The organism is Paraburkholderia piptadeniae (genome assembly GCF_900007165.1).
GTDB lineage: Bacteria > Pseudomonadota > Gammaproteobacteria > Burkholderiales > Burkholderiaceae > Paraburkholderia > Paraburkholderia piptadeniae.
In genome coordinates, this window is record NZ_CYGY02000038.1 from 1 (window position 1) to 57,671 (window position 57,671).

The window sequence follows — 57,671 nt, forward strand, 5'->3', positions numbered from 1 at the left end:
TTTAACTCGGGATACTAGTCCCAAGGGCAAGAAGCGCTGCGTCGCTTGAATGCCGACTATCCGGACCACTCGAAACAGGGAGATCCTCTCGACCGTTGTACCCTTGGTTTCGGGCGCGGCATAAGTTGGGGAGTCGGCATGATGTGTGATGTACTGAACCGCTGACGCGGTAGGGGAGGAGAGCGAGAGCCGATGGCTGACGTTCATCGGTGGCGGTGAGCTGGCGCACGATCCCGACGAGGAGACGCGGACACCTACAGAAGCAGTATGTGGATGCCCACTCGGACTTCACCACTGTATCCAGGAGGTTCCCCATTACCCCACTGCGTCAACCGGTTTAGTACAAGGGGCGCTATGTAAACCTCCGCATAGCGACCCGTATCGGCCGTTCAGACTCGTGCGGATCCAAGGGCCGCTTTTGAAGTTCTTCGGCACCTCGCTTCGCTCCGGTCTATAACCAGAGTGGGCCATGCGAGGTCATCTTCGGATCGTTCTCCTCACGCACCACCATGCCTGCACGATCCGATGACCTGCGCGATAGTTCACCGGTAATTTGACAGCACTCGACAGCGATGCCCCGGCAGCCCAATCGCGCCTGGAATCCTCATCTGCGCGAAATCCAATGAGATACCTGTTTGCCACAACGGGAGAACCATCGTGCGTATCCGAAATCCTCGTAACTTGCGGACGATCATGAAGATCATCATCGCGGTGGTCCCGGCGCTTTGCGATACGCCTGCCTTGACGGCCGGCTTACAGACCGACGCTACGTCTAACGAAACGCTCTTCCTGACGGAGAACCATGCCGCCATGACAAGAATGATGGACGGCATGTCCGCGAGACCTACGGGTGACGTCGATCGCGATTTTGTCGCAATGATGGTGCCTCACCATCAAGGTGCCATCGATATGGCGCAGGCCGAATTGCGTTACGGACACAACGAACAGTTACGCCGTATCGCGCAAGAGATCGTTGTCGAGCAACAACAGGAAATCGTCGCCATGCGCGTCGCACTCGGTCAACCATTGCCAGCACCTGCCCCCGCTCCGGACCAGCAACAGCCCGCTTCCATACCTGCCGCCCCTGCTCACCGGACGCCCGACCATGGCATGCCAATGAACATGCCAAACCCTATGCAAGGGGAGCAACAATGAAACACGAATCCGCCATCGCCATCGCGTTGTCTGCGGTCACGCTGGTAACAGCGCAGATCGCGTGGGCTGGGCAGGCCCCTGGATCGCAGTCCGATCCTGACATTCCCGTAAGCCATCACGATCGCGTTTACGCTGCTGAACAGTTCTCGAACACCGTGTCGGTGATCGATCCCGCCGACAATAAGCTGCTTGGTTTGATTCGCCTCGGCGATCCGTCGCCGGGCAATTTCAGTCCGTTGTACAAAGGTCAATTGCTTGTGCACGGCATGGGTTTCTCGCCGGACCATCACACGATTGCGGTTGTCTCGATCGGATCGAATTCGGTTTCATTCATCGACACGGAGACTAACGCCGTCAAGCATGTCACCTACGTCGGCCGCTCTCCTCACGAGGCATTCTTCACGCCCGATGGAAAAGAGGTCTGGGTGACCGTGCGCGGGGAAAACTACGTTGCGGTGCTCGACGGAAATACATACAAGGAGAAATCACGCATTACTGTCCCGTCTGGCCCCGGCATGCAGATCTTCTCACCGGACGGAAAGTACGGTTATGTCTGTTCGTCCTTCAACCCGGAGACCGAGGTGGTGTCCGTGGCCGACCACAAGATCGTCGGCACGGTCAGGCAGGCCAGCCCCTTCTGTCCCGACCTGGCGGCAACGCCCGACGGCAAGCAGGTCTGGTTCACGCTCAAGGACACCGGCAAGGTCCAGGTGTTCGATGCAAGGCCGCCATTCGCGCTGATGAAGACACTAGACACAGGCCCGATTACGAATCACGTGAACGTCGTGCATAACGCCAACGGCACGTTCGCGTATGTAACGATCGGCGGCCTGAACGTGGTCAAGGTGTTTCGAACCGACGACTTTTCGCAGGTCGCGACGATACAAGTCGGCAACTTGCCACATGGGCTATGGCCGTCGGGGGACGGCAGCCGCATTTATGTCGGGCTCGAAAACGCCGATGCGATGACGGCGATCGACACACTGACCAACACGGTCATCGCAACGGTGCCCATCGGGCAAGCTCCACAGGCTGTCACTTATGTGCCGAATGCGGTGCCGGAAGGTAAGGCTACGCAGAACCTGCAAGCGCTAGGTCTGGCTGGTCAGAGCGTTCATATTGTGCTTGTGCCAGCGGGGTCGGGCAAGACGGCGGATACCGCCAATGTGCCTACGACTGTCGCGTTGTTCGACCAGGGGCTCGTACAGGTTCTCCAGGCCGCCGTCACTGGCCTGCAACCGAAGCAGCCGTACGTACTAGGTCTTGCCGATAACGCCGATGGCACGGGTGACCTGCAAGTGCTCGCGAATTTCATGTCCAATCCCGCGGGCTCGGCGATCGTCAATGCGCTCGGGCAGGTTCGCCAACTGGTCACACCAGGAATGGGCAATGCCGGTGACAAGCGCCGCTACCTCGTAGTCGCCCCGCAAGGGTCGGGCAAGCTTGGTGCACCCGTACAGGTGCAGTCGCCGTGATGTTCTATGAGGTCGGCGAGCCGACACGGTCACGGGATCGAATCATTTGTATGGGACCGTTTGGGGATCGGTAGCAGTCGTTGCGCGTACGGCCGGCGACCACGAATCGCCTCGGTCCCGCGCGCCATTGCTCAACGTCGTCGCGAGCGTCACTCGATCGAGCCCGCCTTCCCACGCCGATACCAGGATCGTCGCCACGCCATTGCCCACGATGTTGGTCAACGCCCTGCATTCGGACATGAAGCGATCGATGACGAGAATCAACACCATCGCGCTGACCGGCACGGTCGGCACAACGGGCAGGCTCGCAGCGAGCGAGGAGCCAGTGCCCGTCACGCCCGTCGATCCCTTCGGGGTCAGCATCGTGACGAGCTGCAGCGTGATTTCCTGCGCGAAAGATAAGTGCATATTGGTCGCCTGCGCGAGAAGCAGCACCGAGAGTGTCATGTAGATGTTGGTGCCATCGATTCGGGGTGGAACATGAGCACGGCAGCGAGGCACGTGATAACCCACAGCGCGAGCAACGCCTTACCGAGTTTCAGTGCAGTGTTTGCGATGGCGGTCGGGAAAAATCGCTTCAGCACGAAGAAGATCGTGAAGTTGACGATCGCAAATGCGATGAACATGCCATCAAGGAGTTGTCGATTGAGGACAAAAAAAAGCGCGCAAACCGCCCCCATGATTGGGGCATGCTTATGGCTATGAAAATCGGACGCAATGAGCGTTGTCCATGTGGGAGCGGGAAGAAATATAAGCATTGTCACGGATGGATTGCGTCCGAACCAGCGCGCCAAACTTTGCCACCACGGCTAGCAAAGGCTGTTGCCGAGGCAAGCTCGAAAGCTATGGCCAAGGAGGCACAACGCGTCGCTCAACAAGGGCTGGGCCGACCGATCATTAGTGCGGAGATTGGCGGACGCAAAGTCGTCGCCGTACGCAATAAGCTATATCACGTCAAGGGTAAGACGTTCCACGACTTCCTTGGAGATTATCTCAGGGACGTCTTGGATCCTGCGTGGGGAAACGCAGAACTCAAGAAGCCGTTGAGTGACCGCCATCCCATTCTCCAGTGGTATGACAGTATCTGCAATTTGCAGCACCGTTCCGGTTTAACGGGTGACTCCATTGTCCAAGTCGAAGCGAACGGCGCATCATCCGCCTGGCTTCGCTTGGCATACGACCTGTACGCATTGGACCACAATGCTGAGCTGCAGAAGAAGCTGGTCGGCCGACTTAAGAATCCGGATATGTTCCCGGTGCCCGATATGAAACCTACGTTGCTGCCGCAATGATTCGGGCCGGATTCGACATCGTGTTTGAAGATGAAGATGACCGCTCCGCAACTCACTGCGAATTTGTCGGTAGGCTTCGCTTCGACGGAATACATATTGCCGCTTGCTTTGTACCCTCAACAATCAGCAACGTGCATTTTTCAGTTGCATGACGGGCAGCAAGTGATTGTGAGCGTTCCCCTTTCGGCTGCAGAGTTGCAAGCCTATAGACGGCATCCTGCAACGTTCTTTGAACGTATTGAGCCCTCTGCGGGGCAAACGATCGAAACACCGTTCAAGACGTTTATGTGGTTGCTTGAAGCGCACAAAAATGCAACGCGCGCAATTGCTCGCGAATATGGCCGGCTCGCCCAATTTCGACGTCCTTGAGCGGCTTACTGATCGGGATCTTCTAGAGGAATATGCCGAACGGATGACGTGGATAATTTGGGTGCAGACTTCGAAGAACAAATCGGAGACTCCATAGCGACCAAAAACGCCAATGCCTGAAGCTGAAAATCTCTCCGTGGATGCAAGCGTGCGAAGGCAAACAGATGTCGAAGACTTCGGCCGCTTAACCGGAGTCAAATGGCTTCGAATGACCGAAACGCATCGAGGTTCTGCCATATGTCAATATCAAGCGGGCGTCGTTTCCTGGCCGACTGTACTCATTCACAGAAGCCGCCCGATAGCTGCCGCTGAACATTTTCGACGGCAGCTCTTCAGAACCTCATCGAACTGGTGTTCTCGGCCACAAACCGCCGTTCACATGCGTCGTCGGTGGACCGTTCAGGCGTCGGCTCCACCCCGTAACCGGCCATCCGATTGTCGACGGCGAACGCTCCTTCATCGGCCTTTTCGGCCGTGAACAACTTCCCCATCGCCGTTGTCCCTCAACGACCGCTTCCCCGAGGAGTTCCCGCCTGACGTTGAATTTCCTGAAAGGAGCGCGCCGAACCATGTCGTTGTCGAATGGCAAGTGGTCGGACCAGACGGCGCGCAGAGACGTAACGCGCCCTTCGTCATCATCGATACGCAGGCGATCGACCGCTACGAAAGCATCAACCAACAGGGGCAGACGAGGATTACGTCGCGAATTCCCGAAATCTTGCGGGATCGAGGCGCTCACTATGAGCCTTCTGCTCCCGTCGACGTAGCCGAACCATTCATCGTCGAGATTGACGCGGTTGACATCAAAGGTCCATTCGCCTTTCTGCGTCCGGCAATTCGTGCCCGGTACATCTCGCGGACCCACGCGCGTCACGTGGTCAATCAGTCGGCATGCCGCGCCACAATTCGACGCGCCATGCACGATGCGCACGCGATAGCGCCTTACATCACCTTCTTGTGCTCCGTCTGGAGCCACTCTGAGGACGGCAAGCCCCACTTCTTTTCCAGATTGATCAGTTCGCCGCTCTTGTGCCACGAGGCAACCGTGTCCGACAAGAATTTGCTCAACGGCGTGTTCGCGTTTTGCTTCGCAACGGCCAGGCCCCATGGCTGCACGTCATCCGGGGGCAGCGGCGCATCGAAGTCCTTGAGCTTGCTGTCGCTGAGCAACTGCGCAGTCACTGTGCTGTCTTCGACGAAGCCTACACAGGAGTTGTTGAGCAACGCGTTAATCGCTTGCGTGAGGTCCGCAAAGGCGGCAATGTTCACGCCGTACTTTTCGCTGACAGCCCTGTTGTAGTAGGTGCCTTGCACGCCGCACACGGTTTTCCCGTGCAGATCGGTCCAACTCTTGAATCCCGAGCCTTTGTGGGCAACGAAGCCGGTACCGCCGGCGTAGTAGAAAGGCTGGATAAAGTCGACGACCTTTGCGCGCTCCTGGTTGTACGTCATGCTCGCAAGAATGACGTCGATGCGTCCCTGCTGCAGAAACTGAATGCGGTTGGCTGGCTGAACCGGCACCATCTCGACCTTCACGCCCAGCCGCTTGCCGATGTCGCGAGCCAGGTCAGGCTCGATCCCGACGATTTGACCGCTTTGGTCGCGCATGCCAAACGGTCGGTAGTCCGTATTCACACCAATCTTGATTACGCCCGCGTTTTTGACCTGGTCTAACGCGTCGCCGCCTGCATGCGTCTGCGTGCTGAAAGCCGCCACACAGAGCGACAGGACAATTCCAAACACCGATTTCACGATGGACTCCTCCACGTTTTGACTCGTGCCAGTTTTCTATGGCCTTCCCATCGGACAGACACACACGTCCGAGCGATTCAAGCCTAGGCGTGCAGATACCGGTTTTCAAATAGTTGCGGCCCATTATTAGCAACGCTTTGGATAAGTATTAGCATCATTGATGTTAGATGCTTACCATTTGATCTGCTACTGAGTCGCGCATAGTCTACTGAAGAGAGGGATCACCCATGCCCGCCGTCAAGTTTTTGGATATGCAAACCCTTCAGATCTTTGTGACCACCGCCGAGGAGCGGAACATGTCGAACGCCGCAAGACGGCTCGGCCTGACCCAATCAGCAGTCTCACAAAGCATCCGGCAGCTCGAAGATCAGTTCGGTGTGGCGCTGTTCAATCGCGGGCGTCGCCCGCTGACTCTCACGGCTGCAGGCCTGGCGCTGCGCAATCGCGGTGTAACACTGCTCGAGGATATGAGTCGTCTGAAGGCTCACGTCATCGATGCAAGCAGAGGCATCAAACCGGATGTGCGTGTCGGTCTTGTCGATTCGTTTGCGGGGACGTGCGGGCCGGCGTTCATCAAAGCGATGTTGAACGAGTCCACTACGCTTTCGATTCGCACAGGCCTGACGCCATTTCACAGCGAAGCGCTCGTCGGTCGCGACCTCGATATCGTGGTCTCGTCAGATCCTTTGGCGGACCTCGACGGGATCGAGCGTCGGCGGCTGCTATCCGAACAGTTCGTGGTGATCACGCCAAAGCAGCACAAGGCGGCCATCCATACTCCGGCGGATCTGCGCGAGCTTGGGGAGGCATTGCCGATCGTTCGCTTTAATAGGCAGTCGCACATTGGTGCGCAGATCGAGCGCTACTTGCGTCGTATTGACGTCCGAATTGCGCGTCGCCTGGAAGTCGACACGGCCGACACACTGACATCGTTGGTCGCGGGCGACATCGGGTGGGCGATCACCACGCCCATGTGTCTGCTGCAAGCGGGTGAATACGCAAGAAAGGTGAAGCTGCACTTCCTGAGCGCATCGCATACGGGCCGCTCGCTATACCTCCTTGCGCGCCGCGATGAGTACAGCCATCTGTTCGATGAAGTCTACGCGATCGCACATTCGATCGTGTCGACTTCCCTGCTGCAACGGCTTGCAGAAATCCATGCCGGACTTCCCAAACTGGTTGACATTGATACGGAGACCGAACATGAGCAATAGCAGTGGCACCGATGCCTTGACGCGAACCGAGAGCGACTATTGGGGCGATGTCAGCATTCCGCGCCAAAAGCTGTATGGCGTGAATTCTGTGCGCGGTGTAGAGAATCTGAGCGTGTCCAAGCGGACCATCGCGGATGTGCATGAATTCGTAAAGGCGTTCGCACTATGCAAGTGGGCAGCGGCGCTTGCGAATCGCGACCTCGGCGTCCTGACGGACGACCAGTGCCGCGCGATCGTCGGCGCATGCCGCGAGATCGCGGATGGCCAGCACGCTGCCTCCCTGGTCGTTGACTTGCTGGAAGGCTCGGGCGGTACGTCCACCAACATGAATTTCAATGAAGTGATTGCCAATCGCGCACAACAGCTGCTCGGGGGCCTTCCCGGCCGCTACGACCTCGTGCATCCGAACAATCACGTCAATCGCTCGCAATCGACCAATGATGTCTACCCGGCGGCCATGAAGATGGCGGTATACGATCTGCTCGCGCCGCTCGTCGACGAGCTGTCCCTGCTGACGCAGGCGTTCGAAGCTAAGTCCGGTGAATTTGGCGACGTGCTGCATCTGGGCAGAACGTGCCTGCAGGACGCGCAGCCGATGCGACTGGGCCAGGTCTTCGGCGGCTATGCCGCGCTTGCGAACCGCCTCGCCGACGAGTTGCGGGCGGTCCGCGAAAAGCTGCTCGTGCTGCCGCTTGGGGGTACCGCCATCGGTACGGGGTTTGGTTCGCCGGCCGGCTACCGGCGCGCGGTATTTGCCCATCTAGTCGAGCTGAGCGGCATTTCCTATTGCGCGCCGGACGATTCCTTCGACGCCATGCAGAACCTCGATGTGTTCTCACGCGTCTCCGCGGAATTGCGCGTGTGCGGCACGTCTCTAGGCAAAATCGCTGCGGATTTGATTCTGCTGTCGTCCGGGCCTGTCGGTGGACTCGGGGAGATCACGTTGCCGGCGGTTCAAGCGGGTTCATCGATCATGCCAGGGAAGGTCAATCCCGTCGTGCCGATGTCAATCGTGCAGTTGGGCATGGCGGTCGTCGGCAACGATACGTGTGTCGCGCAGGCTGTGCAGTATGGACAACTGGAGATCAACCACTTTGAACCCGTGGTCGCCGACCGGATATTCGAATCGGTGGGATTGTTGACGAATGGAGTGCGCCTGTTCCGGGAAAAATGCGTGCAAGGGATTCGGGCAAACGTCGTTGTCAATGAGCGGCACCTCTTTGAATCGATGGCGGTGGCAACGGCGCTCGTGCCTACGCTTGGATACGCCAAGGTCAGCGAGCTGGCCCGCAAGTCTGTGCACCAGGGGCAGCCGCTGCTCAAAATTCTTGAGGAGACGGGAGTGCTCAGTGCGACGGAGGCTCGCCGTCATATCGAGGAATCGACGCATCCGGCGTTCTGATGTTTCGCGCTACGGAAATTGGTGGAGATCAGAGGCGACACAGCGGTGAACATGATTCAAATCGAACGCCGCCTCGATGAGGAGCAACGATATGACTAGCATCGCCGGATTCTTTCAGTGGTTGAACAGCCACTTCGGCGTCAACTTTTCGGTGTTTTACGACGCGTTCGAATGGAACACGTTTGTGCACGGCATCGCGATGACATTCATGCTTTCGATCGCGTCCATCGCCGGAAGCGTAATGCTGGGCGCGGTTGGCGCGTTCTTCCAGCGTTCGCCTTCACGTGGGCTGCGCATGTGCGCTGACGCCTATGTGTGGGTGTTCCGCAATACTCCGCCGCTTGTGCAGCTGTATTTCTTCTACTTTGCACTGGGCCCTTTCCTCAGTCATCTGGCCGGCTCTCCCACGCCGCTACTTGGCAATATCGGATGGGCGGTGGTGTCGCTGATCCTGTTTGCCGGGGCGTTCAATGTGGAGATCTTCCGCTCCGGAATCGAGGCGGTGCCATTTTCGATGCTGGAGGCGGCCTCGTCGCTTGGGATGAGCCATTTGCAAACCTTCAGAAAAGTGGTGATGCCGCTAGCGGTACGGATCAGTTTGCCCGCGCTCGGCAATAACCTGATCAATCTGATCAAGACGACGACCAACGCATACGCGATCGCCGTACCCGAGCTTCTGTACGTATCGTCCCAAATATGGGCTCAAAACCTGAACACTCTGGAGATGATGCTCGTTTTGCTGGTCTTTTACCTAGGGGTTATCGGCGCCTTTGTGGTGCTGATGAACATGCTCGAAAAGTCGATTGCCGTACCTGGCTGGGGAAAAGCATGAGCACTCGTCATCCGTTTTTGTCATCTTCGTCGCTGCTGCTCGGGACTGCCGCGGTGTTCGTCTCGACGTGCCCTGGTCTGGCTGTCGCGCAGGCTTCCACGGTCAGCGCGGACGGCATTGTCTGGGCCACGGTGATTCCGTGGCTCCTGGTTATCCTCAAGGGCTTTGCCTTCGACGTATTGATCAGCTTCGTCGCAATGGCCATCGGGACTGTGCTGGGCACAGTGGCCGGTATTGGCCAGGTGTCTCACCACAAAGGGGTACGCATTGCGAGCCGGTGGATCACACAGTTCTTCCGGAACGCACCATGGCTCGTCGTACTGTTCTTCTGCATCTATCTGATGCCGTATGAGATCAACGTATTGGGTTTGTCGGTGCCATTCCCTGCCTGGGCCAAGGGCATCGTAGGTCTTTCCTTCCCGGTGATGGGCAATGTGTCCGAAGTCGTCCGCGGCGGCATTCAGTCATTGCCTACCGGCCAATGGGAGGCAGCGGCGGCGCTCGGGCTCACGCGCAAGCAAACGCTGCGTCTCTGCATCCTCCCGCAAGCCGTCAGGCGCATGGCCGCGCCCTGGATGAACACCTATGCAATCCTGATGATGTCTACGCCGCTCGTTTCGATCGTGGGCGTCGACGACAGCGTCAGCATGGCGAGTTCAGTACTGTCCGCACTCGCCAATCCCGCGCTGATGATGCCGGTATACGGCCTCATTCTCGTGCTCTTCTTCGCATACTGCGCACCGATCGCGATGCTGACCAAGCAACTTGAGCGTCGCTACCGATAAGCCGGCGACCAGGTCAATCAAATGCAGCAAATTTTGGAGACAGATATGCTTGCCACTCAGCGAATTGAAACTACATCATCGGGCGCGCGTCCCTCACCTTCCGCCGTAGCGGAGGCTATCGTGTCGGTGCGGGATGTGAAGAAGTCCTTTGGCGCACACCAGGTGTTGCGCGGCGTGTCTCTCGAAGTAGAGAAGGGGACGGCAGCGGCTTTGATCGGTCCGTCCGGGTCTGGAAAATCAACGCTTCTGCGCTGCATCAACGGCCTGGTCGACATCGACGGAGGTGAAGTCTACGCAGCGGGACATGCCGTTCACACCCTGCACAGCGACACGGAGCGCATCGCGCTGCGCAAGGACGTGTCCATGGTATTTCAGCAATACAACCTTTTCCCGCACATGACCGTTCTGGAAAACGTGATGCTCGCGCCACTTAACGTTCTGAAGCAGCCGAAGGGAGAGGTCGAGCACCGCGCGGTCGAACTTCTCGCGAAAGTGCGTCTCGCCGGCAAAGAAAAATCCTTTCCTGGGCAGTTGTCGGGAGGGCAGCAACAGCGTGTCGCGATCGCGCGCTCCCTTGCGATGCGGCCCGACGTGATGCTGTTCGACGAGGTGACTGCAGCGCTCGATCCTGAGACGGTAAAAGAAGTGTTGAACACGATCCGGGATCTCGTTGCAGAGGGTATGACCAGCATTCTTGTGACGCATGAGATGCGCTTCGCACGCGAGGTCGCACATCAGGTTTTTTTCACGGACAAAGGGCTTATCGTCGAATCCGGATCGCCGAAGGATTTCTTCGATGCGCCGCAGGACCCTCGCACACGCGAATTTCTAAGCCATGTCCTGTGACTATGAACGCCTCGTGGCAGGAGCGCCACGCTCGCGTTTCTCGATGAGCACTCGATCGCGTATGAGGTAACAGAAGAAGCGCCGATCTGACGCGAAGACATGCTTCGGTCGACAAATCACAAGAGGACCGGAGTAAAAGCGAATGGCCGCAGCCCGATTGCGGCCCTCTCACAGCGCGCGGCGTCTGACGCCGATCTGCCCTTCGCGCTCACGGTTCACACCTTGGCAAGCGGGCGTTTTCATGCCGTATCGCCTTTTCATCGGCTCTTGGGAAAGAGGAGCATGCGGCACTCGCCGATAGCATTTAATAACCCATTCTCAAGACGCGTAGCATAGTCACGGACTCGTTCGGCTGCGAGAGGAGAAGCGAATACTTCTTCGGTTGCGGCGTGCCCGCTCGGGGCGTCGCTAACGATGCTCAGGCTATGGTTCAAAGGGTAGCACCCGCATGCGGCTTTTTGGGGGTCGACACAGATTTCCGGGCGGACTACGGTGTGACGCACACTCTTGCAAGCTCGCGAAGCGCGACACGTCGCGAACGGCCCGCTCCAACAGCCTCTTTATTTCAGATTTGTTCCGTTTTTTAGGATTCGCATCACATCAAAACTCGTCCTGCAAATAATATGTAATTAGAATAGTTGCAGTTCGAGTACAAACCATAATTGATGTGATCGGCCTCCGAAAATAAAATTCCACCGGCACTACGAGAAGTAAGCGGAGGTTCTGTTAAACGCTGTTTAAAGCGCCACCCTAATCGTGCGAGGAAATCCAATGTCATTTACGAACTTGATTTCGGATCTAATACATTCTCAATCTTGGCCTGCTGTGCTCGATGAGCGTGCTAAACTCAAAGACAAGCCTGCGGTTTATGCATTGATGCATCAGTATCCGTTCGGCCGATTGCGAGGGGAAAGCCCCCGTATGCGATACAAAATACGGAAAAAGGGATGCGTGTCAATGGGGGACGAGTGAGCGTGTGGGAATCAGTCATGCGCTGCATGAATCACACAAGCTTCCCGACCTTTACTGCGTCTTGTCGTGCCGCGCGCTCCTGCGCGTAGGAAGGGCTCAGTTCAGCCTTTAGATCTTCGCGTCGCAATGGCTCACCACAGGCTTGGCAAACAGTGCCAATGCCAGCATCGTGGCCGCAGGTGAGATGCGTATAGCGCACCGCGACGTCCTCGTCCGGCGACTTGTGCCACGTTTCGCCCCATTCGCGAAGAGCTAGGATGACCGGGTAGAACGCTCGCCCCATCTCCGTGAGCTCGTATTCGTAACGAGGGGGCTTTGTCATGTAGCGCTTGCGCTCGATCATGCCGTCTGCTTCCAGCCGTTTGAGGCGGGACGAGAGCATCTGCGGTGTCGCCTGCGACTGCGCCAGCAGGCCGTCGAACCTTCGATTTCCCATGAACAGTTCGCGCACAATCAGGACAGCCCAGCGGTCGCCGATAACAGCCTGAGACCGCGCGACCGGGCACAGCGTATCGCTCTTCTCGGACAATGCAGCCATTCAAAACCTCGCAACGAACGTAAGTATGATAATCATAGCAATGATGGCTCGGTTCGCCCCGCAACGCACGCGCAAGTAACTACTGACTGCGCGGCCTGCGCGGATCACGGGCTCCTGGCAGAGTACGTTCAAACTGACCGCCGATCAGGCTTTGGATAGCTCGCCGTCGGTGACACGCCAGATACCGCGAGGGTTGTTATGCCGCAACGCTTGCCGCGCCACAGCGCCCGACTGGCGACGCGGAGGAGTTCCGACAGGATCTCGGGAGTCTTGGTCTTCGTGGCTTGCCTCAAACGAAGTTGAACGTCAGACGGGCGGCGAGCGGCTCACGGGTCTTGAGGAACAGGGTCTCTTCAGGGGTGACGCACAACGGATATTCGATTCTTCGAAGCTTCGTGCGCAATGCGGCAGCGATCAAGCACTCCAACACGTGGTCTCGGGATGGGGCATACAGTGTTAGCCACCACTCCCTCGGCAAGCGTTTTCGTCTTTTTGTTATTTTCGTGTCGGAATAAGCTAGGGAAGGGCGTGACGAATGGGCGAGACTGTTCAAGCCGGTCCGTGACCCATCCTCTGGCGACCAAACCTGCGCCCGGAATGAATCGCGATGCAAAACAGCACAGAAATCCCGCACCCGCAGCATCCCGACCTGGACCTGTATCCGGTCGATCGACTGGTGGAGGTTCTGGTTGAGGACCAACTTAACGCCGCTCAGGCAGTCTGGGCAGCCCGTGCACAACTGGCCGAAGCGGTACGTCAAGCGATCCCCCGAATCGCGGCAGGGGGCCGACTGATCTACGTGGGTGCCGGCACCTCGGGACGTCTCGGATTGCTTGATGCGGTGGAGCTTTATCCAACCTTTTCGTGGCCTCGGGCTCGAGCAATCGCGCTGGTGGCCGGCGGTGCCGACGCGCTTACCGATGGAGTAGAGGGTGCCGAGGACGACGGTCAGCAGGGCGAGGTGGATCTGCTGGCTGTGCGGCCGGTAGCCAACGACGTGGTGCTCGCCATTGCTGCGTCGGGTTGTACCCCTTACGTACTTGGAGCACTGCGTGCGGCGTGCGCGAGTGGCTCACTCACGATTGGACTCGCCAATAACCCGAATGCCCCAGTGCTGGCTGCCGCACAGATCAGCATCGCGCTCGTGACCGGGCCGGAAATCATTTCGGGCAGTACGCGTCTGAAGGCCGGGACGGCGCAGAAGATTGCCCTGAACAGTTTCTCGAGCGCCTTGATGGTGGGATTGAAGAAAGTATACGGCAACCTGATGGTTGACCTGCGACCAGTCAATGCAAAGCTGGTGCAACGTGCCATCAGCCTGACCATGCACGCGACGGGCATGTCCGAGGAAATGGCCCGCAGCACGCTTGTTTCATGCGGATATCAGGTCAAGGTGGCGATCGTGGCGCTCAAATGTGATATTGGTGCGGACGAGGCGAGGGCGCGCCTGGCGGTGGCAGGGGGCAATGTGCGTCAGGCCCTGCGAGGGTGACAAAAACCGAAGGCCGGCGTTGGCAGGTAAATCATCCGAAACGTCGAGCTTCAGTGTGTCAGTAAGTCTAAGAAACCTCGACCTCCGACAACGGCAAAAAGTGACCTCTGGTAACGGATGGCGCTTGTCGGGTCGACTGCGGAAGTTCGGCACGGCAACGGGAACGATAATGAAGCAACGTGGCCGCTGCTGCTGATCGCGCGCGTATCGGGTCTAGACGCGTGTCGATGAGGCGAGGTGCGAAGGTGTGGTGAGAACACGGAATCACGAAATGTCGCGCGCGCTGCCGAGGAACGCGGCGGTTTTGCTGCGGTGCCGGATGAGGCTCACGCTCTGGCGGTTGAGCGAGCCTACATTACATCGATCGGCACATCATTGCCGTAGTTCATCGATGCGGAGACGATAGCTTCGTAGCAGACAGGCTTTATCGCCACACACGTTGCGAGAATTGCGAAGCCATGCTCGTTGATCCGCTCGTAATCGCGTCCTGTTAGCCGATCCTTTTATCTTTTGATGATAGATTTCTGCCAATGCTTTATCGACACGGGCAAGTTCCGCATCCCCGCAAATAAGCTGCGCTTGAACAGATATGAGCTTGCTGCAATCAAAACTATGCATCAACGCAGCCTTCGTCTGGTATCGAGTTTCCAGTAGCCCTGGCTTGCATAGCCCCTGCAGCGACTTGCAGGCGACGTTGCGCCCGACCCACGCCATGTCTTGCGCACCATATTGCTTGACGAAACGATTGATGCCTGCATGGCTTACGCCCCTTTGCATTGCGTTCGCCGCGATTATTTCGTTGCAAAGCGAGTCCTCGGCGTGGGTTCGTCCATCGCGCCGGTAACAACTGTGAAAACCGAGCAGCCCGGAACCGACAACGCTTCGGCGTTCTCCGGAAGCGAACAGGATCGAAGCGCAAGCGGACGCGCATTTGGCATTATCTGGAACCGTTGTATAGACCCGTACCCTATCCATTGCATCGACGACCCGGAAAGCGGCCTCAACGTTCCCTCCTGGGCTATTTAAAACAAGGACAACGAGTCCTTCTTCATCGCGGTCAGCCATTTTGGCGACTGCGAGAAACTTCTCTGCGTCACCTTCCTGAACCTTCCCTTCCCCGATAACCATCTTTAACTCAAGTTGAGGTTGGTAGTAGATCTTGAAGTCCATCCCGAGCGCCAGACCGGGAAACATAAGCACAGTGAAAAAAAGCCAGGAAAGCATCCGTTGAATCAAACCCGGCGCCGGCGCGTCCTTGGGCGGTGGGTGCCCAGTGCTGCGCATACACTTCTCCTCGGAATTTCACTGGCTCTCTGCAAGCTCACACCCTACCGCACTATCCGCGAAAGTGCGCGGAACCACCGCACTCGGGGCAGTGTACTTCGGCGGGAACACCAGAGGCCTCGGCATAAGCAATGCCGACGGGCGCCAGCATGGTGGTCAATACGAGCCCCGCTGTCAGGTCGCTAGGCAACCAGGTCGCCTGATACATTCGCAGGTTCATTAATCGGCAAGTTCTGTTTTTATCAAACGAAACAATCACGACTATTATTCGGCGCGTCGGTACACTCAGTATTTGCGCATCAAAAAGCGCGATGAATGTTCTAACATCATATTGAGTCGACGCCGCAATCCGCTACAAACCCATTTGCAATTGCCACCAGTCCCGACACGGCCGATTAGTCGGGACTCTGTCCTTCTGTCTGAAGGACCGGCCATGTCCCTGTGGAACCAACGACGAGCCAATGTTTCGGGCAGTCGACAAAAGCGGGAGCTGTCTGCATCGCGTTCGCCAGTTTCGCATCTTAAAAGGTCTTCCATGAGGCGCGACACGTGCCGTCGCCCCGGATCGACTTGCGAGATTCCTACCGCTAATTCAGTGGACCGAATAGACTAGGTGAGAGCACGCCACCACACAGGGGGCTCTTATGAACGCCTTAAGGATTTACCACATTAGCGCTATCGCGGCGCTGCTGTGTTGCCAGGCTCTTGCGCAAGCGCAGCCTGTCGCGTATCCGGCCAAAGGCCAAAGCGCACAGAAACAGCAGCAGGACGAGGGACAGTGTGCTTCGTGGGCCAAGTCGAAAACCGGCATTGATCCGACGGCTGTCGCCGCAACGCCTCCGCCTCCGTCCGGACCTGCGGTAGGCGGCGGAGAACGGGTTGGCGGCGCCGCTCGAGGCGCGGCGGGTGGCGCCGTCATCGGTGCGATTGCGGGCGACGCAGGTAAGGGCGCCGCCGTTGGCGCGGTCGCAGGAACGATGGGTGGCGGGATGCGTGCGCGCCAGAACCAGCGGAACGCGCAGGCAAACGCTGAGGCGCAGAAACAGAACGCCATGGGCGCATGGAACCAGGCCTATTCTGCCTGTATGAGCGGACGTGGATACACCATGCACTGAGCCGCAAGTAACGGAGGCACACAAGCCTTGATAGGTGGTCCGGGGCCTCCCAGACGACCGTAATGCGGACACCGCTTTGTCCACGTGCGCTGGACGTCGTGCTGCAGACGCCCCCACCGGGCTCGGCGTAGCTTGTTTCCGGGCGGCCCATGACGAATCCACTACGCCGTTTGCGTCAGATCGTAGATGCACTCTGCGCGGGGTGCCTGTTACTCGCCTTCAACGCATGTGCAAACAGTGCTCCGTCGTCTACGCGTGCTGATGACGCGTCGTTGCGCGCCCGTGCCGTGACGGCGGAAAGTCACGGTGTACGGGTGAGCGCTGCCGTGCTGAGTGCCGACGACGACGAGCGCATGTTCGGCACCAACCTGAACATAGCCGACGTGCAACCGGTCTGGGTCGAGGTGACGAACAGAACCTTGCTTTACTTATGGATGTTCCGCACCGAAAACGGCGAGGGTTATTACTTGCCGTTCGAGTCCGCGTGGCCAGTACATACGCGACCCGGCGGTGCAGCGAAAGTGCACATCGACGACCGCTTCTATAAAGCGTCCTTCAAGAATCCGATTCCGCCGGGCGGCACCCATGTAGGAATCCTTTTCACTAACCGGGTTGAAGGACTCAAATTCTGCAATATCGATCTGTCCGGTGATACCGAGGTCTTTCATTTCTCGCTCTTTTTGCCTGTGCCGGACGACGACGAAAATTTCGAAAAAATCCGCTTTCTTGACACTGGAGGCGGCTCTTCAGTGAAGACTATCCCCGAAATCCGGTGAAGATCATCCCCGCAATCGCTGCGGCGGAGTGTGCCGAAATCCTATGTCTGCCAAAACGGCACTCGCCCGGTTCTGTCGATCAGGCGGGCTTTTCTCGAAAGGCCAGATGAGGCAAAGGCCAAAAACGCCCGCAGGAAGCTGGCGTTAATCCGCCCGTCACCTACGCAAGTTAAAGCCATTGAAGGGCGGTTACCCACAGCCCCAAACCACGTACCGCCTGAACTGAGAATTCGATTTGTGTGCACTCTATTTTTCGACCGAAACGGCCGCGCGGACAGTAAAGATCGCGGCGATATTTCCGAATAACCGAATGCGATCGAATGACCATAGATCCTCGACCTCTGAAGCCGCCGCGGGTCTGGTGGCGGATCCAACGAAGATTGAAAGATGGGGCGCCTGATTATTTCTCGCATACCGGTCCTGGGAAACCGACCATATGTGGGAGGCTGGAATGACCGCAGCGGCTGAGATGCCTGGACAGGGCGTCTGGCGGGTTTCGTTGAGGTTTGTTGGACGCTTGACATTACGCGTAACCATGCACTAAGCGCGCGGCCGTTGGACCAAGGTCCCATATCATCCCGCGCGCGCATGATCTAGTCTTTCCAGTGACCACCCTCTGCCCCGAAATTCCCACGACACTCTCACGCTGCCTGTGCGCGGGCGTGACGCCCGCCGTGGTTCTGGCTTTATCGCGATTATCCGGAGATTGGAGGCACGCCATGGAGATCGCCATTTTCAGCTCGACGCCCTATGAGCGCCGCTACCTCGCCGAGGCCAACGCGAACGGGCATCACAGGCTGAATTTCTTCGAAGTGCCGCTGACGGCCGAGTCAGCAGGTCTTGCAACCGGCTATCCCGCTGTCTGCATTTTCGTCAACGATCGCGCGGACGCCCAGGTGCTGGAAGCCCTCCAGCAAGGCGGCACGCGGCTGGTGGCGCTGCGCTGCACCGGCTTCAACAACGTCGATCTGGAAGCGGCGGCCCGACTCGGGATGAAAGTCGTTCGAGTGGTCGACTACTCGCCGAACTCCGTCGCGGAACATGCGGTGGCGCTGCTGCTCGCGATCAACCGGAAAATCTATCGCGCGTACAACCGGACGCGGGATTCGAATTTTTCGCTCGATGGCCTGATCGGTTTCGACCTGACGGGCAAGACGGTCGCTGTGGTGGGCACCGGCAAGATCGGTCGTGTGTTCGGGAAGATCATGCTCGGCTTCGGCTGTGAAGTGATCGGCTACGATCCGATGCCGTCGCGGGAGTTCGAGGGGCTGGGCGCGCGTTACGCGGCCCCCGGTGAGATTGGGGAGAGAGCGGACGTCATTTCGCTGCACTGTCCGCTGACGCCAACGACGCACCACATCATCAACGCTGAAACGCTGTCGCGCGCCAAGCCGGGCGCGCTGCTGATCAACACGAGCCGCGGCGCGCTGATCGATACGGAGGCCGTCATCGAAGCCCTCAAATCGGGTCAGCTGGGCGGCCTCGCGATCGACGTCTACGAGCAGGAGGCAAACCTGTTCTTCAGGGATCTATCGAGCGTCGTGATTGCGGACGACCTCATCCAGCGGCTGGTCTCCTTCCCAAATGTAATCGTGACAGGGCACCAGGCGTTTCTGACGCGGGAAGCGCTGACCACGATCTGCGAAACGACGCTGCAGAGCGCAACGGCATTCGAGCAAGGACAGACGCTCGAAAACGAAATCAAGGCCCCGTGACTCACGCCTGCCGATATGCGGCAGCGCATTCATCAGATTGGAAGCCGATTCGGCCGGGCGGCGCGTTCATTCGAATGGAAGCAGAGGAGACTCCTTTCATGCGCGGATACTGCGGATGCATCGCCGCCCTGACGTTCGTCGCGACGTTAGCGCAGGCGTCGGACGCTGCGCCGACGCGACGCGATGCGGACGACTACTGGCAATTCGCAGTGGCGCCATACCTGTGGCTGCCATCCGTGGACGGTACGATGCGCTTCTCGCTGCCGCGCGGCGGCGCCGATGCTTCCACGGGCCCATACGATTATCTGCAGAACCTCAAATTCGCTTTCATGATTCAGGGCGAAGCGCGCAAGGGCGACTGGAGTTTCTTCGCGGACGGGATCTATCTGAACTTCGGGCGCCACGATAGTGCGGTCAATGCGACGAACGGCCTGTTCGGGCCGCGCGAAACGCAGCAGAGCGTCGAAACGAGCTTTCGCGGCACGCTGGTCGAGATCGGTGGCGGGCGCACGATGATGCGGCAGTCGTGGGGTTACGTCGATGCAATCGTGGGGATGCGCTATCTTGGCGCGAAGGGCACGCTCGACGCGACAGCCGTCTCGACAACGAGCGCCGGCGTGGGCGCGAACCCGCAACTAGACGTATCGCAGGTGCAGAACATTTTCGACGGCTTCGCGGGCGTGCGGGGACGCGTGTCGATCACGGGCGACGGCCGCTGGTACGTGCCGTTCTATCTCGATCTGGGCGCCGGAACGTCGAAGTTCACATGGCAGGCGATGACGGGGCTCGGCTACGCGCTGAAGTGGGGTGACGTCAGTCTGACGTATCGATACCTCGCCTTCTACGGTTCGGGCGATCAGCTCGTTCAGACGCTGCGTTTCAGCGGTCCAAGCCTGAATGTGATCTTCAGGTTCTGAATGCGCGGCGTCTGGAAAATTGGCCAATGGTGAAGAAAACCGTGACGGCTCAAACGACAACCTGTCATGGAACTGCGGCGCGGAAGGCGAAACGGATGACGCGGGAATCGTTCAACTGCGCGGCCGTCAGGCCCGCAATCTGATGGCCATACTTTTTCTGAGCCAGGGCGTGCCGATGATGCTCGCGGGCGACGAAGTACTCCGTAGCCAGCACGGAAACAACAATGGCTATTGCCAGGACAACGCGCTTTCGTGGTTCGACTGGCGTCGGGTCGAATCCGCATCGGGGATGCTGCGGTTCATGCGCGAACTGATCGCACTGCGCAAGCGTCACGCGAGTCTGCGCCGGCGTCGCTTTCTGACAGGGCGACCCGCGCAAGGCCACGCGCACCCGGGCATCGCATGGCACGGCGAACGGCTGCATGAGCCTGAGTGGCAGAATCCACGAGCGCGGCTTCTCGCATTTACTCTGGGCGGTGACGATCCTGGAGAGGCGCTCCTTCATGTGGTCCTGAACATGGACGATTCGGCATGTCATGTCGCGCTTCCCACTGTCCTCGACGGGAGACGCTGGCACCGGATCGTCGATGCCGCGCAGAGCAGCCCGCATGACATTGTTCCGGCGCCACGCGAGGCAGCGACTGAGTTGGGTCACTGCTTGATACAGCCGCGCACGGACGTCGTGCTGGAAGCGGACTGAATTCCCCGTAAGCGAACAGGCGCGCTCCCTTCGTGCAGCGCGAATTTCGTTTTCGCGCGGCTCCTTTCGCAGGTCCGCGTTTAGTTCCGGGTGAGACCGGTCACTCGCGATCGCTGAACCGCGAACGGTCGACGCGCTCTACATCGCCCACGTTCACGAAGGGCTTTTCGCGCTTTCTGGTAAGCATCCCGTTGCCACCAACCAGTCATTGGACCAAAGTCCAATACCACATCCATTTCAACGCGTATAGGCTGGAAGCGGTCGGTTTCTTACCAATAGACAGACAACGCGGGCACAACATCGGGAGTTCGTCATGAAACACACGAGTGCAGTCTTGATAGCCGCTACGCTAGGACTGGCGTCCCAGGGCGTTGGAGCGCAGGACAATTCTGGATCTGGCACATCGGCGGGCGCTGAACATCCGGACGAGATAGTGAGGATGCACCAGCAGGTTGCTGCGGCGAATCGCGAATACGACCGTGAAGTCGCGGCTGCAAAAAAGGTGTATGACCACAAGAAAGCGGAAGCGAAGAAGAAGCGCGACGCTGCGGTGTCAGTCGCTCACGGCGCGGGCCAGTAAGACGTATTCCGCGATTGTCTGGGTGGTCAGCCAGTCGGGCTCGCGTGCCGGTCAGAGATATCGTGCAATGCATCCCGTAGGTCTTCCTGCGTTTCGAGACTCGACGTGAAACATGATTTCGAGGGATTCGAGCAGGCTGCGTTCTGGCTACATATCATTGTTGCCTGCGTTTTGCTGATGTTCCTTATCGGCAGTAAGGAACCCACGACTGGTGACTGGTTCGGAGTCGGATGGGAGACACTCGCGATTGAGTTTCCCCCGGACTCTTTGCTTCCCGAGTCGACGCCCGGACCATCCGGGCAGCCAGGCACGCAGGCACCAGCGACTTCTATGACAGGCAGGAACGCCTCGTTGTCCGCGACAGGAACCTGCCGGACGGAGTGGCCATGATCAATTGGAAGGCCCGATGGGCTAGAGCCTGCTTGTTATGGCTGGTTCTGCCGGCCGCCATCCCCTCGTGTGCAGATCACGGTCCGGCGAGCCCCCCGCCATCAGGCCCCGCATCATTGAGCACCGCGCCAACTAGCCCACCGCAATCGGGCCCGGCGTCATTGAACACCGCGTCATCAGGCCCGGCGCAATCAGGCCCCGCACCATCAGGCACGGTGGCGTCGGGCCCAGAGCCATTCAAGCCAGAGGAGATCGAAGCCCTGGTCGCGCCGATCGCGCTTTACCCTGACTCCGTGCTGGCGCAGGTATTGATGGCGTCGACCTATCCGCTGGAGATCGTGCACGCGGCGCGTTGGGTGAAAGCGAATCCGAATGTGAAGGGCGACGCCGCCGTGAAGGCGGTAGAGAACCAGCCGTGGGACACGAGTGTGAAATCGCTGGTGGCGTTCCCGCAGATACTTGAGCCGATGAATGACAAGATCGACTGGACCCAGAAGCTCGGCGACGCCTTTCTTGCGCAGCAAAAGGACGTCTTCGCCGCCGTGCAGCGCTTGCGGGCACACGCGAAGGAGTCGGGCAACCTCAAGTCGAACGAACAGCAGAACGTGATCGTCGAGCAGGCACCTGCTGGCGGCGGGCAGACCATCGTGAAGATCGAGCCCGCGAACCCGCAGGTGATCTATGTGCCCGCCTATGATCCGACTGTCGTGTATGGCGCGTGGAGCTATCCTGCCTATCCGCCTTACTACTGGCCGCCGTATCCCGCCTATTATCCCGGCTACTATCCCGGTGCGGCCCTCGCGACAGGCTTTGCCTTTGGCATTGGCATAGCTGCCGCCGGTGCAATCTTCAGCGACTGCAACTCGTGTTGGGGTGGAGGCGACGTCAACATCAACGTCGACAAGGCCGCGAACATCAATCGAAACTTCGATCGCAGCAAGGTGCAGGGGCAGGGCGGTCGATGGCAGCATGATGCGAGCCATCGCCAGGGCGTCGCCTATCGGGACAATGCCACGCGCGATAAATTCGCCGGGCAGTCGCCGCGTGCCGGCACGCGTGATCAGTATCGCGGCCGTGGCACCGCCAATGACCGGGCAGGGGCAGGCAATCGCGCAGCGACGGCAGACCGTTCTGCTGGCGCGAACCGGGGCGCGTCGAATCGCGCAGGAGGTGACGTGAATCGTGTCAGCAGTGGCGATCGCGGGGGTGGTTACAGCGGGGGACGCGACAACGCTTTCAACGGCGTGGGCACGAGCGGCCGTACCGCGCAACGCGACTTCGACAGGGGTAGCTCGAGCATGCGGGGTTCAGGGGTTAACCGGCCCTCCGGTGGTGCAGGCATGCGCGGCGGCGGTGGATTCCGCGGTGGCAGGCGTTAAGGAGGGAAGCATGGAATTCCATTCAAGCGTCGTCCAGCAATGGCTGACGCTCAAACTCGCAAACCTTGCGGCCGTCGCTGTCCTGTCGGTCGCAACGACAACAGCAGTGCATGCGCAAAAGAACTTCAGCTCGCCAGAGGCAGCGATGAACGCCTTTGGCGATGCAGTGGTGAAAGACCGCGAAGACGCGTTGCGCACGATCTTCGGTAATGACTTTCGCGAACTGATTCCACCCGTTGGAGCAGAGTTGCGCGATACGTTTATCGCCGAATGGGCCAGGTCCCACACGATCGAGCCGGCGGAAACAGGACGCACCCACATCGTCGTGGGCGACAATGGCTGGACGTTTCCGGTTCCACTCGTCAAGACCAAGCAGGGATGGCACTTTGACACGCACGCCGGCGCGGAAGAAATGCGATTGCGGCGCATCGGACGCAATGAACTGGCCGTCATTCAGACAATGCTCGCGATCTACGACGCGCAGCGCGAGTATGCACAAACCAATCACGACGGCGAGGGCGTGCTTGCCTATGCGTCAAGGATGGTGAGTTCGCCCGGCAAACACGACGGTCTGTACTGGCCTAACGGACCGGAGGCGACCCCGAGTCCGCTCGGCGACGCGTTCGTTGATGCAAGTTCGCGCAATGCGAAGAATGCCGGCTACTACGGGTACCACTACAAGCTGCTCGAGTCACAAGGATCGCACGCGCCGGGTGGCGCCTATGACTACGTTGTCGGAGGAAAGCTATTCGGCGGATTCGCCGTCATCGCCTGGCCCGTCAAATACGGAGACACAGGGATCAAGAGTTTCATGGTGAGTCACGCGGGGCAGGTCTATCAACGAGACCTCGGACCGGACAGTGCCGCCAAAGCGGAGACCACGAAGTCGTTTGACCCGGGTCCGGGCTGGAGCAAGGTGCCTGATGCCGATGTTCAGTAACGCGCTGCGTCCTCTTTCACGCAGGCTACACGATGCGCATGACGCGGCTCTTTTTTGATGAGCCGTTAGGGTTCGGTCTCTTTCCACGGCAGGTGACGCAGCGTATGCGCGCGTACATTTGCAGCGTCCCGACCCCAGGGTCATAGTAGACGGACTGCACCGCGTCGTCGCAGCAGACGATCCGAATGCGAGTTCGAATCGAGTATCTCCTCCGGTACGGGCGATCGTTACGAGAGGGAAATCACGATCTGCACGAAGAGCACTTTCACGATGGTCATGGACGGGAAGATCATCGCGTACATTACGTCAGGGCGATCCGTAGGTGCGATGCGGTTAGCGAACGCGAGGATGGCCGGGTTGCCTGTCGCGCCACAGATCACGCCGACCGCTGCATCGAACGGGAGTTTGAAGACCCATATCGAGAATACGGCGGTGACGAGCACAAGCACCAGCAAGACGAGAACCCCGAACAGCAGCAGTAGGGGCCCCGCTGTACCAACCGTGTCGACGAATTTCGGTCCGCATGAAATGCCGACCTGTGCAAGAAATATGGTCAGTCCGAGATTGCGCAGGACCAGGTTCGCCGACAAGGGCATGACCCACACGAATGGGCCGCTGCGCCGCGCTTTACCGAGACAGAGCGCGAGTATCAGCAGCGCGGCGAGACCCAAAGTGAAGCCGCCCGTACCGGGTAGCGGCAGGGCGACGGCGCCTGCCAGCAGGCCGGCTGCAGCGCCGATCCCGAGGCTGACAAAGCTCAGATCCGCCGTGCCTTTGATCGAGTCACCAAAGAACGCGCGAATTATGGGCATATGCGCGCGATTCACGAGCACGCCAACGTGGTCGCCCGTCTCCAGCACAATTTCGGGGCCGGGCAGAAGGTCTACGTCGCCACGTCGCACGTGAGCGACTGAGCATGTGACCCCTTCGGGAAAGCGCAATTCACGCAGGGACCTGCCAACCACACTCGGACTCGACGCGAACACGCGCATGTAATCGAGGTCTTCGCGATGGCTCGCTATTCTGCCGGGCTGCAACTGACCGCAAAGTTCCGCGGTCTTGCGCAACAGTTCCGGATCGGTCGCTGTAGCAAGCAAAACGTCGTCCTGCAACAACACCAGGTCCGCGGCTGGTAACTGGTTGTGATGCTTGCGGCGCACAGCGGCGATCGCGAGACCTTGCGGAAGTCGAGCGGTCAGTTCGGACAGTTTAAGCCCAATGAAATCGGCATTCTCCAGCGCGATCTCGGCCATATCGATGATCTTTGCGTTTGGTGTGTCGATTTTTGGCTTTAAAACGACCTTCAGTAGCAGAAGAAACAGAATCGGTCCGGCCACGCCGATAGGATAAGTAACGCTGTACGCCACGGCTGCATCATTGTTCTTAAGCGTCGCAATTGCCGCCTGAAGGCTGGCTGTACTTGTACCGGTCCCGGCAAACATGCCGAGCGCGTCTGCAAGCCGGAAGCTTGCGAGCGGGACGAGACACCACGCGCCGATACCGGCTGCGAGTACGCCCAGACAGGCCGCCAGATTCGCCTTGATGCCGTCCGGGCTCGACAGGCCCTTAAAAAACTGTGCGCCATACTGGATACCAATTCCGTAGAGGAAAAGCAAAAGTCCGAGCGTACCTAGCAGGGCCGGTGGGGACGATTTGGGCGCAAAGGCGCCAATCGCGAGACCGACGAACAGGACCGCTCCGGATCCGAGGCAGACGCCCTTGATGGTCACTTCCCCGACGATGTAGCCGAGTGCCACGGTTAGGAAGAGTGTGAACAATGGCTGAGCTTCGAGAAACAGCTTTACTGCATTCATGCGGGCTCACCGTTTGTGTCGGCAATAGCGTGCATTTCCAAGCCTCCATGCAATACCGATTGCACAGCGCAATCGAATTTTGCTGGGAGGCGATAGCGACAATGCACACGGCAGTTTGTACGCGTAGCGATGTCTGGGGGTTGTGCAACACACGCTGGCTCGCTAGCCTGCGCCATGATGCCCGGCTTCAACGGCGGCATCGCGCCGTTGACGAGTGTGGTATGTCACTCGGAAAGTAGCTAGAGTAGGATGCCGTGCAGGAAAATTGTATTGGACCTTGGTCTAATCCGACGTCATACCCGCGTCCTCGAACGGCGGGCTCATTATTGCCGACGCAACGACGTTGAGTTTGCCGTAACGAAACAATTCATCCAGGGATTGTTTGGTGATCGTCGAATGGCGACATGACGGTAGCTTGGGCTAGCCCCTGAGACTTCCATACGGGGCAGCGTGCAGTATCGGGAACTGATGACCCGCTAGCCGTTACAGGTGACACATTTATCAAAAGCTGGTCTTGAGGCCAATGCGCGCAATGAGCTGATTGGGGCCGCTCGACGCTCCCGATGGATCGAGTACGCCACTGATCAATGCCTGCGCACCTGAATTGGTGCGTTGATAGACGGTCTCCGCGTAAACGATAGTGCGCTTGGACAAGACGTAGTCGAAGCTCGCGCCAAGCTGATGCGCGTGATTGTTATCAAGGAACTGGTTGCCCTTCATATACATATATCCGGCGCTCGTGATCCATTCGGGGGCGAACTGATAAGCGACGCCAAATTGACCCTCGATTATCGCGCCTCCGTTGAAGGTATTTCGAACCGTTGTCACGAGAGCAGTTAACGTGAGCTTGTCGAACCGATAGTGTGCTCCAACGCCCCAATTTCGGATGCCCACCTGAGGTTGTCCGGCTGTGAAATACTTGATCTCGGTATAGGCAGCGCCAATGCCAAACGGTCCGCGGTCATAGTTGATTCCTGCGCTGATCGAATTGCCTGAACTAAACGATCCTGGAACGCCTCCAAAGCCGTAGAGGGCGCCGAACGAGAATCCAGCGAAGTCCACTGACTGATACTTCACCGAGCTATTGACAGGATGCCCACCCGCCATGCGGTCCCAATCGAAGCTTCCTGCAAACGGTGGATCGTTTGGAATGGCGATCTTGCTGAATGGACCCGTTCTAAACCCATAGAGCCCGAAGTTGTCCGCTGGATCATTTCCTTTGCCCAGTAATGAGTCAACCATGAAGTCATACTGGTTGCCAAATGTCAGCGTGCCAAACCGGTCGCTGGCAATGCCGACATACGCATTGCGGCCAAACAAACCTTGCCAGGGAATGATCGATCCGTTGCCCACAATAAACTGATCGACGAGATTGAAGATTGCGTGCAATCCTCCACCGAGGTCCTCCGTTCCACGCAGACCAAGCAGATTCGGAACGAGTATGCCGTCGTCGAACTTGATGTTCGAATGCCCTCCTTCGTTACTGATGTACGAAATGCCCGTGTCGAGCAATCCATAGAGCGTGACACTACCGGACGACTGCGCATGTACAGTCGTTCCCGTTCCAATGAGAGAAAGGACTACAGTTCCGTGCAAAATGCGCTTCTTCATTGAAGAAGATCTCCATTTAGTATCTTTTCTTATTGGTTTTCGTTGATGGTGACCTGACGCGCGAGGTCTGGACGGGACGGCCAGGCCGTTCGAGCTGGCCGTCCACATTTGTCGTCAATGTCGCCTCGTCAGGCGCGGATGTCAGGCATCGATGAACGAAACGAATTCATCGAGATCGAGTTTTTGAAGCGCCATGTTGTTTTCGGGAATGTCGTTGTCCGCATACCCGAGCGACATCCCGGCCACCACCATCTCTCCGTCGGGAATGTCGAGACCGACGCGCAGCACCGCGGACTGCAGCGACCAGATTTGCTGGGGGCAGGTGTCCAGTCCTTCCGCTCGGGCAGCCAGCATGATGTTCTGAAGGAAGCAGCCATAGCAAAGGAAGCTTGCCCATTCGAGGCGCCGGTCCATCGTGAAGATCAGCCCGACGGGAGCATCGAAGAAGCGGAACTGTCGCTCCACATCGCGCCTGCGTCCGACAATGTCGCTCCGGGCCACACCCTGTGCATCGCCCAACATGCCCCGGAACGTATTGAAGCGGGTCGAAAACGGCGTCGGCAATTCCTTTGGAAAGAATGGATATTCATGCCGCAATTTGTCGGGTCCGGCGCGGTATGCGTCAACGGCGGCATTTACGATCTTCTCGCGCGCAGTGCCGGTCAATACATAGCATCGCCACGGCTGGGTATTGCTTGAACTGGGCGCATACCTTGCGATCGACAGAATCTCCCTCACGGTTTTGATCGACACAGGCCGATTCAGAAAGCCGCGCTTGCTTTGGCGCCCGCAAATCAGTTCTTCGGTGAACTTGAACGCATCCATCTCGATGTCTCCATTCTCGTCGTAGGGTGAGTAGTGGAAAAATCATAGACACATACGTTGCATTGAGAAGATGCCGATCCTTGCAAGCTATGTTCAAGAGAATCGAACGATTCGCGCAGACGTGACGTCACGCCAGATGTCGCGAGAAACGCTAAGGGTAAACGTGAGCGACGACACACCAGAGACTCTGGTCCAGGTCCGTTTTATCTGGCGTGGCTCGAACGTCCATGTTTATGGACGCTCTGTTCGTGAAAGCGCCAATCACTGGCGAACCTGAATCGCCTATCTTCTCACTCAACATTGGATATCAATTTGCGCACGAAAGCGCAGGAGTGAGTGCATGAACCAGTTGAAATGCTTGCCCCAGGAAGCGATTGTCTGGGGGCACGACATCCTCGAGACCGCGGCGACTTCTCTTGGAGACTACGGGATCACTCGACCGATCATCTTCACGGTCGAGTTTCTGGAGACATTGAATCGCGATTACATACTGCCCGGGGTTCGCGACGCGGTGGGTATCTTCACGGAGCTGCCCGCGCACGTTCCCGACTTTGCGGTTCGAAAGGGGCTCAAGGCCTGTATCGACCATGGCGCAGATTCGATCATCGCGTTGGGCGGCGGCTCTGTTCTCGACGCAGCGAAAGCCGTTTCTTTTTGGCATTTCGAGCAGACAGGACGCCATCTTCCCATTGCCGCTTTTCCGACGACGTTGTCTGGTTCGGAATTCTCCCACTACTTTGGCGTGACGGAGACGGACGGACCGCAAAAATTCAAGCGCAGCTATGCGGTGCGGCAAACCGTGCCCAGGCTGGTGGTGATCGATCCACGGCTGATCACGGATACGCCTCGTGCGCTGTTGCTAAGCTCGGCCATCAAGGGTATCGATCACGCGGTTGAAGGGATGCGCAAGGTCGAATCGGATCACCCTCACGCAATTCTCGCGGCTAAAGGCGTCGAGCGCTTCTTCACCGTTCTGGAGAGGTGGCCGCAGAAACTCGAGACGCGCGATGCGCTTCAACGTAGCCTCGTCTCGACCGAAGATCTGCTACAGCTTCAACTTGGCGCATGGCAGTGCTACTTCTTTCCGGCATCGGTGATCTATGGACTGAGTCATCGCATCGGGCACATTCTCGGTGGCACGTTCGGGTTGCCGCATAGCGTGACCTCTTGCTTTACGTTGGCACCCGTCATTCGTGCCTGCGCTGACGCATACGGCGACAAGTTTGAGATTTTCGCATCGGGCAGCGCCACCAGTACTGCCGCCGAATCCCTCGCTGACCGGCTGTCGAGCCTCGTGCGCTCACTGGGACTACCGAGTCGTCTGAGCGCGCTCGATTTTGACAAGGCGAAGCTGTGCGAGGTGTCTGCGTTGCTGAAGGACAACTATCCTTCCGAGGTCGCCGATCTCGGTGCCGGCGCCGGCGGGAAGCTCGATGCACTACTTGAGAGCCTTTGGTAATGAGCGGACTTCATTGTTCATCCGCCCAGATCGTGCATCCGACGGGGCTTCGCGACGCGCTCGATGCGCTCGCCGCGCGGCGGATCACCGCGACTGCATTGACGGAGCAGGCGCTCGAGCGTGCGGAGGCCTGCAAGCAATCGTTGAATGCGTTCGCGGCCATCGATTGGGATCGCGCATTGAAGGCTGCCGCGGAGAGCGAGCGTCGCTATGGAGAGAACAGGCAGCGGCGGCTTGAAGGCCTTCCCATTGCTATCAAGGACCTGATCGATACCAAAGGCATTGAAACCCGCTACGGTTCCGCAGCCTGTCTCGGCCACGTGCCTCGCGCGGATGCGGACATCGTAAAAGCGCTGATGGAGCAGGGCGCGATCGTCATCGGCAAGACGACGACTCACGAATTCGCGTGGGGCGTGACAACCGCAAGCGACAGATTCGGCGACACATTGAATCCGCTGGACCGTACGCGCATTCCTGGCGGCTCCAGCGGCGGTGCTGCCGCGGCGATCGCGCACGGCGCCGTCATCGCTGGCGTGGGCACCGATACGGGCGGTTCCGTGCGGATTCCAGCGGCGCTTTGCGGTGTCGTCGGATTCAAACCGACGTTTGGCGCGCTTCCATCAGGCGGCGTGTTTCCGTTGGCGCCCAGTTGTGACCATGTGGGTCTGCTTGGAAAAAAGGTCGATGACGTGGCGATGCTCGCGGCTACCTTCCACATCGATTTGCCCGAAAGCGATGCATGGCTTTCCGCGCGCCTCGGCATCATCCGCGAGATCGCGCCTGTTCCTCTCAGCCAGGAAATCGCTTCGGCGTTCGATAGCGCCATTGAGCAACTCGAACAGACCTTTGCGTGCGTGCAAGCCGGAACGTCCGGTTTGTTCGATACCGTCTATCAGGCGTTCGCGAATATCGTGCTGATCGAAGGCGGGATCGAACACTTCCGGCGTAGCGACTGGGATGTGATCGCCGCGCACTACAGCGCGGAAACCATCGAACGGCTGAGACGCGCTGAAACCATGGACCTGCGCGCGTATTCGGCGTCCCAGCAGACAGGACGGAAGTTTGCGGCGAATCTGCGCGAGGTGATGTCGGACTTCGACTACCTCGTGCTGCCGACATGTCCGTGTGTGGCGCCGCATGTCGATGTCGACACGGTCAGCATCGGCGGCTGGACGGGGACAGTGCGCGAAGCACTGATGACCTACACCGCCCCGTTTAATGTCGCAGGATTTCCCTCGATTTCGATTCCATTGCCGACGCGTGACGGCATCCTGCCCGCCGCGTTGCAGATCGTTGCGAAGCCAGGCGATGACGGTGCGCTTCTGCAGATCGCACACCAGATCGAGCTGATTCTGCACCTGGGTTCGCCGGGAAGGGTCATATCAGAGGACATACAGCAAGGAGAACAAGGTGAACGATACCGTTAAGCTTGAGCGCCCCGACGCGGCCAGCGAGTCGGCCGGGCAAACGCCGTACAGTGCCTGGATGCAGACAGATTTGCTTCACGCGTTGCAGCACCCGGTGAGCGATCATCCGGGAGAGCATGCGTGGATTGCATCCGTGCAGGTGTCCGAGCTCTATTGGATGCTCATCATCAAGGAATTGCAGACCGCGCAAATGCAATTGCGCGCCAATGATCTTTCCGAGGCCTGCAAGACGCTCAAGCGGGTGGTCGGTCATCACGAACCGCTCAATGCGACGTGGCGCTCGATTGCGTGGATGACGCCCACCGATCTGCTGGCCATCCTCTCGCGTGTGCAGGCCAAATACGGCAAGGACACGGCGTTGCAAGGGTGGGCGTACCGGCAGATGGTCTACTTGCTGGGCATCAAGCAGGCCGACCATCTGCAGCATTTCACTCCACAGCCCCAGCGTTGGACGCAACTCAACAAGGCGCTGTACGAGCCGAGCGTCTATGACGATGTGTTGGCCTATCTGAACCGCAATGGATTTCCCGTGTCGGCTGCAGTGCTCGAGCGCGATTTCAGCGTGCCTTATCAATCCGACAAGTCCGTCGAGAAGATCTGGCGCGACGTCTACGCGGACCCGAATCAAAACCTCGAACTCCAGCAACTCGGCGAGACGCTTGCCGATATTGCCGAGGGATTTTCGATGTGGAAGTACCTTCACCTGATGGCGACGCGCCGAACCTTTGGTGCAAGGCCCGCGTACTTCGGCACCGAGGGCATCGCCTGGCTGAAGCCGACAATGGATGAAATCCCGTTTCCTGAACTATGGTCGGCGCGCGGCTTCATTGGCGATCCGCCGGCCGTGTGTCCGCATATGACGAAGTAGGCGACTGCCGGCGCATTGGTCGCGAGCTTTGTCGGCCATTGCGCTCGTTTGATCGATGCACGCTTGTGGCATGCAGGAAACGAAAAGGGATACAACGATGAGCGACAACCCATTGATGAAACTGGCAGCCAGTGCCCGTGCTGCCATTGCAGATCCTGCGCGGATCACCATCGTCGGCGACGATGCGAACCCGCGCTTCGAGCTTTTCCATGCGGCGAGTTCGCTGTGCTCTCAAAAGGTGCGCACAGTACTCTTCGAGAAGCAACTGGCCTATCGTTCTAACGACATGATGATCCTCGGTTCGATGGGCGCGGATGGCATCGTGCCGGCCGAGCACTACCATCCGCCTTACGTCCGGATGAGGCTTATCGCAGGCAGGGAGATGGGACGCGAGCTCGTCAATGGCTATAGCGGGCGAACTTCGGTCGAAACGGAGGGCTTCGATCCTTGCACGGTGCCCCTGCTCGTCGATTACGAGGCCGGTAGGGTGATCGCGGATTCCCAGCGGATCTGCTGCTATCTCGATGCCGTTTCGCGCGAGCCGATACAGCTTTTGCCCGACGATGCGCACGCGCGAGCCTACGTGATGCAGCAGGTGAACATTGTCGACAGGATTCCAAACGGCGCGTTGCTCTACGGCTTTCACCCGGATGCCGACTTGCGGCCTGATGCGCTCAAAGCCGTGATGGAGACCGTCTACGACTATAAGATCATGGCGCTCGACGCGATGATCGCCGCCAATGCCGACGAGTCCGAGCTGGTTGCCGCCTATCGCGCGAAGATCGTGAAGGAGCGTGGCGGCAAGTCGGTTTGTCATGATGCGGCGTTTCAACGCGACACGCGCCAACACGTTGCGCAGTTGCTGAAAAGTCTGGACCACGCGCTAGGTCCGGCGCCGGTCCCCTATCTGAAGGGAACGTCGTTCTCGCTCGGCGACGTGTTGTGGGGCGTGAATCTGGTTCGTCTCGCTTATCTGGGGCTTGCATCGATGTGGGAAGGGCTGCCCAACGTCGCGCGCTATTTCGATGCATTGATGAAACGGCCGTCTCTCCACAAGGAAGCGTTCAAGGCGACGATAGAGTCTCTGCCGCATTCGCATCACATGGATGCAATTGCAATCGGCCTTGAGGCGTCGTCTGCGTAACGGGCCGGTGAGTCGAATACGAAGCCGGTGAGTCGAATACGAAGCAGAAGAAGGAACGGAATAAGGCGGAGTCGCGAGAAGACTCCGCCTTTGTTGCTTTCTCAGGCTGCCACTGCGTTCTGCTCGTAGCGCAACGCCCGTGCAACTGTCGTGACTCTACGGCCCTGGAAGCGTGCGACCGCCAGGTGCTCATCGTCGGGCTTCACGGCATCGAGTTGCGAAACATGGGTCGCGCCGTAGGGCGTGCCGGCCTTGAACATCACGGCATCAGCGTAGCCAAGTGGCACGATGATGAGGCCCAGATGCGCCATCGGCGTATAGATCGACAGGAGCGTCGCTTCATTGCCGCCGTGCCGCGACGAGGTCGAACAAAATACCGATCCGACCTTTCCGTTCAGCTTGCCCTGGAACCACAGGCCACCGAGTCCGTCGATATAGGCCTTCAACTCCGTCGAGATGGTGCCGAATCGCGTTGGCGTCCCAAACACGATGGCATCCGCCCACTCGGCGTCGGCCTCCGTCGGCGCTTCGTACTTTTGATTCATGGCCGTCGCGTTTTCCAGCCAGCCCGGCGCCTGTTGCATGACTTCAGGGCCCACAACCTCGCGTGCACGTCGGATGCGGATCTCGGCCCCTGCGTCGACGGCTCCGTCGGCGACGGCGCGGGCCAGCATTTCAGTTGAGCTGTTGCGTGAATAGAAGACGACCAGTACTTTGGGTTTCTGCATGAGGATGTCCTGACAAGATGAGCGCGGTTAAACGGCGATGGGCTCGAGCCGTCCGAGCAGCTCGTCCTTGCGATCGACGAGCCAGGGGGGAAGCTGAAATTCCTCGCCAAAGTGTCCGGGCTCTTCATCGATCGCGAAGCCGATATCGGTCGTGGCCGCCTCGAAGATGACGCCGCCCGGCATCTTGAAGTACATCGAGCGGAAGTAGTTGCGATTGACCGATTCCGACGTATCGATGTAGCCCATTCCCATGAACCTGTCCTTGAGGATCATCTGCTGATCCACACTGTCCACCGCGAACGCGACATGATGAATGGTGCCTTCCCCGTAGATTGACGAGCCCTGGTGCCGGTCCGGCTCATGAAAGAACTCCACGACCATGCCGGGACCTCCCGTATGCGTCTCGAAGCGATAGTAGGGCCCGGATTGGCCCACCTGCCGGAACCCGAGCGCTTCGCCCATGAACCGGATCGATTCGGCAACCTCGCGCAACGACAGCGTGATGCTGTGCACGCCGCGAACCGCGAACGCCTCGGGGATATCTTTTGCCACGCAGGCCGGCCGCGTATCAAGATCCGTCTCGACGAGATCGAACTCGATACCGCACGGATGATAAAAGCGCTGGCGTCGCTCATTGAAGCGCTCGGGAATCTCGACGTCGTACGAAACCTTGAAATTATCGAAGCGGCTGCGCCAGAAATTCAACGAGCCTTTGGGCACCGAGTAGTTGATGACCCTGACTTGCCCCGAGCCGGGGCGCGCCTTGACGCCTTTCTGCCTGAATGGAAACGACGTCACCAACGTACCCGGGTCGCCATTCGCATTACCGTAGTAGAGGTGATAGATCGGGTCCTCGCCGTCAAGAAGAACCGTCTTCTTCACGAGGCTCTGTCCGAGCAGCTTGACGTAAAAATCGACATCTTCCTGAGCGCCGCTCACGCCAGCAGTCAGGTGATGAAATCCTTTGATCATTGACATTGTCTACTCCACTTATAAGGCATTGGACTACAAACAGCAGACGGCGCAGGGGCCGCTCGCTTCTATCAGCTTAAGCGCTTCGAATCGATTGGAAATCCATCGTTGCGTGTACACAGGGTTCATAAAATTGAACGATGGCACTACATCGGATCTGGCGCGGCTTGCCGCTTCAAATCGTCGACAAAGACCGATTGGAGAGGCTTGAGCAGTACACTCACCAAGGTTTGCACGGATGGCATCGGGTCTTGGCCGCGGAGTATGATCAGAGCCTCGGGTACATCCCACATCCAACGCTCGGCTCGACTTCATGCAATGCTGGATCTGAAGGACGTTTATTTCTTTGTGCAGGTTGTCGACCGAGGCGGCTTCACGTCGGCGGGTGAAATGCTTCGTCTTCCGAAGTCCACGCTGAGCCATCGCGTCAAGGAACTGGAAACGTCACTGGGCGTTCGGCTCATCAACCGGACATCCCGCCAGTTCGCCGTGACCGAGGTAGGTGAAGAGTTCTATCAGTACGCTGTCGCCTTGTTGCGGAGCGCGGAAGTCGCCGAAGAGGCGATGCGTCAGCGGTTGGTGGAGCCAAGCGGTGTGATCCGTGTCACCGTGGCCGCCGAAATCGCGCAGTTCGCGCTGCGCCACGTGTTGCCCACCTTCCTCTCCGATCATCCGAAGGTGAGGATCGTTGAAACCGCGACGGACAGGGTCGTGGATATCGTGGGAGAGGGATTCGATCTCGCGATCAGAGGTCACACTGGCCAGCTTCAGGATTCCAATCTGGTTCAGCGACCACTGGCGAAAGCACCCTGGTACCTCTTCGCGGGGGCGGAGTATCTCGGACGGATGTCCCAGCCAGAACAGCCTGAAGAACTCGCGGCCCATACGACCATCGGCCTCGCCGGCAAGGGCCCGCAACAGTGGCAATTGCGCGGGCCAGACAAGCGCGTCATCACGGTGCCCATCGAACCGAGGTTCCAGAGCAATAGCCTGATTTCGCTGAAGGAAGCTGCGTGTGCAAACATCGGCGTCGCAGCGCTGCCGGGCTACATCTGTCAAGCCGAGCTGAAAGCGGGTGTGCTGCGGCAGATACTTCCTGAATGGATTGCCGCCGACGCTCGCATAACGGCGCTGATTCCCTATCGTACTGGCCTCCTGCCTGCGGTGCGCACGATGGTCGACTACCTCGCGGTCGTGCTGCCCAAGGTCACAGCCTTCGACCGCAACTAAGTCGTGCCGCCCGCCAGCTGCCCGGCTGGCCGTTTCACTCTCCTGGAGAGCCCGTGCCAACACGTGCGCGGCCCGGAACGCGCGTGCGTTTCATATAAATCCAACTGCCAACGAATGCAGGTAAAACATTGCGTTGGCAATCTGTATCGTCGGCGAGTAAGACGAAAAGCCTGGTTCGGAAGCGCATTTGCGCCTTTATCGGAGTAAACGCGGGGAGCGGGGCACCCGAAGCCGTTCAGTTCACTGAACGGACGACCGCTTTACTTGTCCATTACATAGTTGATAGCACTGCACCGAGTGGACAAGTCCGATGGCCGATCACGCCGCCCCGCCTCTCGACAAAACGCGCGACGAGCCGCATGCGTTGGCCGCTCAGGCCGCCCCTTGCGACGATCTCGCCATCCTTGCGCAACCCGCTGGCGACCGCCCGTGCCGCCGCAAGCGGCTTGCTCTCGCGGCGACGATTCTCGGCACCAGCATGGCCTTCATCGACGGCTCGGTCGTCAACGTCGCGCTGTCCTCCATCCAGAGCGAACTCGGCGCGAGCGTCGCGGCGATGCAATGGGTCGTCAATGCATACCTGTTGCTGCTCGGCTCATTGGTGCTGGTGGGTGGAGCGATGGGCGACAAGCTTGGGCGGCGCACGGTATTCATGGCGGGCATCGGGTTGTTCACAGTGGCATCGGCGGCATGCGGCTTCGCACCGAGCTCCGGCGCGCTGATCGCGGCGCGCGCGGTGCAGGGCGTCGGTGCGGCGCTGCTTGTGCCGAGCAGTCTCGCGATCATCGGCGCGGTCTTCGACGAGCGCGAGCGTGGTCGCGCGATAGGCACATGGGCCGGCGTTGGCGCGATCACGTCGGCCGTGGGTCCTGTTGCGGGCGGCTGGCTCGTCGATGCGTTCTCGTGGCGCGCGATCTTCTATCTGAACGTGCCGCTCGCGGCCGCGACGATCGCGCTCGCGCTGTCGTCGGTGCCGGACAGCCGCAACGAAGGCTCCGCGCGCCGTCTTGACTGGGCAGGCGCGATCACGGCGGCCGCCGGGCTCGGCGCGCTCACGTATGGACTCACGCGCGCTTCGTCACATGGTTTCAACGATGAAGTGGTGATCGGCGCGATCGCTGCCGGAATCCTCGTCTGCGCCGTTTTCATCGCGATCGAAGCGCGCAGCCAAGACCCGATGATGCCGCTCGACGTGTTTCATTCGCGAGATTTCAGCGGCGCGAACCTCGTCACGTTGCTGCTGTATTTCGGTCTCGGCGGCGCGCTGTTCTTTCTTCCGTTCACGCTGATTCGCGCGCACGGCTACTCGGCGACGGAAGCCGGCGCGGCGCTGTTGCCCCTGCCCGTCGTGATGGGCGGTCTGTCGCGCTTCACAGGCGGGCTCGCGACGCGCCTCGGGCCACGTGCGTTACTGACTGTCGGCCCGTTGATCGCGGCTGTCGGCTTCACTCTGCTCGCGCTGCCTGCGCTGTTCGAGACCGATCGCGAAACCTATTGGACGAGCTTTTTTCCCGGGCTCGCCGTGCTCGGTCTCGGCATGACGATCACCGTCGCCCCGCTGACGACGACCGTGATGACGGCCGTTCCCGCCGCGCGCGCGGGCGTCGCGTCGGGCATCAACAATGCTGTTGCGCGCATCGCGAGCCTGCTGGCAATCGCGGTGCTCGGCATCGTGTTCATGTGGTCGCATGGCGCGGCGCTCGCGGTGCGCCTCGAACGACTGAACATTCCGCACGACCTGCATCGCGCGGGGCAACTGCTCGAACCCGATACATCGACGCTGACGGGCGCGCACGCGGTGCCTTCACCGATCATCGAGGCGCAGGCGGAAGCGATCGATGCGGGACTACGGGCTGTCGCGCTGACGTCGGCAGCATGCGCTTTGCTCGGCGCAGCGTGCGCTGCGGCGACGATCCGCGGGCAGAAGGCGAGACAAGCCCAGACTCCAGGGCAGGCAAGCTAGCGCGACGGATCGGTTCCCGCTGCACGTCGGAAGTGGCAAGTGGATACGTAAGCAAAGTTCGACGCATAGTTCGCGGCCGTGGCTGGCGATGGCATCCGGAAACATGACTTTCAGCCGTCGTCATGTTTCACCGTTTTCTTTCCATTCGCCTGGTTCTTTGGTTTCGAAGCGGAACGATATGGTCAGATCAGTCCTATGCAGGAGGCAAAGAAGCACAAGCGCTGAAACATTCCTTGTGTGTGCCCGTATTCACACTCCAGTGAGTTCTCACCGCGAACTGTGTCGAAAGCTTGCGCGTTTCCGGCCGGTAGTGTTCAACGTTTCCGGCCAATAACACTCGAATTAGGGACGAAATTGTTGCAGCGCCGCGATAGCTGCTAAGCTCGATGCAGTGCTGGTTGTCTCAAGCGTGGAACCTCGGTCGAACCGGCATCAAGTTCGATGTGTATTCTGGACACCAAGACTCACCGGCTTGGAGAAACATATCTATGCCCGCAACGCGCACGGGAGAGCGGCTCATTTCATGGAGACGCTCACATGCCCATGCGCAGACTTCAGGTGTACTGTGCGACGACCTTTCAAATCACGGGTAAAAGAGCAAGCAAAAGCTCTGCTGCCAGACTTGCTTTTCCTTTCACTTCTACATCGAAAAGAAGTAGGGCGATTTCCAAATCTGATCCGGCCGCGTACATTCAACGAACAGATCCTGAGAAGAAGCCTGAAACCTGATCCTCGATACGCTCTTCTGACGGACAAGCTTGGTGTGCGCGAGTACGTAGGCAGAGTGCTTGGTGAACAGTTTCTTGTTCCCTTGATTTCGAAACCCGCGGGGTTTACGCCATCCGTTTTCGATTCACTTCCGGATTCCTTTGTGATGAAAGCGAATCACGGAAGCTCGTTCGTAGAAGTCGTGCACGACAAATCGAAAGCCAGTTTTGAGGGACTTCAACATCTCGCTGCTCGATGGCTGTCGACGAATTTCTATAAAAACGCTCGTGAGCGTCACTACAGGGACATCGAGCCGCGATTGTTCTTCGAGACGCTTTTGCTCGACAAAAGAGGAAAGATTCCTGCCGACTACAAGGTGCACTGTTTCGGCGGAAAAACGGGACGACCCGAGATGTTCATCCTGCACATCAGCGATCGCTTTGGGCAAGACCCGCGTGGCAACATCTATGACGTGAACTGGAATCATCTCGACGTATCGGTCGGCGGGTATGCGCGCAGTGTCACGCCGGAACCGCCTCCCGATAACCTGGCCATGGTGCTTCAAGCCGCAGAGACGTTATCCGAAGGTTTTGACTATGTGCGGGTCGACCTATATGCCTTCGATGATGCGATTTACTTTGGTGAATTGACGTTCACGCCTGGTGCGGGCGTGGTGCCCATGTTCCCCGACCAGATCGATTTCGAGTGGGGCAAACTCTTGAGAACCATGGCTTCTACAGGTACTCAATGAAGTGACGGCTTTTGCAATGGCTGCGGCTAGTGGACGCGCGATCGAGGCTTTTTTCACGACCGAAAGCCGACAATGTCGATGCGGGTGGCGGGATTGTCTCTTCTGTCTACACCATGATGAATCCGTGCCGCATTCCGAGCATCACCGCTTCGGTGCGGTTGGTCGCGCCGAGTTTGCCGAAGATGGAGGAGAGGTGGAATTTCACCGTGTTGTCCGAGATGTCGAGTTGCCGCGCGATCTCCTTGTTGCCGAGTCCGTCGGCGAGCATCGCCAGCACTTCGATCTCGCGTAACGTCAAGGCTTCGAACGATTCGCCGGATGCCGTCGTGTGCCGCGGTTTTCGTCCGGCCAGCAGCTTTGCGAGAATGTCGGGCGACAGCACGCAAAGACCCGCGGCGACGGCTTCGATGGACACGACGATTTCGGCTGGCATCGCGTTGTGCGAGAGGATAGCAACCGCATCGGTGGGCAGCGCATCGAGGATCGATTCGCTGTCCGGGTCGTCGCTCAACAGGACCAGCGCCGGTGGCGCGTGTCCCGGTTCGAATAACGTCTTGAGCGCGTCGCTCACCTCGGGCTCGATGTCGGTCACGACCACATCCGGCACCGAACCGGCAAGGCAATCGACGAGCGTTTCGGCGTCCGCTGCGCTACCCGTGAACTCAAGTGCCGGGCTCGCCTCGACAAGCGTTTGCAGGCTTGCGCGCACCTGCGACGATGCAGCAATCACCGCGACCCGCACGGGCGCCATGTGTACCCTCTGTCCATCCGACATTTCGCCGCTTCCCGGACCTCATCTGCACGAATTCCGTTGAGGGCGTTCGCCCACTGTGACCGAACAGGCGTGGCGTTCGCCACCTCGGATCAGCGCGATTTGCAACGGCTGTCCAATGCTCGCGGAGCCCAGCGCGGCATGCACGTCGCCCATGTCTCGGCAGGGCTTGCCGTCCAGTTCGATCAGCACATCGCCGATCAGCACGCCCGCCTGTTCCGCGGGACCGCCCGGCGCTAGCGAATTGATCAGCAATCCGCTGCTGAACGGCAGGCTCATTTTGTCGACCCACGCGTCCAGCAGGTTGACCTGCTGCGTGCCGACGCCAAGATAGCCGCGTGAGACGCGACCTTTAGCCAGCAGTTCATCGGTGACGCGCTCCACGGTCATCCCGGGAATCACCATGCCGGCGCCGCGCATCAGCGCCGACGTGCAGATGCCCATGACCTGCCCGCGCATATCCGCTAGAGCCGCACCGGAGAAACCTGCGCGCAGACCGCCGTCCAGTCGCACGAACGCATCGAGCTGTCCACCTCTCCAGGTGCGCCAGGGGCCACCTGTGCTGCCGATCACGCCAAAATCAGCGCTGACGCCGAGCTCGTCCGCACGAGCGACGGCGAGCGCAAGATGACCCGGCTTCAGCGAGCGGGCATCGCCGGAATCGATTGGGTCCAGCTCCACGCCGTCCAGTTTCAGCACGCCGAGGTCGGTGCCCGAATCCAGGCCCGCGAGGACTGCGCCGACCGTACGGCCGTCGGACAACGTGACTTCGATCCCGTCCTCACGCCTGATCGTATGCGCAGCCGTCACGACGACGCCATGTCGCCAGATTACGCCACTTGACGGCATGCGATGCCGGCCGTGTACTGCCACGACACTTCGCCCGACTCGCCCGACAATGTCTGCCAGAGTGTCCGAGAAATCCATCAAAGGATTTCCGCTTGAGGATGTGGTTTCCATTTCAAGTCTCCTGCCAGTTGCGATGCGACCTGCTTGTGCCTCGCGTCATCGATTGCCCGGCTATCCATGCGGATAGCGTTGTGACGACGGGTTCACAATGACAGAAGAAGAGGGGGCGCACACCACCCAAATGGGTAGCCGGGCAAAATGGCAGCAAACGCTACGCGAGCAGCAACAAGGCATCGGCGAGCGAGAGCACCGTTGTGCGCGAATCGAACGCCGTCGAAAAAAGATGATCGTGCACGACCTGATCCGGGTCGTAACAGCAATCCTTGACCGTGAACAAGCGGAAGTCCGCGTCGCTCGCGTACGCAACCGACGACAGCACGACACCCGTCGACGCAATGCCCACCATGAGCAGTGTATCGATACCTTGCGCGCAAAGCCGCGCCTGCAGGTCGGTACCGAAGAACACGCTGGCACGATGCGCGATGATGAGCGGTTCAGTGGCCTGCTGGCCGAGTTCGGGCGCGATCCGGTCGTCGATGAAAAGACCAAGTTGCTTGATTCCCTGGCCGTTCCTGTTCAACGGACTGACTTCAGGATAGCCCGGACTAAAGTGGATCTTGGCGAAATAGACGCTGATGCCTTTGGCCCGCGCAGCGTCACACAGCTTGCGCGTATTGGCGAGCAGAGTGGGCGCGACGGATGGAAACAACGCCAGGATGTCAGTCTGATAGTGCATGACCACCAGAGCTGTTTGCCCTGGAACGATCGCCGGTATCGGCATCTTCGTGCCATGCGCTTCGACGGCGCTTTTCATGCCCGGCTGACTGTCCGCCGAAGCGACGGGTGCGGGTTCAATGCGTGGCGGCATAAGGCGACGCGATGAAGAAAGTTGCTCGACTCTACCACGGCCATCGTGAAGCGAAATTTCAAGGAGCGATGCAGGCCCGCTATTCATCGACTTCCGTCGACGCATACCGCGTGTGCAATCTCGCCGCGACGTTGGCGAGATGATCGCGCATGCGCGCATAGGCGGCATCCGCATCGCGTTCCAGCATGCAATCGACGATCGCCTTGTGCTCTGCCGCGAAGCGTTGCCGATTGCGGTCGTCGACTGTTTTTTCGCGCAACGTCGGCCGTGCGCGCACGCCGTTGATCGCTTCCATCAGCGCGATGATGGCGGGGTTACGCGTCGCTTGCGCGATCAGCAGATGGAAACGGTGATCCCACTTCTGCCACTCCTCGTCGTCGCGCGCAGTGGCGTTCTTGCGCGCGCAGTTCTCGAGTTCAGCGAGGTCCTCGGGTGAGGCTTTGATCGCGGCCAGCGCGGCAAAGGCCGGTTCGATGGCGAGCCGCATCTCGGCGATATCGGCGGGACTCGTGCGCGCGCCGAGTCCCGCGACCGTGGGCGTGAACCTGATCGGGCGGCTGCCCAGATACGTGCCGCGTCCGACCCCGCGCCATACGCGCCCCGACGCTTCAAGCGTCGACAGCGCGGCGCGCAGTTCGCGTCGCGACAAGCCGAGCATTTCCGCCAGTTGCCGTTCTGGCGGCAACGCATCGCCATCGCGCAGCCCGTGCTTGCTGATGAAGGCATTTAATGCTTCCACGCTCATCGACTATTCCCCTTTGGCGTCTGAACCAATATTTGTTGGTTCGAAGTATAAGAGGCGCGCGCCGGATTTGCAATGCCAGGCGAATCCGAGCTTGACACCGTATTTTTGTACGTAAACATTAAGCGACGACAGCACAGGCGCTGTACCTGGAAGAAAAAACAGCGAGCCAATTTTTGGCGAACCAAGTATGTATTGGTTCGAATGGAGGAGTTCGATATGGGATTCACGACGCGCCCGGAACTGATCGGCACTTTCGGCATGGTGGCGAGTACGCATTGGCTTGCCAGTGCGTCGGCGATGGCGGTTCTCGAGAAAGGAGGCAATGCGTTCGATGCCGCGGCTGCCGCCGGCTTCGTGCTGCAGATCGTCGAGCCGCACCTGAACGGTCCGGGCGGCGAGCTGCCTGTCGTGTTCTATTCGTCGCGGGAAGACCGGGTGCGCGTGTTGTGCGGTCAGGGCGTCACGCCGGCCGCGATGTCGATCGAACGCATGAAGCAGATGGGCCTCGATGTCGTGCCGGGCACGGGCTTGCTGCCGGCTGTCGTACCTGGCGCGTTCGGCGGCTGGATGGCGTTGTTGCGCGACTACGGGCAACTGCCGCTCGCCGACGTGCTGAGCTACGCGATTGGCTACGCAAGGAACGGCTATCCGGTGATTCCGCGCATGTCCGCATCCATTCTCGCGATACAGGAGTTCTTCAAGTCGGAATGGAAGACGTCTGCCGCCGAGTGGCTGAAGGACGGCGAAGCGCCGCGCCCCAATGCGCTGTTCGCGAACCCGGCCATCGCGGCGACGTACGAGCGCATTCTGAAACTCGCGTCGTCGAAACAGGATCGTGCCGAGCAGTGCGAAGCCGCTCGCCATGCGTTCTATCGGGGCTTCGTCGCGGATGCGGTCGATCAGTATTTCCGCGGCACGCCCGTGCTCGATACGTCGGGCAAGCGGAATCGCGGTCTTCTGACGGGCGACGATCTCGCGCGCTGGCAGCCTTCATACGAGGACCCGACGTCGTTCGAGTACGAAGGGCTGACGGTGCACAAGACGGGGCCGTGGGGCCAGGGTCCCGTCTTCCTGCAGCAGCTTGCGTTGCTGAAGGGCTTCGATCTCGCATCGATGGACCCGACGGGTCCGGACTTCATCCATACCGTGATCGAATGCGCGAAGCTCGCGTTCGCTGACCGCGAAGTGTTCTACGGCGATCCGAACTTCTCCGACGTGCCGCTGCCGACTCTGCTGAGCGATGCCTATAACGACGAGCGCCGCAAGCTCGTCGACGGCAAGCGCGCGTCACTCGAGTTCCGTCCGGGGGCGATCGGCGACAGCGCCGCGCGCGCCGCGATCATCGTCGCCAATGCGGGACGCGAGCAGCCGGGCGGATTCGGGCAGGGCGAGCCGACCTTCGCGCCCTTGCCGGAATTGCGTGGCGACACGGTGCATCTGGACGTCGTGGATCGCTGGGGCAACATGGTGTCCGCGACGCCGTCGGGCGGCTGGCTACAGGCATCGCCCGCCGTGCCGGGCCTTGGTTTCAACATCACGACGCGCACACAGATGTTCTGGCTCGAACCGGGACTGCCGTCGTCGCTCGGTCCTGGCCGCCGGCCGCGCACGACACTGTCGCCGACGCTCGTCACGCGCGACGGCAAGCCGTATGCCGCGTTCGGTTCGCCCGGCGGCGACCAGCAGGACCAGTGGTCGCTCCAGCTTTTCCTCAAGCACGTGCACGCCGGCATGAACCTGCAGGCCGCCGTCGATTCGCCGACCTTCCAGACCGCGCACTTTCCGGGCTCCTTCTATCCGCGCGCGATGCAGCTCGGAAAGATGTCCGCCGAAGCGCGCATCCCCGAAGCGACGCTCGCCGAATTGCGCCGCCGTGGGCACGATCTGACGGTCGCGGAGCCGTGGGCGCTTGGCCGCGTCTGCGCCGTCGGCATTCGAGACGGCCTGATGCGTGGCGCCGCGACGCCGCGTCAGATGCAGGCGTATGCGATCGGCCGTTAAACGTCACATGTCGTAGCAGATCTTCTGGAGCACTTTCATGTCATCCATCGCTGCCCGCCTCGAGCGGCTGCCCCTCTCGGGCTTTCACCGCAAGCTGCTCGTGATCGGCGGACTCGGCTACATGTTCGACGGACTCGATTCGTCGTCGCTGGCGTTTCTGCTGCCCGTGGTGAGCAAGCTGTGGCACCTGTCGAGCGTGCAAATCGGGCTCGTCGCGAGCAGCACGTATATGGGGTACTTCTTCGGCGCGTTCCTGTCAGGGGTGCTCGCGGACATCATCGGCCGGCGCCGCATCATGATGTCCGCGCTTTCGATCTATTGCGTAGCGTCGTTCGCAAGCGGCATGGTCAACGACTGGCACGCGTTCTTTGCGCTTCGCATCCTGGCCGGCTTCGGCTCGGGCGCCGAAGCCGTCGTCATCGCGCCGTTCCTCGCCGAGTTCATTCCGCGGCGCTATCGCGGCATGTTCTGCGGCGCGCTCGTCGGGTTCATGTCGTTCGGCTATGTGACTTCGTCGATCCTTGGCTATACGGTGATCGGCAAATTCCCCGATGGATGGCGCTATATGGCCGTCATCACCTCGCTGCCGGTGGTCATGCTGCTGTGGTGGCGCAAGACGCTTCCGGAATCGCCGCGCTGGCTCGAAGCGCAGGGGCGTGTTCGCGAGGCGCTTTCCATCGTCGAGACGGTCGAGGCGTGGTTTGCGAAGCAAGGCATCGCGCTGCCCGAGGCGTCGCTCAGCGAAACTCCGCTGGCTGTTCCAGCGAAGCCGCGCGGGGCATTGGGCAACGTTGCAGCAATCTGGTCGCGCAAGCTCGCGAGAACGACGGCGGTGAGCTGGCTGATGTGGTTCTCGGTCGCGTTCGCGTACTACTCGTTCTTTTCGTGGATTCCGAGCCTGCTCGTGAAGGAAGGGCTGACGATCACAAAGAGCTTCGGCTACTCGATTGCGATCTACGGCGCGCAGATTCCGGGGTATTTCACGGCTGCGTGGCTCAACGAAAAGATCGGCCGCAAGCGCGTGGTCGCGAGCTATATGCTGCTCGGCGGCGTTGCTGCGATTGCGCTCGCCTTCTCGCACACGGCGACGCAGATCATGATCGCGGGCATCTGCCTGTCGTTCTTCATGAACGGTGCGTTCGCGGGCGTCTATGCGTACACGCCGGAGATATTCCCGACGGCGGTGCGCACGACGGGGACGGGCAGTTCGTCTTCGTTCGGCCGCATCGGTTCGGTGAGCGCGCCGATTCTCGTCGGCTTCGTGTATCCCGCAGCGGGTTTTCTCGGCGTCTTCGGCATGACGACGGCGGTGCTTGTCGCGGGCGCATGTGTGGTGCTGGTGTTCGGCATCGAAACGCGCGGTCGCTCGCTCGAAGAGATCGAAACGCAAGAACTCGGCGCGCGCGCCGCGCCTTCGCCGCTTCCATCGCGCGATGGGGCGTGCGTTGCGGAATCGGAACAGCAGGCGGCTTCCCGCGGACGTGCCGGCGCGGCCGCCAAACAGTTTTGATCACGCGAATGCACAGGGATGAACCGCATCATGCAGCATGACTCCACGCAGCACCACGCGCTCTCGATCGCCGATGTTTCGCTCCTTGCGCACGCAATCCGTCAGACCGACCAGCCGAAGGCCATCTTCGAGGCGGTCGAGCAGGTTGCGCAGAATGCGATTGGCTTCAGGCTTTTCACGATCATGTGCTTCGATGCCGAGCGATTCGAGGTCGAGCGGCTGCACTCCAACATGCTCGACGTGTATCCGCTGAGCGGCCGCAAGAAGAAACACGGCAGCGTGTGGGGCGAGCACACGCTGCGTGACCTGAAGCCCTTTCGCGCGACGACGCCCGATGGCATCCGCGTCGCATTCGACGATCACATGGTGATGACGGGCATGGGGCTCGGATCGATCCTCAACATACCGGTGGCGTACAACGGCCGATGCGTCGGCACGATGAACATGACGCACGTCGCAGGCTGGTACACGCAGGCGCATGAAGAGATTGGCCTGCTGCTTGCAGCGTTCATCGCGGCGCCGCTTGCGTTGCATCAGGCGGCGAGCGTGAGCACGAGTGGGGTGTCGTGAAAGGTCGAAAGTCTGCTGAACGTCCAGGCCTGACTACCGTCGCAACGGAAATTGGTCGTCAGGCAAAACGACACGACGCGCAACGGCTGCACCCGGCGATGGACGGTCGCGCCGCTTACAGAACAGCCTCGGCGACAAGCTGCAATGCCGGGGCGAGCTTCATATACACCTCGGGACGCTCGAGCGCGTAAGTCAGATTCCTTTGCGCGATCTGTACGTGTTCGGTTGCAAGTGCCTGCGCGCGCGTGCCTTCGCCGTGCTCCATCGCCTGCACGAGGCTGTGATGCTGCTGATGGGCCATGAAGAGCCATTGACGCCCTTCTTCGATGGCGGACTGCATCGGCAGCATCGCGCTGGCAGCGGCGAACGGCAGGCGATTGTTCATTTCGATGGCGCGAATCAGCGCCGCGTTGCCAGAGCCCTCGACGATCAGCTTGTGGAAACGGTTGTTCATGTCCGTATACGCGGCGTAGTCGTCGAGATCGAGTTCTGATTTTGCGAGCAGCCGGTCGCCTGCGCGCAGGCATTCGCTCAGCGCGTTGGACAGTTGTCGCGGCACGCCATGTTCTGCAACCAGACGCGCAGCCATCCCTTCGAGGTGTCCGCGCACTGCGATCGCATCGGAGATTTCCGCGGACGTGATGCGCCGCATAACGTAGCCGCCTGCCGGAGACGGCTCGACGAGCCCTTCTTGTTCGAGCGTCGTGAGTGCCAGCCGAACCGGCGTGCGCGATGCCTTGAGCCGCTCGGCGAGCGCCACCTCGCCCAGGCGTTCGCCTGGCGCAAATTCGCCCTTCAGTATCAGGTCGCGCAAGTACACCAACACGCGTTCTTGCTGGGATTCCATTTCTTTTCTCCAGTGGCGGCCGGGCCGATGCGGGACGCCCTATGTGTCGCTGATTGTAGATCAAGCGAGCTGGTGTCATGCGTTGGCTTTTGCAAAATTTCGCTCGTATGTTTTTCATTGTATGCAATACACGCAGCAAGTGGTCAGTTTCTCCAAAATCTCTCGGTCTAGGGAAAATCCTGGTAAATGAAAAAATATATATATAAATCAATCACATAGATTGTCATATTTTGTGGTTTTGTGAGCCTTTCGGCAAGTCGCAGACGCTTCTGATTGCATACATAGGTTGAATATTTGAATTCGTGAGCCTATTCTTCGTGCTCATCAGCAGCCGGTTTGCATACATAGCACCGGTTGATGCATTCAACACAACCGGAGACAAGCCATGATGAGTTCCCAGCAAAACGAGACGATCACGCGCGTCGGCCAGGGCACGCCAGCCGGCCGGTTGCTGCGCAATTACTGGCAGCCCGTTGCGCTGGTCGAGGAATTGCCCGCCACGCGTCCCGTAAAAGCCGTGCGGCTGATGGGGCAAGACTTCGTCGTGTTCAAGGACGAACAGGGCCGCTACGGCATGCTGGATCGCGACTGCCCGCACCGTGGCGCCGACCTCGCGGCAGGACGGCTCGAAGCGGGCGGTCTGCGCTGCGCATTCCACGGCTGGCTCTTCGATGTCAACGGAGCCTGCCTGTCGACGCCCGGTGAGCCCGTCGGCAGCACGCTGTGCAAGAAGGTCCGTCAGAGCGCATACCCAGTGGTGGAGCGCAGCGGCATCCTGTTCGCCTATATCGGCAACGGCGAGCCGCCCGCCTTCCCGAATTTCGACTGCTTCGCCGCACCGGGCGAATACACGTTCGCGTTCAAGGGCCTGTTCGAATGCAACTGGCTGCAGGCGCTCGAAGTCGGTATCGATCCCGCGCACGCGTCGTTTCTGCATCGCTTCTTTGAGGACGAGGACGTGAGCGAAAGCTATGGCAAGCAGTTTCGCGGCGCGTCGGCGGACTCGGATATGCCGATCACGAAGGTGCTGCGCGAATACGAGTCGCCGGAAATTCTCGTGAGTCCCGCAGACTACGGATTGCGCCTCATCGCGAAGCGCCCGCTCGACGACACGCAGACGCACGTGCGTGTGACCAATGTCGTATTCCCGCAGGCCTTCGTGATTCCGATGAGCTCCGAGATGACGATCACGCAGTGGCACGTGCCCGTTGACGACGAGAACTGCTACTGGTACGCGATTTTTACGAGCTTCGGCGCGCCGACCAACAAGGAGCAGATGCGCGCGCAACGTCTGGAACTGTACGAGCTGCCGGACTACACATCACGAAAGAACAAGCGCAACCACTACGGCTTCGATTTGAACGAGCAGTTGACCCAGACCTACACGGGAATGGGCTTCGACATCAACGTGCACGACCAGTGGGCGGTCGAGTCGCAAGGCCCGATCCAGGACCGCACGCGCGAGCATCTGGGCACGACAGATAAGGGGATCATCGCGTACCGCCGTCTGTTGGTGGACGCAATCGAGAAGACGCAAGCGGGCGAGAAGACGCTGATGATGCTCGACGAACAGGAGGCCGCGCACCTGACGGGACCCGCGTCGATCGACGGCATCGGACCGGCGCAAGGCTGGGACGAGTACTGGAAGGAATCCGACCTGAAGCGCCGCAACGCTGCCCGTTGGCCCGCGCCCAAGGCTTGAATCCGCATCCCGCAAACCAGAATGGAGCGCGCGGGCGTCAGAGCGCCGCGCGGATCGACATGTCCTTTGTAGAAACCCATGGCTTGTGGACGGACGACCAGCACGCTGCCTACGCCGAGCTGCTGGAACGCCTCAAGAAGCGCGACGTTCAGGTCGTTCGTTTTTCGTTTCCCGATCAGCATGGACTGCTGCGCGGCAAGACGCTCGTCGTCGATGAAGCAATCAAGGCGTTGAAGTGCGGCGTAACGCTCACTACCACGCTGCTTGCCAAAGATACGTCGCATCGCACCGTATTTCCTGTGTACACGATGGGCGGCGGCTTCGACATGCCCGAAATGCAAGGGGCCTGCGACACCATGATGATCGCGGACCCCGAAACCTTCCGCGTATTGCCGTGGGCGCCGCATACCGGCTGGGTACTGTGCGATGTCTATTTCAACAATGGCAGGCCGGTGCCGTTCGGCACGCGGCATCTGTTTCGACGCGCGCTGGAGCAACTCGGCAATCATGGCTTCGAGTTCTGCTCCGGACTCGAAGTCGAGTTCCATGTCTTCAAGGTCGCTAGTCCGAACATGAAGCCCGAGCACGCGGGACAACCGGGCGTGCCGCCCGACATCGAACTGCTGTCGCACGGCTATCAGTATCTGACGGAGCTGCGCTACGACGCCGTCGATGAAGTGATGGAGATGCTGCGGCGTGGCATCGAAGGGCTCGGGTTGCCTGTGCGGTCGCTCGAAGTCGAATATGGGCCGAGCCAGTTCGAGTTTACGTTCGCGCCGACGAAGGGCGTTCGAAGCGCCGACGACATGATTCTGTTCCGCAGCGCCGTCAAGCAGATCTGTCAGCGCAACGGCTATCACGCGACTTTCATGTGTCGTCCGCGGATTCCGAATGTGGTGTCGAGCGGATGGCATCTGCATCAATCGCTCGTGCGCGTGGCCGATGGAAAGAATGCGTTCATGCCCGCCGACGACACCGCGCCGCTTTCGGCAAGCGGCCAGCACTATCTCGCAGGCCTGCTTGCTCACGCGCAGGGCGCGACTGCTCTGTCGACGCCGACCATCAACGGCTACCGGCGCTATCGGCCGTACTCGAACGCGCCGGACCGCGCGAACTGGGGACGCGACAACCGCGGCGTGATGCTGCGCGTGCTGGGTGGCGCGAACGATCCCGCGACGCGCATCGAGAACCGCATCGGCGAACCGACGGCAAATCCGTATCTGTACTTCGGCTCGCAGGTGCTATCGGGACTCGACGGGTTGCGGCGCAAGCTCGCGCTACCTCCATCGGCCGACACGCCGTACGAAACGCAAGCCGATGCGCTGCCTCGCACGCTGGGCGACGCAATCGCCGCGCTGCGCACCGACGAATGTCTGCGCGAAGGCTTCGGCAGCGCGTTTATCGACTACTTCTGCAAGCTCAAGGAAGCGGAGATCGACCGCTTCAACCTGGAAGTCACCGAGTGGGAACACCGGGAGTATTTCGAAACGTTCTGATGGTGTTTCCATCGAAGGAGAGAAGTCATGCCTATCGTCACCTACATTCTGCGCGACGGTGACCGCAGAGAAATCGATGTACCCGCCGGCACCAGCGTGATGGAAGCCGCGATACACAACAACGTCCGTGGCATCGACGCCGAGTGCGGCGGCTGCCTGTCGTGCGCGACGTGCCATGTCTATGTCGATGCGTCGTCCACTGCGGAGATTCCATCGGCCGACGACTCCGAGCTGGAATTGCTCGATGGCGTGGCCGCCGAACGTCGTCCGGAGAGCCGGCTGAGTTGCCAGCTTGTCGTCATGCCCGCGATGCACGGTCTCGTCGTGCAGATTCCGCCGAAGCAGGGCTGACATCATGAAACGTACGCTGGTGATCGTCGGCGCGTCGTATGCGGGCGTGCAACTCGCGGCGTCCGCGCGGGAACTCGGATTCGACGGCGATATCGTGCTGCTCGGCGATGAGCCCGACGCGCCGTATCAACGTCCGCCGCTGTCGAAGGGCTTTCTCACGGGCAGCTTTGCGGAGGAGCGCCTGCCGCTGCGTTCGCAGGCGTTCTTCGAAGAAGAGCACATTCAATGGAGGCCGTCGACGCGCGCGACCCGTATCGATCGCGAGAGAAAAGCAGTCGAACTCCGCGACGGCACGCGCATCGCGTACGACCATCTCGCGCTGGCGACGGGCGCGCGCGTGCGCAAGCTCGATTGCCCGGGCGCGTCGCACGATGCCGTTCACTATCTTCGCGATCTGCGCGATGCAAGGCGGCTCGCCGGGTTCGCGCGTACGGCGCGGCGTGCCGTCGTGATCGGCGGCGGCTACATCGGGCTCGAGGCGGCGGCGTCGTTGCGTCAAAGAGGGCTGGACGTGACTGTTGTCGAGACGGAGCCGCGTCTGCTCGCGCGTGTCGCGTCGCCGTGGATGTCCGCCTTCATGCAGCGCGCGCACACCGCGCATGGCGTCTCGTTCGTATTCGGACGCAAGGTGGTGAAGCTGCACGACACCTACGATGTAGTGTCCGTCGAACTCGACGATGGAACGCGTCTGCTTTGCGATTTCGTTGTCGTGGGCATCGGCGTGATTCCTAACACGGAGCTCGCGGCGGAATGCGGACTGAAGGTCGCGGGCGGCATCGTCGTGGATGCGTATGCGCGCACCAGCGACCCGGCGATCGTGGCTGCAGGCGATTGCGTGTCGTTCGTGCCTCACTGGGCCCCTGCCGGTTCGCCGGCGTGCCGCATCGAATCGGTGCAGAACGCAAACGATATGGCCAGAACGGCGGCCGCTTGCGTCGTCGGGCGCGCCGAGCCGTATCGCGCTCTGCCGTGGTTCTGGTCGGATCAATACGATCTGAAGCTGCAAATGGCGGGCGTGAACGCAGGCTTCACGGACTTCGCCGTGCGCGGCTCTGTTGAAGACAACAGGTTCTCGTTGTTTTACTTTCGCGGCGAAGCGCTCATCGCAGTCGATAGCATCAACCGGCCGCAGGATCACATGCTGGCTCGCAAGCTGCTCGCAAACGGCGCACCGATTTCGCCAGCGCAGGCCGGCGATCCGCAATTCGATCTGAAGACGCTCGCAAGCGACGAACAACGCGTCGCGCAAGGAGCGGCATGATGCACGACGCCAATCGGAACCGGCCGCTGGTGGGCGTCGTGTGCGACCGCTTTTTCATCGGCGAGCACGATCTGCATAGCGCGAAGCACAGCTATGTCCGCGCGTTGATGGCAGGCTCGCGCGTGAGCCCCGTTCTGATTCCCGCCTCTCAAGACATCGATTCGATCGAAGGGTATCTGGACGGCGTGAGCGGTTTGCTGTTTCCGGGCGGCGCATCGAACGTGGAGGCGCGACGCTACGGCGGACCTGTCGACGCCGACATGCTCGTCGATCCGGACCGCGATCACGTTGCGCTCGAACTGATGCGTGGCGCAGCCGCGCGCGGCATGCCTTTTCTCGCGATATGCAGGGGCTTCCAGGAAATGAACGTGGCCTTTGGCGGCACGTTGCACGCCGACATCCATGCGTCGGGGCACTCGGCAGATCATCTCGAAGACCTCGATGAAGACCTGCACATTCGCTATCGATACCGGCACGACGTCGAGCTCGTTGCGATGGGTGCATTGTCCGCGCTCGCGGGAGGGCAACGCGTGCGCGTGAATTCGCTGCATCGGCAGGGCGTGGCGGCGCTCGCGCCTTCGCTGACTGTCGAGGCGCGCGCCCCTGACGGGCTGATCGAGGCGTATCGCCTGAACGGCCACGACTTCGCGCTGGGTGTGCAGTGGCATCCGGAAGCGATGATGGAAAGCGATGCGCTATCACGCGCGCTCTTCGAAGCATTCGGCGCAAGCTGCCGCCTTTACGCCGCGCTACATGCAGCCGCTCATCACGAGAGTTAGATCATGTCAGCAGACCGCATCGACCTCAACCTGTTGCGCGTGTTCGACGCGATATTCGAAGACCGCAATCTCGCGCTCGCGGGCAAGCGTCTGAACCTCAGTCAGTCCGCGATCAGCCATGCGCTGGCCCGGATGCGCGACGTGCTCGGCGATGACCTGTTCGTGCGCACGGGAAGGGGCATGGAGCCGACCGTGCGCGCAATCGGCATGGCGGTGCAGGTGCGCGGGGCGCTTGCGCAAATCAGGGCCGCGCTGGGCGTGGATGCGTTCGACCCGAGTGTCGCGCGGCGCAAGTTCGTGGTGGCCGCGAACGACTACATCACGTCGCTCGTACTGGGACGGCTCAGTCAACGCCTGCACGCCGATGCGCCGCTGGTGGACCTGGTCGTGCGGCCGTCGACACGGCTCGATCTCGCGGGACAGATCGACGTCGGCAAGATCGATATCGCGGTCGGCATTTTCGCCGATGTCCCGTCACGCTTTCGCTCGACGAAGCTCTGGGAGCAGACGGACGTCGTTCTGCTTCATCGCGACCATCCGATCGCGGACCGGCCGATCACGCACGACGATCTGCTGTCGTATCCGCTCGTTGCGATTTCACAGGGCGGCGAGGAGGAGGGTGCCGTGGGCGGCTTTATCGTCGAGCGAGGACTGGCGCGGCAGTCGGAAATGTTCAACCGCGAAGCGTTCAACCGCGCCTTTGCAACCGCCGTCGAGCCGCCGCGGATGCGCATGTCCGTCGCGCATTCGCTTGCAATTCCCGCACTGCTTCGTCATAGCGACATGCTCGCATTGGTGCCGTCGTCATTGGGTCGCGAACTGGCGCGCCATGGCGAGCTGAAGATGTGCGCGACGCCCTACGATTGCCCCAACGTCGTCGTGTGCGCCGTCTGGCATGAGCGCAACGACATCGATCCCGCTTTGCAATGGCTGAGGCATCAACTTGCCGATGTCGCGCGCCAGGTCCGCAGCGGCTGATTCGATCCGTTCAAGATCGATATGCAAACAATTCAGGGCACGGCAGCTTGTGCGCTGACTCGCGCGAACGTCGCCGAATCGGCGGGAAATGTGCGCGTTTTCTATTCAATGCGATCGCATCGCGAGAACGCTTCGATATTTCTCACTTCATTGCACGCCGCGCTTTCGTAATCGCCCGGGTTGTTGGGTCGATTTGGCGATCCTAAGCTTGGCGCTCGCTGGAAATTGCGTTGTTGCACGTAGCGGCGTTCATGCGAACAGCGCAAACGATTTTGCTTTCGACACAGGCGGGCAGGGCAAGGACCGGGCTTGCATCGGCCACGCCGACAATTCAACTCCCTTCGATGAGGATGCAATGGAAGAGACAAGGACCGTCGATGTACAGGCGCTCATCAATGAGCACCCGTTCTCCCGCTTTCAGTGGCTCGTATTTGCGATGTGCTTCGTGATCGTGCTGATGGACGGCTTCGATACGGCGGCGATCGGTTTCATCGCGCCGTCGTTACTGTCGGAATGGCATATCGGCAAAGCGGCGCTTGCGCCCGTGCTGAGTGCCGCACTCTTTGGACTTGCTTGCGGCGCGCTGCTCTCGGGTCCGCTGTCGGACCGAACGGGGCGGCGACGCGTATTGATATCGGCTGTGCTGCTATTCGGTGTTTCGTGTTTCGGTTCAGCGTACGCAACGAACTTGACCGAACTGACTGCGCTGCGCTTTATTACAGGCGTCGGCCTGGGCGCAGCGATGCCTAACGCCGTCACGTTGATGAGCGAGTTCTGCCCGGACGCCCGACGCGCGACCATCGTCAATCTGATGTTCTGTGGATTTCCATTGGGCGCCGCGTTCGGCGGATTTCTCGCGGCATGGATGATTCCGCAGTTCGGCTGGCGCAGCGTCCTGCTGTTCGGCGGAACGGTGCCCTTGCTGCTGACGGCGATGCTCGTGTTCATGTTGCCCGAGTCGGTCCGTTACATGGTGGCCAAAGGGCACCCCGTCCAGCGGATTCGCAAGGTACTGGTTCGGATCAGCGTGCGCGCCGGTTCCGCGCAGGCGTTCATCATGCAGGAAAGCGTGAAGCATGCGCATGGGAGCGGCGGCATACGCATCGTGCTTTCGCGTTCGTTCATCGTCGGCTCGGTGATGCTGTGGCTTTGCTACTTCATGGGTCTCGTCATCTTCTATGGACTCGTCAACTGGATGCCCGTCCTCCTCAGGGAGGCGGGAATGAGTTCGCAGCGCGCCGCGATGGTTTCCGCGCTGTTCCCGCTGGGCGGCGCCGGCACGGTGTTGTGCGGGATGCTGATGGATCGCTTCAATCCGAACCGCATCGTCGCCGCGGCGTATGCATTGGGTGCGATCAGTGTGTACGCGATTGGCCAGGCGATCGGCAATATCGGCTTGCTGGTGTGCGCGGTGTTCGTCGCGGGCGTGCTGGTGAATACGGCGCAGGTGTCGATGCCCGCTCTCGCGGCAGCGTTCTATCCAACGGCGGGACGCGGCACGGGTGTCGCGTGGATGCTGGGGGTGGGTCGATTCGGCGGGATTGCGGGTTCGTTTCTCGTCGCTGAACTGTCGAAGCAGCAGGTCAGCCTGCCTGGCATCTTCACCGTCGTGGCGATCTCAGGGGCGGTGTCGTGCGCGGCGCTGCTGATCAAACAGGCGACGAGCATCAACACCGTAGCGTCCGAAGTGCCAGACGGCGAATCGCTCGCGCACTAGAAAAAAGCGAGCTTCCGTTGAGGCTCGCTTTGTCGATGCTGGTTCGCATGCCGCCATTGCATCTCAATGCATCGGCGGCTCGATGTCATAAGCGATGCGACCCGCCGGCAGGAAGAAGAGCGCGATCACCGCGCCGCCCTTGGCCTCCGGAAAGTGATGGCTGCCCGGCGGGGGCGCCGTCCAGCCGCCATGACACCAGCCATTCGGTCTCGCGAGCGCGGCCCCTTCGTCGAGCGGCACGACCAGATTGAATTCCCCGTACGGGTGAGCGTGATAGTCGCCGCGGAAGCTGCCTTCGGGATTGGTTTGCGTGTTGTCGGTGCTGTCCATCAGCACGGCTGTGATGCTGAAGTAGAACGTCTCCGCGCAGGGCGCAACGAGCCGCGCGCGCCGATATCTCGGTCCGGCAATTTCGACGTCGGCGGCCCAGCCTTCTTCCACGCCTTGGGTAATGAGCGTGGAAAGATCCTTGTATAGCTCGCTGTCGACGCCGTATTTCGAGTTCAGCCATTGCTCGACTTCAGTACCTGTCGTCATGTCCTTGACCTCTTCCAGAAAAGGCAGGCAGCGCGCGACGAGTTGATCTTTGGTGCTGGTGACATCGGATTGAGACATTCACGTTCTCCTTGAATCGAATTGTCCTGTTCGCTTTTTACGGCAATGTCACGATGCCATAGCGATTCCGGCTAAAGAAGCGAATTCATTTCAACACCAACATGCACGCGGTTCATATCGCGGACGCCGATCTTGCACGCCGGGAGAGAAGCCAGTTTTTATCGCCTCGTTCAATATCGGATTGAATACATTTCACCGGCCATTTTCAGCCGATCTTCGAACCTGAAATTGACTCCCTTCTAGCGAATTTCTCTTCGCTCATTCGATCGTCGAAAAGATTGCTGCCTTCAATACGCAAATTCGAGCAGCAAGATTCTTGCGCAATTTCTTCACTGCTTTGAATGCCGTTGACGGCTCAAGGTTTTCCCCGTTGTTGCTTTTATTGTCCAACCCTAAGCTCGCCGCGATGCTTGTATCAATGATTAGATTTGGCATCCGAACTAACCCATGGCGATCAAAGGAGACTTCATGAAACACGGCAGGATTGCGGCAGTGGCTGCGGGGTTGTTCAGCGCTTCGGCTTTTGCACAAAGCAGTGTCACGCTGTACGGCGTCATGGACACTGGCATCGAATACGTTTCCCACGCCAATGCAGCAGGGGATCATGTCATTCGGATGCCTGGCATCACGGGCGAAGTGCCATCCCGTTGGGGCATGCGAGGCGCGGAAGACCTTGGCGGTCGACTCAAGGCGACCTTCGTTCTCGAAAGCGGGTTCAATCCTCGCGGCGGCGATTCCGGGCAGGGCGGCCGCCTGTTTGGACGACAGGCATGGGTCGGGCTCGAGGGGCCGTGGGGCGCGCTGACTTTCGGACGCCAGTACACGATGACGTATTGGGCGATGGCGGATGCCGATATTCTCGGACCGGACATCTACGGCATCGGGTCACTGGATGCTTTCGTGCCGAATGCACGAAGCGACAACACGGTCGTCTACAAAGGCAAGTTCTACGGCGTGACGATCGGCGCATCGTGGTCCTTTGGACGCGATAGCGCGGGCACGGGCAATTCGCCGGGGCAAGGCACCTGTGCGGGACAGGTGCCCGGCGATGCGAACCAGTGCCGAGAATGGAGCGCGATGCTCAAGTACGACGGCACGTATTTCGGCGTTGCCACTGCCTACGACGAACA

At 59.8% G+C, this 57,671-nt stretch carries 47 protein-coding genes and 4 pseudogenes (1 of these 51 running past the window's edge); 36 read left to right on the forward strand and 15 right to left on the reverse strand.

Annotated elements, in window-relative coordinates; translation table 11 throughout:
- Positions 1 to 693 precede the first annotated feature (693 nt).
- Both BN2476_RS20855 and BN2476_RS20860 read left to right on the forward strand, forming a co-directional pair.
- Positions 694 to 1,155, forward strand: coding sequence for a DUF305 domain-containing protein (locus BN2476_RS20855; protein WP_162849259.1), 462 nt, complete (start codon positions 694 to 696; stop codon positions 1,153 to 1,155).
- The gene (locus BN2476_RS20860; protein ID WP_087736069.1) at positions 1,152 to 2,630 is read left to right on the forward strand and encodes a YncE family protein; all 1,479 of its coding nucleotides are present in this window, start codon (positions 1,152 to 1,154) and stop codon (positions 2,628 to 2,630) included. The genes BN2476_RS20855 and BN2476_RS20860 overlap by 4 nt, the downstream gene beginning before the upstream one ends.
- A 42-nt stretch (positions 2,631 to 2,672) precedes the next feature.
- Here the strand turns inward: BN2476_RS20860 and BN2476_RS20865 are convergent.
- A pseudogene (locus tag BN2476_RS20865) lies at positions 2,673 to 3,098 on the reverse strand (cation:dicarboxylate symporter family transporter); the annotation flags it as partial.
- 197 nt (positions 3,099 to 3,295) lie between these two features.
- Here BN2476_RS20865 and BN2476_RS49940 point away from each other — a divergent pair.
- Together BN2476_RS49940 and BN2476_RS45605 are read left to right on the forward strand one after the other, a co-directional pair.
- Positions 3,296 to 3,406, forward strand: a pseudogene (locus tag BN2476_RS49940) (SEC-C metal-binding domain-containing protein); the annotation flags it as partial.
- Positions 3,407 to 3,958: 552 nt separating this feature from the next.
- A complete protein-coding gene (locus BN2476_RS45605; RefSeq protein WP_160111738.1) occupies positions 3,959 to 4,291 on the forward strand; it encodes a hypothetical protein in 333 nt (110 codons plus the stop codon).
- Between the two features lie 942 nt (positions 4,292 to 5,233).
- Here the strand turns inward: BN2476_RS45605 and BN2476_RS20885 are convergent.
- The gene (locus BN2476_RS20885; RefSeq protein WP_143811015.1) at positions 5,234 to 6,043 is read right to left on the reverse strand and encodes a transporter substrate-binding domain-containing protein; all 810 of its coding nucleotides are present in this window, start codon (positions 6,041 to 6,043) and stop codon (positions 5,234 to 5,236) included.
- Between the two features lie 227 nt (positions 6,044 to 6,270).
- Here BN2476_RS20885 and BN2476_RS20890 point away from each other — a divergent pair, with 227 nt between their 5' ends.
- The 5 genes from BN2476_RS20890 to BN2476_RS20910 all read left to right on the forward strand — a co-directional run bounded on the left by BN2476_RS20890 (position 6,271) and on the right by BN2476_RS20910 (position 11,122).
- Positions 6,271 to 7,257, forward strand: coding sequence for a LysR family transcriptional regulator (locus BN2476_RS20890; RefSeq protein ID WP_087736074.1), 987 nt, complete (start codon positions 6,271 to 6,273; stop codon positions 7,255 to 7,257).
- Positions 7,202 to 8,659 (forward strand): aspartate ammonia-lyase, encoded by a 1,458-nt coding sequence (locus BN2476_RS20895; RefSeq protein ID WP_218274530.1) that lies wholly within the window; start codon positions 7,202 to 7,204, stop codon positions 8,657 to 8,659. Before BN2476_RS20890 ends, BN2476_RS20895 begins: the two co-directional genes overlap by 56 nt.
- A 91-nt stretch (positions 8,660 to 8,750) precedes the next feature.
- Positions 8,751 to 9,491 (forward strand): amino acid ABC transporter permease, encoded by a 741-nt coding sequence (locus BN2476_RS20900; RefSeq protein WP_087736076.1) that lies wholly within the window; start codon positions 8,751 to 8,753, stop codon positions 9,489 to 9,491.
- A complete protein-coding gene (locus tag BN2476_RS20905; RefSeq protein WP_087736077.1) occupies positions 9,488 to 10,276 on the forward strand; it encodes an amino acid ABC transporter permease in 789 nt (262 codons plus the stop codon). The genes BN2476_RS20900 and BN2476_RS20905 overlap by 4 nt, the downstream gene beginning before the upstream one ends.
- Positions 10,277 to 10,321: 45 nt before the next feature.
- On the forward strand, positions 10,322 to 11,122 hold the full coding sequence (locus tag BN2476_RS20910) for an amino acid ABC transporter ATP-binding protein (RefSeq protein ID WP_087736078.1): 801 nt from the start codon (positions 10,322 to 10,324) through the stop codon (positions 11,120 to 11,122).
- Positions 11,123 to 12,125: 1,003 nt separating this feature from the next.
- Here BN2476_RS20910 and BN2476_RS20915 read toward each other — a convergent pair.
- Positions 12,126 to 12,632 (reverse strand): winged helix-turn-helix transcriptional regulator, encoded by a 507-nt coding sequence (locus BN2476_RS20915; RefSeq protein ID WP_087736079.1) that lies wholly within the window; start codon positions 12,630 to 12,632, stop codon positions 12,126 to 12,128.
- 607 nt (positions 12,633 to 13,239) lie between these two features.
- Between BN2476_RS20915 and BN2476_RS20920 the strand changes: the two genes are divergently transcribed.
- Positions 13,240 to 14,124, forward strand: coding sequence for an N-acetylmuramic acid 6-phosphate etherase (locus BN2476_RS20920; RefSeq protein WP_087736080.1), 885 nt, complete (start codon positions 13,240 to 13,242; stop codon positions 14,122 to 14,124).
- Positions 14,125 to 14,496: 372 nt separating this feature from the next.
- Here BN2476_RS20920 and BN2476_RS20925 read toward each other — a convergent pair whose 3' ends face one another.
- A complete protein-coding gene (locus tag BN2476_RS20925) occupies positions 14,497 to 15,408 on the reverse strand; it encodes a lysozyme inhibitor LprI family protein (RefSeq protein ID WP_087736081.1) in 912 nt (303 codons plus the stop codon).
- Between the two features lie 644 nt (positions 15,409 to 16,052).
- Between BN2476_RS20925 and BN2476_RS20930 the strand changes: the two genes are divergently transcribed.
- The 8 genes and pseudogenes from BN2476_RS20930 (at position 16,053) to BN2476_RS20970 (ending at position 23,920) form a co-directional block, all read left to right on the forward strand.
- Positions 16,053 to 16,523: a glycine zipper domain-containing protein gene (locus BN2476_RS20930; protein WP_087736082.1), complete on the forward strand. Its 471-nt coding sequence runs from the start codon at positions 16,053 to 16,055 to the stop codon at positions 16,521 to 16,523.
- A gap of 149 nt (positions 16,524 to 16,672) precedes the next feature.
- The gene (locus BN2476_RS46540) at positions 16,673 to 17,299 is read left to right on the forward strand and encodes a hypothetical protein (RefSeq protein WP_160111739.1); all 627 of its coding nucleotides are present in this window, start codon (positions 16,673 to 16,675) and stop codon (positions 17,297 to 17,299) included.
- Between the two features lie 719 nt (positions 17,300 to 18,018).
- A complete protein-coding gene (locus tag BN2476_RS20940; RefSeq protein WP_087736084.1) occupies positions 18,019 to 19,014 on the forward strand; it encodes a 2-hydroxyacid dehydrogenase in 996 nt (331 codons plus the stop codon).
- A gap of 98 nt (positions 19,015 to 19,112) precedes the next feature.
- Positions 19,113 to 19,931 (forward strand): hypothetical protein, encoded by an 819-nt coding sequence (locus BN2476_RS20945; protein ID WP_087736085.1) that lies wholly within the window; start codon positions 19,113 to 19,115, stop codon positions 19,929 to 19,931.
- A 22-nt stretch (positions 19,932 to 19,953) separates the two neighbouring features.
- Positions 19,954 to 20,631 (forward strand): annotated as a pseudogene (locus BN2476_RS20950) (glycogen debranching enzyme); the annotation flags it as partial.
- Between the two features lie 439 nt (positions 20,632 to 21,070).
- The gene (locus BN2476_RS49945; RefSeq protein ID WP_438942893.1) at positions 21,071 to 21,211 is read left to right on the forward strand and encodes a hypothetical protein; all 141 of its coding nucleotides are present in this window, start codon (positions 21,071 to 21,073) and stop codon (positions 21,209 to 21,211) included.
- A 386-nt stretch (positions 21,212 to 21,597) separates the two neighbouring features.
- Complete coding sequence (locus tag BN2476_RS20965) at positions 21,598 to 22,980, forward strand: DUF3300 domain-containing protein (protein WP_087736088.1); 1,383 nt, start codon at positions 21,598 to 21,600, stop codon at positions 22,978 to 22,980.
- A gap of 10 nt (positions 22,981 to 22,990) precedes the next feature.
- The gene (locus tag BN2476_RS20970; protein ID WP_087736152.1) at positions 22,991 to 23,920 is read left to right on the forward strand and encodes a DUF2950 domain-containing protein; all 930 of its coding nucleotides are present in this window, start codon (positions 22,991 to 22,993) and stop codon (positions 23,918 to 23,920) included.
- A gap of 227 nt (positions 23,921 to 24,147) precedes the next feature.
- Here BN2476_RS20970 and BN2476_RS20975 read toward each other — a convergent pair whose 3' ends face one another.
- The 3 genes from BN2476_RS20975 to BN2476_RS20985 all read right to left on the reverse strand — a co-directional run bounded on the left by BN2476_RS20975 (position 24,148) and on the right by BN2476_RS20985 (position 28,170).
- Entirely contained in the window at positions 24,148 to 25,734 is a 1,587-nt protein-coding gene (locus BN2476_RS20975; protein WP_087736089.1) for an aspartate-alanine antiporter-like transporter, read from the reverse strand.
- Positions 25,735 to 26,235: 501 nt separating this feature from the next.
- The gene (locus BN2476_RS20980; protein ID WP_087736090.1) at positions 26,236 to 27,345 is read right to left on the reverse strand and encodes a porin; all 1,110 of its coding nucleotides are present in this window, start codon (positions 27,343 to 27,345) and stop codon (positions 26,236 to 26,238) included.
- 141 nt (positions 27,346 to 27,486) lie between these two features.
- The gene (locus BN2476_RS20985; RefSeq protein WP_087736091.1) at positions 27,487 to 28,170 is read right to left on the reverse strand and encodes a nitroreductase; all 684 of its coding nucleotides are present in this window, start codon (positions 28,168 to 28,170) and stop codon (positions 27,487 to 27,489) included.
- Between the two features lie 340 nt (positions 28,171 to 28,510).
- Here BN2476_RS20985 and BN2476_RS20990 point away from each other — a divergent pair, with 340 nt between their 5' ends.
- The 4 genes from BN2476_RS20990 to BN2476_RS21005 all read left to right on the forward strand — a co-directional run bounded on the left by BN2476_RS20990 (position 28,511) and on the right by BN2476_RS21005 (position 33,068).
- Positions 28,511 to 29,629, forward strand: a complete 1,119-nt coding sequence (locus tag BN2476_RS20990; protein ID WP_087736092.1) for an iron-containing alcohol dehydrogenase — start codon at positions 28,511 to 28,513, stop codon at positions 29,627 to 29,629.
- Complete coding sequence (locus tag BN2476_RS20995) at positions 29,629 to 31,056, forward strand: amidase (RefSeq protein WP_087736093.1); 1,428 nt, start codon at positions 29,629 to 29,631, stop codon at positions 31,054 to 31,056. Before BN2476_RS20990 ends, BN2476_RS20995 begins: the two co-directional genes overlap by 1 nt.
- A complete protein-coding gene (locus BN2476_RS21000; RefSeq protein ID WP_087736094.1) occupies positions 31,040 to 31,924 on the forward strand; it encodes a tryptophan 2,3-dioxygenase in 885 nt (294 codons plus the stop codon). Before BN2476_RS20995 ends, BN2476_RS21000 begins: the two co-directional genes overlap by 17 nt.
- Positions 31,925 to 32,021: 97 nt before the next feature.
- A complete protein-coding gene (locus BN2476_RS21005; RefSeq protein ID WP_087736153.1) occupies positions 32,022 to 33,068 on the forward strand; it encodes a glutathione S-transferase family protein in 1,047 nt (348 codons plus the stop codon).
- Between the two features lie 101 nt (positions 33,069 to 33,169).
- Here BN2476_RS21005 and wrbA read toward each other — a convergent pair whose 3' ends face one another.
- Positions 33,170 to 33,796 (reverse strand): NAD(P)H:quinone oxidoreductase, encoded by a 627-nt coding sequence (gene wrbA, locus BN2476_RS21010; RefSeq protein WP_087736095.1) that lies wholly within the window; start codon positions 33,794 to 33,796, stop codon positions 33,170 to 33,172.
- 27 nt (positions 33,797 to 33,823) lie between these two features.
- On the reverse strand, positions 33,824 to 34,774 hold the full coding sequence (locus BN2476_RS21015) for a ring-cleaving dioxygenase (protein WP_087736096.1): 951 nt from the start codon (positions 34,772 to 34,774) through the stop codon (positions 33,824 to 33,826).
- Positions 34,775 to 35,086: 312 nt separating this feature from the next.
- On the opposite strand from BN2476_RS21015, the gene BN2476_RS21020 reads away from it, so the two are divergent.
- The 3 genes from BN2476_RS21020 to BN2476_RS21030 all read left to right on the forward strand — a co-directional run bounded on the left by BN2476_RS21020 (position 35,087) and on the right by BN2476_RS21030 (position 39,420).
- Positions 35,087 to 35,998 (forward strand): LysR substrate-binding domain-containing protein, encoded by a 912-nt coding sequence (locus BN2476_RS21020; protein ID WP_087736097.1) that lies wholly within the window; start codon positions 35,087 to 35,089, stop codon positions 35,996 to 35,998.
- Positions 35,999 to 36,308: 310 nt separating this feature from the next.
- Positions 36,309 to 37,961, forward strand: a complete 1,653-nt coding sequence (locus BN2476_RS21025) for an MFS transporter (RefSeq protein ID WP_087736098.1) — start codon at positions 36,309 to 36,311, stop codon at positions 37,959 to 37,961.
- A 523-nt stretch (positions 37,962 to 38,484) separates the two neighbouring features.
- Entirely contained in the window at positions 38,485 to 39,420 is a 936-nt protein-coding gene (locus BN2476_RS21030) for an ATP-grasp fold amidoligase family protein (RefSeq protein ID WP_087736154.1), read from the forward strand.
- 106 nt (positions 39,421 to 39,526) lie between these two features.
- On the opposite strand, the gene BN2476_RS21035 is transcribed toward BN2476_RS21030, so the two are convergent.
- From BN2476_RS21035 to BN2476_RS21050, 4 genes are all read right to left on the reverse strand, one after another.
- Positions 39,527 to 40,195 carry a response regulator transcription factor gene (locus tag BN2476_RS21035; RefSeq protein WP_087736099.1) on the reverse strand — a complete coding sequence of 223 codons (669 nt, stop codon included), beginning with the start codon at positions 40,193 to 40,195 and terminating at the stop codon, positions 39,527 to 39,529.
- Positions 40,196 to 40,213: 18 nt separating this feature from the next.
- Positions 40,214 to 41,119: a S1C family serine protease gene (locus BN2476_RS21040; protein ID WP_087736100.1), complete on the reverse strand. Its 906-nt coding sequence runs from the start codon at positions 41,117 to 41,119 to the stop codon at positions 40,214 to 40,216.
- A 193-nt stretch (positions 41,120 to 41,312) separates the two neighbouring features.
- Positions 41,313 to 41,915, reverse strand: coding sequence for a cysteine hydrolase family protein (locus tag BN2476_RS21045; RefSeq protein WP_087736155.1), 603 nt, complete (start codon positions 41,913 to 41,915; stop codon positions 41,313 to 41,315).
- A gap of 133 nt (positions 41,916 to 42,048) precedes the next feature.
- Entirely contained in the window at positions 42,049 to 42,714 is a 666-nt protein-coding gene (locus BN2476_RS21050) for a FadR/GntR family transcriptional regulator (protein ID WP_087736101.1), read from the reverse strand.
- A gap of 216 nt (positions 42,715 to 42,930) precedes the next feature.
- Between BN2476_RS21050 and BN2476_RS21055 the strand changes: the two genes are divergently transcribed.
- From BN2476_RS21055 to BN2476_RS21065, 3 genes are read left to right on the forward strand one after another with little or no spacing between them, the layout of a single operon-like run.
- Positions 42,931 to 44,715 (forward strand): gamma-glutamyltransferase family protein, encoded by a 1,785-nt coding sequence (locus tag BN2476_RS21055; protein WP_087736156.1) that lies wholly within the window; start codon positions 42,931 to 42,933, stop codon positions 44,713 to 44,715.
- Positions 44,716 to 44,752: 37 nt separating this feature from the next.
- Complete coding sequence (locus BN2476_RS21060; RefSeq protein WP_087736102.1) at positions 44,753 to 46,225, forward strand: MFS transporter; 1,473 nt, start codon at positions 44,753 to 44,755, stop codon at positions 46,223 to 46,225.
- Positions 46,226 to 46,255: 30 nt separating this feature from the next.
- Entirely contained in the window at positions 46,256 to 46,795 is a 540-nt protein-coding gene (locus BN2476_RS21065; protein ID WP_235850914.1) for a GAF domain-containing protein, read from the forward strand.
- 115 nt (positions 46,796 to 46,910) lie between these two features.
- Here the strand turns inward: BN2476_RS21065 and BN2476_RS21070 are convergent, their stop codons facing one another.
- Complete coding sequence (locus BN2476_RS21070) at positions 46,911 to 47,642, reverse strand: GntR family transcriptional regulator (protein ID WP_087736104.1); 732 nt, start codon at positions 47,640 to 47,642, stop codon at positions 46,911 to 46,913.
- A 385-nt stretch (positions 47,643 to 48,027) separates the two neighbouring features.
- Between BN2476_RS21070 and BN2476_RS21075 the strand changes: the two genes are divergently transcribed.
- The 7 genes from BN2476_RS21075 to BN2476_RS21105 all read left to right on the forward strand — a co-directional run bounded on the left by BN2476_RS21075 (position 48,028) and on the right by BN2476_RS21105 (position 55,926).
- On the forward strand, positions 48,028 to 49,344 hold the full coding sequence (locus BN2476_RS21075) for a Rieske 2Fe-2S domain-containing protein (protein ID WP_087736105.1): 1,317 nt from the start codon (positions 48,028 to 48,030) through the stop codon (positions 49,342 to 49,344).
- 59 nt (positions 49,345 to 49,403) lie between these two features.
- Entirely contained in the window at positions 49,404 to 50,840 is a 1,437-nt protein-coding gene (locus BN2476_RS21080) for a glutamine synthetase family protein (protein ID WP_087736157.1), read from the forward strand.
- Positions 50,841 to 50,867: 27 nt separating this feature from the next.
- Positions 50,868 to 51,191, forward strand: coding sequence for a 2Fe-2S iron-sulfur cluster-binding protein (locus BN2476_RS21085; RefSeq protein ID WP_087736106.1), 324 nt, complete (start codon positions 50,868 to 50,870; stop codon positions 51,189 to 51,191).
- Between the two features lie 4 nt (positions 51,192 to 51,195).
- Positions 51,196 to 52,452, forward strand: a complete 1,257-nt coding sequence (locus BN2476_RS21090) for an NAD(P)/FAD-dependent oxidoreductase (protein WP_173819645.1) — start codon at positions 51,196 to 51,198, stop codon at positions 52,450 to 52,452.
- Positions 52,452 to 53,231, forward strand: coding sequence for a gamma-glutamyl-gamma-aminobutyrate hydrolase family protein (locus BN2476_RS21095; protein WP_087736159.1), 780 nt, complete (start codon positions 52,452 to 52,454; stop codon positions 53,229 to 53,231). Before BN2476_RS21090 ends, BN2476_RS21095 begins: the two co-directional genes overlap by 1 nt.
- Before the next feature lie 3 nt (positions 53,232 to 53,234).
- Positions 53,235 to 54,209, forward strand: a complete 975-nt coding sequence (locus BN2476_RS21100) for a LysR family transcriptional regulator (protein WP_087736107.1) — start codon at positions 53,235 to 53,237, stop codon at positions 54,207 to 54,209.
- Between the two features lie 355 nt (positions 54,210 to 54,564).
- Positions 54,565 to 55,926 (forward strand): MFS transporter, encoded by a 1,362-nt coding sequence (locus tag BN2476_RS21105; RefSeq protein WP_087736108.1) that lies wholly within the window; start codon positions 54,565 to 54,567, stop codon positions 55,924 to 55,926.
- 63 nt (positions 55,927 to 55,989) lie between these two features.
- Here BN2476_RS21105 and BN2476_RS21110 read toward each other — a convergent pair whose 3' ends face one another.
- Complete coding sequence (locus BN2476_RS21110; protein WP_087736109.1) at positions 55,990 to 56,541, reverse strand: 4-hydroxylaminobenzoate lyase; 552 nt, start codon at positions 56,539 to 56,541, stop codon at positions 55,990 to 55,992.
- Positions 56,542 to 57,009: 468 nt separating this feature from the next.
- On the opposite strand from BN2476_RS21110, the pseudogene BN2476_RS21115 reads away from it, so the two are divergent.
- Positions 57,010 to 57,671: pseudogene (locus BN2476_RS21115) on the forward strand (porin); it runs 519 nt beyond the window's last position.

Coding starts and splice junctions, on each gene's coding strand:
- BN2476_RS21060 (WP_087736102.1), top strand. CDS start 44,753: ATGTCATCCATCGCTGCCCGCCTCGAGCGGCTGCCCCTCTCGGGCTTT.
- wrbA (WP_087736095.1), bottom strand. CDS start 33,796: ATGCAGAAACCCAAAGTACTGGTCGTCTTCTATTCACGCAACAGCTCA.
- BN2476_RS21025 (WP_087736098.1), top strand. CDS start 36,309: ATGGCCGATCACGCCGCCCCGCCTCTCGACAAAACGCGCGACGAGCCG.
- BN2476_RS21055 (WP_087736156.1), top strand. CDS start 42,931: ATGGGATTCACGACGCGCCCGGAACTGATCGGCACTTTCGGCATGGTG.
- BN2476_RS21065 (WP_235850914.1), top strand. CDS start 46,256: ATGCAGCATGACTCCACGCAGCACCACGCGCTCTCGATCGCCGATGTT.
- BN2476_RS20910 (WP_087736078.1), top strand. CDS start 10,322: ATGCTTGCCACTCAGCGAATTGAAACTACATCATCGGGCGCGCGTCCC.
- BN2476_RS20940 (WP_087736084.1), top strand. CDS start 18,019: ATGGAGATCGCCATTTTCAGCTCGACGCCCTATGAGCGCCGCTACCTC.
- BN2476_RS21015 (WP_087736096.1), bottom strand. CDS start 34,774: ATGTCAATGATCAAAGGATTTCATCACCTGACTGCTGGCGTGAGCGGC.
- BN2476_RS49945 (WP_438942893.1), top strand. CDS start 21,071: ATGCACCAGCAGGTTGCTGCGGCGAATCGCGAATACGACCGTGAAGTC.
- BN2476_RS21070 (WP_087736104.1), bottom strand. CDS start 47,642: ATGGAATCCCAGCAAGAACGCGTGTTGGTGTACTTGCGCGACCTGATA.
- BN2476_RS46540 (WP_160111739.1), top strand. CDS start 16,673: ATGACGAATCCACTACGCCGTTTGCGTCAGATCGTAGATGCACTCTGC.
- BN2476_RS20855 (WP_162849259.1), top strand. CDS start 694: ATGAAGATCATCATCGCGGTGGTCCCGGCGCTTTGCGATACGCCTGCC.
- BN2476_RS21110 (WP_087736109.1), bottom strand. CDS start 56,541: ATGTCTCAATCCGATGTCACCAGCACCAAAGATCAACTCGTCGCGCGC.
- BN2476_RS20975 (WP_087736089.1), bottom strand. CDS start 25,734: ATGAATGCAGTAAAGCTGTTTCTCGAAGCTCAGCCATTGTTCACACTC.
- BN2476_RS21045 (WP_087736155.1), bottom strand. CDS start 41,915: ATGAAAAGCGCCGTCGAAGCGCATGGCACGAAGATGCCGATACCGGCG.
- BN2476_RS45605 (WP_160111738.1), top strand. CDS start 3,959: ATGACCGCTCCGCAACTCACTGCGAATTTGTCGGTAGGCTTCGCTTCG.
- BN2476_RS20970 (WP_087736152.1), top strand. CDS start 22,991: ATGGAATTCCATTCAAGCGTCGTCCAGCAATGGCTGACGCTCAAACTC.
- BN2476_RS21085 (WP_087736106.1), top strand. CDS start 50,868: ATGCCTATCGTCACCTACATTCTGCGCGACGGTGACCGCAGAGAAATC.
- BN2476_RS20895 (WP_218274530.1), top strand. CDS start 7,202: ATGCCGGACTTCCCAAACTGGTTGACATTGATACGGAGACCGAACATG.
- BN2476_RS20920 (WP_087736080.1), top strand. CDS start 13,240: ATGCAAAACAGCACAGAAATCCCGCACCCGCAGCATCCCGACCTGGAC.
- BN2476_RS21035 (WP_087736099.1), bottom strand. CDS start 40,195: ATGTCGGATGGACAGAGGGTACACATGGCGCCCGTGCGGGTCGCGGTG.
- BN2476_RS20990 (WP_087736092.1), top strand. CDS start 28,511: ATGAACCAGTTGAAATGCTTGCCCCAGGAAGCGATTGTCTGGGGGCAC.
- BN2476_RS20985 (WP_087736091.1), bottom strand. CDS start 28,170: ATGGATGCGTTCAAGTTCACCGAAGAACTGATTTGCGGGCGCCAAAGC.
- BN2476_RS20995 (WP_087736093.1), top strand. CDS start 29,629: ATGAGCGGACTTCATTGTTCATCCGCCCAGATCGTGCATCCGACGGGG.
- BN2476_RS21075 (WP_087736105.1), top strand. CDS start 48,028: ATGATGAGTTCCCAGCAAAACGAGACGATCACGCGCGTCGGCCAGGGC.
- BN2476_RS21080 (WP_087736157.1), top strand. CDS start 49,404: ATGTCCTTTGTAGAAACCCATGGCTTGTGGACGGACGACCAGCACGCT.
- BN2476_RS21020 (WP_087736097.1), top strand. CDS start 35,087: ATGCTGGATCTGAAGGACGTTTATTTCTTTGTGCAGGTTGTCGACCGA.
- BN2476_RS20965 (WP_087736088.1), top strand. CDS start 21,598: ATGATCAATTGGAAGGCCCGATGGGCTAGAGCCTGCTTGTTATGGCTG.
- BN2476_RS20890 (WP_087736074.1), top strand. CDS start 6,271: ATGCCCGCCGTCAAGTTTTTGGATATGCAAACCCTTCAGATCTTTGTG.
- BN2476_RS20945 (WP_087736085.1), top strand. CDS start 19,113: ATGCGCGGATACTGCGGATGCATCGCCGCCCTGACGTTCGTCGCGACG.
- BN2476_RS21005 (WP_087736153.1), top strand. CDS start 32,022: ATGAGCGACAACCCATTGATGAAACTGGCAGCCAGTGCCCGTGCTGCC.
- BN2476_RS20860 (WP_087736069.1), top strand. CDS start 1,152: ATGAAACACGAATCCGCCATCGCCATCGCGTTGTCTGCGGTCACGCTG.
- BN2476_RS20900 (WP_087736076.1), top strand. CDS start 8,751: ATGACTAGCATCGCCGGATTCTTTCAGTGGTTGAACAGCCACTTCGGC.
- BN2476_RS21095 (WP_087736159.1), top strand. CDS start 52,452: ATGCACGACGCCAATCGGAACCGGCCGCTGGTGGGCGTCGTGTGCGAC.
- BN2476_RS20930 (WP_087736082.1), top strand. CDS start 16,053: ATGAACGCCTTAAGGATTTACCACATTAGCGCTATCGCGGCGCTGCTG.
- BN2476_RS20925 (WP_087736081.1), bottom strand. CDS start 15,408: ATGCGCAGCACTGGGCACCCACCGCCCAAGGACGCGCCGGCGCCGGGT.
- BN2476_RS21105 (WP_087736108.1), top strand. CDS start 54,565: ATGGAAGAGACAAGGACCGTCGATGTACAGGCGCTCATCAATGAGCAC.
- BN2476_RS20980 (WP_087736090.1), bottom strand. CDS start 27,345: ATGAAGAAGCGCATTTTGCACGGAACTGTAGTCCTTTCTCTCATTGGA.
- BN2476_RS20905 (WP_087736077.1), top strand. CDS start 9,488: ATGAGCACTCGTCATCCGTTTTTGTCATCTTCGTCGCTGCTGCTCGGG.
- BN2476_RS21050 (WP_087736101.1), bottom strand. CDS start 42,714: ATGAGCGTGGAAGCATTAAATGCCTTCATCAGCAAGCACGGGCTGCGC.
- BN2476_RS20915 (WP_087736079.1), bottom strand. CDS start 12,632: ATGGCTGCATTGTCCGAGAAGAGCGATACGCTGTGCCCGGTCGCGCGG.
- BN2476_RS21040 (WP_087736100.1), bottom strand. CDS start 41,119: ATGGATTTCTCGGACACTCTGGCAGACATTGTCGGGCGAGTCGGGCGA.
- BN2476_RS21100 (WP_087736107.1), top strand. CDS start 53,235: ATGTCAGCAGACCGCATCGACCTCAACCTGTTGCGCGTGTTCGACGCG.
- BN2476_RS21090 (WP_173819645.1), top strand. CDS start 51,196: ATGAAACGTACGCTGGTGATCGTCGGCGCGTCGTATGCGGGCGTGCAA.
- BN2476_RS21030 (WP_087736154.1), top strand. CDS start 38,485: ATGGAGACGCTCACATGCCCATGCGCAGACTTCAGGTGTACTGTGCGA.